This window comes from Frankia sp. CeD (assembly GCF_000732115.1).
GTDB lineage: Bacteria > Actinomycetota > Actinomycetes > Frankiales > Frankiaceae > Frankia > Frankia casuarinae.
This window is the reverse complement of record NZ_JPGU01000026.1, coordinates 1-57,671: the sequence shown is the minus strand read 5'-3', so window position 1 is coordinate 57,671 and position 57,671 is coordinate 1. Positions and strand designations below refer to the sequence as shown.

The window sequence follows — 57,671 nt, the reverse complement described above, 5'->3', positions numbered from 1 at the left end:
GGTCTGACCCGCTACCGCGTCTCATTCGCCTGCGGTGGTGGCGATCGACCAACGGTGACATTGTGTGAGGATGACGGTGGTTCCCCGAGTCGGGTCGGGGACCACCGCTCCCGAATGTCAGGCCTGGTTCCGGTGGTCGGACCCGTGCACCGGATCGGGCGCGCAGCCAGGGCCGCTCGGGCGGGCGCTCCCGCGGCGCCCGGCGGGCACCGCGGGACCGGGGCCGATAGAACTACGACAGCATCCAGACCCACACCGACGAGAAGAGCACCATGGCAGAGATTTCAGTCGCTGACATCCGGAAGCTCCGGGAGCTCACCGGCGCTGGGATGAGCGACGTCAAGAAGGCGTTGGTCGACAACGCCGGGGACTTCGAGAAGGCGAAGTCCTGGCTGCGGGAGAAGGGCAAGGCGCAGGTCGCCAAGCGTGCGGCACGCAGCGCCGCCAACGGCCTGGTCGAGTCCTATCTGCACCGGACCGACCCGCAGCTCCCGCCCACCCTCGGCGTGCTCGTCGAGCTTCGCTGCGAGACGGACTTCGTGGCCAAGACCGAGGACTTCAAGCAACTCGCCCGCGATCTCGCGCAGCACATCGCCGCGGCGGACCCGCTGTACGTCACCGCCGAGCAGATCCCGAACGAGGTCCTCGAGGCGGAGCGAAAGATCTACGAGGCCGCGGCCCGCGAGGAGGGCAAGCCCGAGCAGGCGATCGCGAAGATCGTTGAAGGGCGCGTCAACGGGTATGTGAAGAGCAGCGTGCTGCTTGACCAGCCATGGGTGAAGGACGGCAAGGTGACCATCCGAGCTCTGCTCGACCAGGCCGGCGCGTCACTGGGTGAGAAGATCGAGGTCGGTCGGTTCTCCCGGTTCAACATCCGCCAGGCCTGAGCGTCGTCGGACCGCCGGCTCCCTGTCGGGTGGCCGGCGGCCGTCGGCTCCGAGGCTTCTCGGTGGGTGCGGTGTCGGCCCAGGTCGGCGGGGACGTCGTGGTAGGGCACACTGCAGGCGGCGGCTGTGCGATCATCGGTCAGGCGAATCCGGGACCGGGCGGGACGGCTTCGCCCCTGGGACGACGAACTCGGCTGCGCTCGGCCGAACCGCGGTGATGACAGGACCGGCGCCCGGTGGACGCCGGCGGACCAGGAACAGACGGAAGGAAATGCGGTGATCGACGACACGCTTCTCGAGGCCGAGGAGAAGATGGAGAAGGCGGTCTCGGTCGCCAGGGAGGACTTCGCGAACATCCGCACGGGGCGTATCACTCCCGCGGTCTTCTCCAAGATCCTGGTGGACTACTACGGCGCTCCGACACCGGTGCAGCAGCTCGCGTCGTTCCACATCCCGGAGCCACGTATGGTGATCATCACGCCTTACGACAAGTCGTCCCTGGGGGCGATCGAGAAGGCCGTGCGTGATTCCGATCTCGGGGTCAACCCGAGCAATGACGGCACCATCATCCGGTGTGTTTTTCCGGAGCTGTCCGAGCAACGGCGTCGCGATCTTGTCAAGGTGGCTCGGACCAAGGCCGAGGAAGCCCGGGTGAGTATCCGCAACGTCCGACGTCACGCCAAGGACACGATCGATCGGATCGTGCGGGACGGCGATGCCGGCGAGGACGAGGGCCGGCGGGGTGAGAAGGATCTCGACGAGGCAACCCACCGATACGTCGGACAGGNGGATGAACTTCTTCGGCTCAAGGAATCGGATCTTCTCTCGGTTTGATCACTCCCGCGTCCGTTCTCGATACCGGCCGCTCGCTCCGATGTTCGGTNCCCATGGTCTCGGAATCGCCTGGACGGTCCCCGGATCCGCGCATGACGCATACGCGATGCGGCGGTCGCTGCCCACGGCCGGGCAGCCATGACGACTGTCGACGGCCGCGCGGTGGCTGAGTCCGGGCCGTCCGGGTCATCCGCGCCGCCGGGATCCTCGCCGCCGGGATCCTCGCCTGGGTCCGGTAATCACGGCCGGCCCGCCGGGACGGCGTCCCGGCCCTCACGTGCCGGCCGCAATCTGCCGGCCGCCATCGGTGTCGGCATCCTTCTCGGTGCCGTCATCCTCGTTCCGCTGTTCACCCTGCGGGTGATCTTTGTCGGGGTGATCAGTGCCGCGATGGCCCTGGGCACCCACGAGGTGGTCCGCGCGATCCGACTGACGCAGGTACGGGTTCCCCTGCTTCCCCTGGTTGCCGGGGCGGCGGCCATGCCGGTCGTCGCGTACGCCGACGGGACCACCGGCCTGCTGCTGACTCTCGCCGGCACCATCGGCGTGGCGGCGCTGGTCCGTGCTTTCGGGCCGTCCACGGGTCTGCTCCGCGACGTCGCCGGCGCCGCGTTCGTGGCCGGCTACATCGGCTTTCCGGCCGGCTTCGCCGCGCTGCTCACCGAACCCTCCGATGGTCGCTGGCGAGTCGTCGCCTTTCTGGGAACGGTGGTGGCCAGCGACGTCGGTGGTTACACGGCCGGTGTCCTCTCCGGCGGTCGGCACAAGATGGCCCCCACCGTCTCCCCGGGGAAGTCGTGGGAGGGATTCGCCGGTTCGGCGGTGACCTGTGTGATCGTCGCCGGGATCGTGCTGGCCTGGCCGCTGGAGGCCGAGGCCTGGCAGGGCGTTCTGCTGGGGCTGGCGGTCGCGTGTACCGCGACGATCGGCGACCTGGGTGAGTCTCTGCTCAAGCGCGACATCGGCATCAAGGATATGAGCAGCCTGCTGCCCGGCCATGGTGGCCTGATGGACCGTCTGGACTCGTTGTTGTGCACCGCCCCGGTCGCCTGGCTTCTGATCACTTCCTTCCTGAACTGATCGAAACCGGGTCCAGTCGACCGGTCTCGCCTCTCGTAGGCCCCTTCGGACAGATCCGTGCATTCGTCTCGGTCGCGGTCACCTGGCAGACTGGATCCGCGATGACTGCCACGACCGCCGAATCCGGACGTCCGGACCAGCCCCCGACCGCCGAGGCGGGCCGGCCCGTACGGCTGACGCTCACCCGGCGAGCGGGCCGAGCGCCGCGTCACCTCGCCGACCTGACCCGGCAGGAACGGCGTGACGTCGCGGTGTCGCTGGGGCAGCCGGCCTTCCGCGCCGATCAGGTGGCCCGGCACTACTATGCGCGGTTGATCGCCGCCGATGAGCCCGAGGCGATGACCGACCTGCCGGAGCGGGACCGCCAGCCGCTCCTCGACGCCCTGCTGCCGAGGCTGCTCGTCCCGGTGCGGACGCTGAGCTGCGACGACGGTCTGACCCGCAAGACGGCATGGCGGACCGTGGACGGCGCTTCTCTCGAGTCTGTGATCATGAGATATCCGGATCGCGCGACGGTCTGTGTGTCGAGCCAGGCGGGCTGCGGCATGGGCTGCCCGTTCTGTGCCACCGGTCAGGGGGGGCTGACCCGAAACCTGTCGACCGCGGAGATCGTCGAACAGGTCGTGCACGCCGCCCGGGTTCTCCGGCGCCGTGAGCTCGCGGGCGGCGAGACCAGGTTGTCGAACGTGGTCTTCATGGGGATGGGCGAGCCGCTGGCGAACTATGCCGCGGTGATCGCCGCGCTACGCCGCCTCACCGCTCACCCCCCCGAGGGCCTGGGCCTGTCGGCTCGCGGCCTGACGGTCAGCACCGTCGGCCTTGTTCCGGCGATTCGTCGTCTCGCCGGAGAGGGCCTGCCGGTGACTCTGGCGGTGTCCCTGCACGCCCCGGACGACGTTCTGCGGAACGAACTCGTCCCCATCAACACCCGTTGGCCGGTGGTCGAGGTGCTCGCGGCCGCCTGGGAGTACGCCGAGGTGACCGGCAGACGGGTAAGCGTCGAGTACGCGCTGATCGACGGGGTCAACGATGACGTGGGACGCGCCGACGCCCTCGCGGACCTGCTCGTCGGCCGGCTCGCGCATGTGAACCTCATTCCGTTGAATCCGACCGGTGGATCCTCGTGGCGCGCCAGCGCCCCGGCCGGCCAGCGCGCGTTCGTCCGCAGGCTCCGGGACCGCGGCATCGTGACGACGGTGCGCGACACCCGGGGCCGGGAGATCGCGGCAGCCTGCGGACAGCTCGCGGCCGAGCCGGCCGGGAAGCCGGAGCGGACGGACCGGCCGGAGCAGCTCGGATCCGACCGTCTCGTCGAGTTCGGTGCCGTGGGGAGCACGACGCCTGACGGTGACCGTGTCCTTCGGTAGTCCGACGAGTCGACGCCGGGGGGCCTCCCGGCCGGGTATCCGGGCGACGAACACCGTATGGCTGCCGATCACGGCCGCCGCCGGAGTGTTGCTGCTGCTCCTGTGGTACGCGATGTCCCAGGAGCCGGGGCCGGCGAAGACCTCGGCGACCCAGGCCGCTCTCGGAGCATCCGGCGGTCGTGCCGCCGGTGCCGCCGTGGCGTCGGCCATACCGTTGCCCACGGTCCCACCGCCCCCCGAGAGCGGCTGCGTCACCGGGAAGACCCTGCCGTCCGGGATCGGTACCCGCGCGCTGCGGGTGGGAGGAACCGAGCGCGGCTACGTCCTCGCCGTACCGACCGCGGGTCCACGGGCCAGGCCACTACCACTGATCTTCAATTTCCATGATCTGAATCAGACGCCGGAAGATCTGGAAGCGTACACGCGGCTCGCCGATCAGGGGACGAAGGCGGGCTTCGTGGTCGCCGCCCCGATCGGGACGCAGATGCGGTGGAACTTCACCAGATCGAAGGCGGTGGGACCCGACGACGTACTCTTCGTCGGCGCGCTGCTCAACGACCTCGTTGGTCAGATGTGCCTGGACGCGGGACGCGTCTTCGCCGTGGGCTACGGGGACGGCGCGAACATGGTGCTCACGCTGGCCTGCGCGCTGCCGGGCCGTCTTGCGGCGGCGGTGACCGTCGGGTCGAGCGTGCTGCCCGGCTCCTGCGCCAAGCCCGCCACCAACGTCCTGGAGATCCATGGGACCTCGGACCAGATCGCACCGTATGCCGGCGGAGGTGCTCCGCGACCGGTCCCCTTCACCGGGGTCGTCGCGCAGCCCGTGGAAGACCGGCTCGCCCGGTACGCCTCCGCTCTGGGCTGCGGCGGAGCCCGCCAGACCTCCCGGGACACGGCCGCCTGGCAGCGCACCGTGTGGAGCGGCTGCCCAGCCGGCCACGATGTCGGACTGTTAGCCATGCAGGGCGCGGGGCACACCTGGCCGGGGGCGCAGGCACGCCCGGCGCTGGGTCCGACCTCCGTCAGCCTGAGTGCCACCATTGTGGCGTTGACCTATTTCGGTTACACGCCTACGCCCGCGACAAGTGGCCTGCCCGCTCCCGCCGTCTCCGCCGGTCCCGCCGGCCCGGGCGTCGCCACCAGTCCGACTCCCGCGGCACCGTCGGCTGAATCCTCCGGACCCGCCGCATCCTCCGGACCTGCCACCACGCCCGCGTCGCCCGCCGCCCCGGATGCCGCCCCCCGTGCCGAACCGTCCGGGCAGCCGGCAGCCGGCGCCACACCTTCTTCCTCACCCGGCCGGGGATGAGTAGACGTCGGAGCCGTCGTCGACGTGACCGACCGGGCCGACGTGCCACCCCGATCGGGGTGGCCGATCGGGGTGGGCGGCGACCGCAAAGTCCTGCCCACCAGACCTGACGAAACGTAGTTGTCACTGGACCCATTGCGCATCTTCGGGTGGCACCTGTCATGAACCGAACAGGGCGGCGTCGAGCGGTCGGTGGGCCTGAGAGAATAGGTGACGTGGTGGAGGCTTCGATCCTGCGTGAGGTTGTCCTGCTCGGGTCCACCGGTTCGATCGGAACCCAGGCAATAGATGTCGTACGCCGCAACCCGCAGCGGTTCCGGGTGGTGGCGTTGATGGGCGGCGGGTCCCGGGTGGACCTGCTCGCCGCTCAGGCACTGGACCTCGGCGTCCAGGCCGTGGGAGTGGCGGCGGCCTCGGCCGCTCAGGACCTCCAGCTGGCCTTCTTCGCCGAGGCGTCGCGGCGTGGCTACCGTCGGGGNGAGTTCCCCGTGCCAAAGATTCTCGCCGGTCCCGACGCCGCGAGCGAGATCGCGGCGTGGCCATGCGACATCGTCCTCAACGGCATCACCGGCTCGGTCGGGTTGGCCCCGACGCTCGCGGCGCTGGCCGCCGGCCGGACTGTGGCGTTGGCGAACAAGGAATCGTTGGTCGCCGGGGGGCCGTTGGTGCTCGACGCGCTCGGTGGCGACCCCGACCGCCTGGTGCCGGTGGATTCCGAGCACTCCGCACTGGCGCAGTGCCTGCGTGGCGGGCGGCGGGACGAGGTACGCAAACTGGTGTTGACCGCCAGCGGAGGTCCCTTCCGCGGGCGCCGCCGCGACGAGCTTGCCGCCGTTACCCCGGAGCAGGCGTTGGCCCATCCCACCTGGGACATGGGACCCCTGGTGACGATCAACTCGGCGACCCTGATGAACAAGGGGCTTGAGCTGATCGAGGCGCACCTGTTCTTCGGGGTTCCCTACGACGACATCGAGGTCGTCGTGCACCCCCAGTCGTTGGTGCACTCGATGGTCGAGTTCACCGACGGCTCGACGATCGCTCAGGTCTCCCCNCCGGACATGCGACTGCCCATCGCGCTGGCGCTCGGCTGGCCGGACCGGGTGGCGCAGGCACAGCCGCCGATGGACTGGTCGCGGGCGCAGGCGCTTACCTTCGAACCGCTGGACGAGGTGGCGTTCCCGGCGGTGGAGCTCGCGCGCACAGCCGGGCGGCGCGGCGGCACCGCCCCCGCGGTCTTCAACGCCGCGAACGAGGAGGCGGTGGCGGCCTTCCTCGCCGGGCGGCTGCCCTTCATCCGTATCGTCGACCTGGTGGCCGAGGTCATCGCCGAGCACGAAGTGATCGATCATCCCACGGTGGAGGAGGTGTTCGCCACCGAACGAGCCGCGCGGGCGGCGGCAGGGCGGCTGATCCGGCGCGAGACCGAACGGGACACGGTATGAGCCGCCCCCCCGGCGCCGAGGGGGCGGTCTGATGGAGCTTCTCGGCATTGCGGCGTTCGCACTGGCCCTGCTGGTGTCGGTCGTCGCGCACGAGGCCGGGCATTTCGTGACGGCCCGGCACTACGGCATGAAGGCCTCCAAGTTCTTCGTCGGTTTCGGGCCGACCATCTGGTCCCGGCGGCGGGGGGAGACCGAGTACGGTGTCAAGGCCATTCCGGCCGGCGGTTTCGTCAAGATCGAGGGGATGACTCCGCTCGAGGAGATCGATCCGGCCGATGAACCCCGCGCCTTCCACAATGCGCGGGCGCGGGCCCGGCTCGTGGTCATGTCGGCCGGTTCCTTCGTGCATTTCGTCATCGCCATCGTGCTGGTCTACGGAGTGCTCGTTGTCCTGGGCACGACCACGATCAGCGAGTCGAGGGTCGGCGCGACGAGTTGCATCGCCACGACCGCGACTTGTTCCGGACCGGGGCCGGCCGCGGCGGCCGGTCTGCGGCCGGGTGACCGGATCGTCAGCTTCGGCGGAGTTCCGGTCACGACCTGGACGCAGTTCACCCGGCAGGTGCGTGCGCACGGAGCGGGGCCTGCGGTGATGGTCGTCGAACGGGACGGCCGCACCCTCACTCTCACGCCGAACCTGGTGGAGGTCCGGCGCGATCGGGAGACCGGGCAGGCGGGCGACGACCGGGTCGGCGCCTTGGGCGTCAAACCGGGAACCGAGACAGTGCACTACAACCCGATCGAAGCGGTGCCCCGCACCTTCGATGTCATCGGGTCCGGGTTCACCGGCATGTACGAAACGCTGACCCGCCGGATCGGTGATATCGGTAATATCTTCAGCGACAACCGCGACCCCCAGGGTTTCATCAGCGTGGTGGGAGCGGCGCGTATCGGCGGTGACGTGGTCTCGGCCGAGGGCAGTTCGGCCGTGGACCGGGTGCGGAACCTTCTCATTCTGGTCGCCGCGATCAATCTCGCGGTCGGAATTTTTAACCTGTTGCCCCTACTCCCGTTGGACGGCGGTCATATTGCCGTGCTGGGCTTCGAGCAGGCCCGGCACGGTCTACGCAGGCTCCGGGGTTATCGCGGTCCGGTGCAGAAGGTGGATTTCNCCAAACTGTTACCAGCCACGTACGCCACGGTCGTCGTATTGCTCGGGTTCAGTCTGCTTGTCCTGTCCGCCGACATCGTCAATCCCATTCGCCTGAATCAGTAATTTCGTATGAACATGCGCGACGGTGTGCCATTCTGCCCTGCCTCCTGCAGCCGACAGGCCGAGTCAGTCGCACGTCGATCTTCGTCTCCGATTCGCCAGTGAGGACAACGTGACCGTAACTCTGGGCATGCCAACCGCTCCGGCCCGTCCGCTCGGCACGCGGCGGCACAGCCGGCAGATCCACGTGGGCAACGTCCTGGTCGGGGGTGACGCTCCGGTCTCCGTTCAGTCGATGTGCACCACGTTGACGTCGGACGTCAACGCCACGCTGCAGCAGATCGCACAGCTGACAGCGTCGGGATGCCAGATCGTCCGGGTCGCGGTGCCAAGCCAGGACGACGCCGACGCCCTCGCCGCGATCGCCCGCAAGTCCCCGATCCCGGTGATTGCCGATATCCACTTCCAGCCCAAGTACGTCTTCGCCGCGATCGACGCGGGCTGCGCCGCGGTCCGGGTCAACCCCGGCAACATCAAGGCTTTTGACGACAAGGTCGGGGAGATTGCTCGCGCGGCGAAGGCCGCCGGCGTTCCGATCCGGATCGGGGTCAACGCGGGTTCACTCGACAAGCGGCTGTTGGCGAAGTACGGCAAGGCCACGCCGGAGGCGCTGACGGAGTCGGCCTTGTGGGAATGCTCGCTGTTCGAGGAGCACGACTTCCGTGACATCAAGATCTCGGTGAAGCACCACNACCCGGTCGTCATGATCCAGGCGTACCGGCTGCTCGCCCAGGCCTGCGACTACCCGCTGCACCTCGGTGTCACCGAGGCCGGACCGTCCTTCCAGGGCACGGTCAAGTCCGCGGTCGCCTTCGGGGCCCTGCTCGCCGAGGGAATCGGTGACACGATCAGGGTGTCGCTGTCGGCACCGCCGGTCGAGGAGGTGAAGGTCGGCACCGCGATCCTGGAGTCCCTGGGACTTCGGCAGCGTAAGCTCGAAATCGTATCCTGCCCTTCCTGCGGTCGGGCTCAGGTCGATGTCTACACCCTTGCCAATCAGGTCAGCGCCGGTCTCGAGGGCATGGAGGTCCCGTTGCGCGTCGCCGTCATGGGCTGCGTCGTGAACGGGCCGGGCGAGGCCAGGGAGGCCGATCTCGGCGTCGCATCCGGGAACGGCAAGGGTCAGATCTTCGTCCGAGGTGAGGTCGTGAAGACCGTTCCGGAGGCGCAGATCGTGGAAACCCTCATTGAGGAAGCCATGCGGCTGGCCGAGGAGATGGCGGCGGACGGCACCCCGTCCGGCGAACCCTCGGTTTCCGTGGGTTAACCGGTTCGACCGGATGGGCCTACCTCTGCGGTCCGCGCCGACCCGTCTGCTTGACGACAGGGATCTTCCGGCCGTCCGCGAGCTCTTGGCCCGCAACCCGGTCGCCGATGTGTTCGTCGCATCTCGGGTCGAGGCGGCGGGGCTCGACCCGTGGCGTCTCGGCGCCGAGATGTGGGGGCACACCGTGGACGGCCGCCTGGTCGCCCTGTGTTATTCCGGCGCCAACCTCTGGCCCGTGGCGGCGGGCCCCACCTCGGCGAGACTGTTCGCCGAGCGGGCCCGCCGGCAGGGNCGGCGCTGCTCGTCCATCGTCGGCGTCTCCTCCTCGGTGACGGCGATGTGGAAGCATCTGGAGCCGACCTGGGGGCGGGCCCGAGAGGTACGGGCCGACCAGCCCCTGCTGGTGATCGACCGCCCGCCGCGGGTCGCCCCCGATCCGGCGGTGCGTCCGGTGCGCCCGGACGAGCTGGACGTCATCCTGCCGGCCTGCATCGCCATGTTTACCGAGGAGATCGGGGTGTCCCCGGTGCTCGCCGACGGCGGCGCCCTTTACCGCGCCCGCGTCGCCGAGTTTGTCGGTCAGCGGCGTTCCTTCGCCCACATCGCCGACGGCCGGGTGCTGTTCAAGGCCGAGATCGGCGCCGTCGCGGGCGACGTCTGCCAGATCCAGGGCGTCTGGGTCGACCCGGCGCTGCGTGGGCGCGGCCTCGGCGCCGCGGGAACCGCGAGCGTGGTCGCGCTGGCGCGGGCCGCCTTCGCCCCGCGGGTCAGCCTGTACGTCAACGACTTCAACCATGCCGCCCGCCGAGTCTACGACCGGGTGGGCTTTCAGCGGGTCGGGACCTTCGCGTCGATCCTGTTCTGAGGTCGATCCTGTTCTGAGGTCGATCCCGGTCTGAGAGCGTCCCGGACCCGCTCCTATGGTGTCCGGGGCCTCTGCGCTCCAGCGAAAAAAATGTCTGTTTTGTCGGATATGTGCTCCTGTCTGGTCAAAGATATTGCAGATCGATGTCATCGTGATGAAGCCACCTGGCCAGGATGGGCACCATCTGGCATGCTTACCATCCCGATGACTTCGATCGACTTGCATGGCGCGGGTGTCAGCCCGCGTGAGGGGGTATCTATGAGGCCGAGCAGACTGTGGCGTGCAGCGACGCCACTCATCGCCGCGGGGGCGCTTGTACTGGCGGTGGTGGGNTGCTCGAGNGACGACGGGGNCTCCCNGACGGNCGCCTCGAACGGCCAGATCACCGGCACCCTACGGCTCGGGTACTTCCCGAACCTCACCCACGCGCCAGCTCTCTACGGCGCCGAGAAGGGGATCTTCGCCAAGGACCTCGGCTCTGGAGTCACGCTCAAGACATCGACCTTCAACTCCGGCGTGCAGGAGGCGGAGGCGATTCTGTCCGGCGCCATCGATGCCGGTTATATCGGTCCCAACCCGGCGGTCAACAGCTTCATCAAGTCGCACGGGGAGGCGGTGCGGATCGTCTCCGGCGCTACCTCGGGTGGTGCGTCGCTGGTGGTCAAGCCTGAGATCACCTCCGTCGCGCAGCTCAAGGGCACCACGCTCGCCACCCCGAGCCTGGGCAACACCCAGGACGTGGCGCTGCGGTACTTCCTCAAGAAGAACGGGCTGAAGACCGACACCCAGGGTGGGGGTGATGTCTCCATCAAGCCCCAGGACAACACCGTGACGGTGGACGCCTTCGCCAACAGGGCCATCGACGGGGCCTGGGTGCCCGAGCCGACGGCCTCCCGGCTCGTCGCAGCGGGGGGCAAGGTGCTCGTCGACGAGGCCGACGAGTGGCCGGAGACCAAGGGCCAGTTCGTCACGACGGTGCTTCTGGTGAGCACGGACTATCTGAAGAAGAACCCGGAGATCGTCCGCCGGCTCATCACGGCGAATGTGGAATCGATCAACGCGCTCAACGCCGACCGTGACGCCGGCGCGAAGGTCACCAACACGGCGCTGGGCAAGCTGAGCGGCAAGCCGCTGTCCGACAAGATCCTCACCTTGGCCTGGAAGGGGCTGACCTTCACTCCGGACCCGATCGCGGCGTCCCTGTTCACCTCGGCAAAGCACCAGGAGGAGCTCGGCCTCATCAAGAACCCGAAGCTCGACGGTCTGTTCGATCTGACGGTCCTCAACGAGATCCTCGCCAAGCAGGGCAAACCGACGGTCGCCGACTCCTGACCCGCGGCACCCGGCGGTAGCCGGGCCGGNTGAACCTCGGTCCGAGACCACAGGGCGACGACCAGGCCGGGGTGTCGATCATCGATGCCCCGGCCTGGTCCGTCCGTCCATCCGTCCATGCACACCGGCCGCATACACCGCGACGGGGGAATGAACCATGACCGCTGTACTCGCCGACACCGCTGTACTCGCCGACACCGCTGTACCCGCCGACACCGCGCTGCGCATCCACCGCGTCAGTCGGGTCTTCGGATCCGGGCCCGCCAGCGTCAAGGCGCTCGACGACGTCTCCCTGGACGTCCGGGCGGGCGAGTTCGTCTGTCTCCTCGGCGCGTCCGGCTGTGGGAAATCGACCCTGCTCGGCTTGGTCGCCGGTCTCGACCAGCCGTCTGTGGGCGTCGTCGACACCACCGGCCGGCGGGTTGGGATGATGTTCCAGGACTCGGCGTTGCTGCCCTGGCTGACCGCGGGCGGCAACGTCGAGGTGCCGCTGCGGCTGCGGGGGATCGGCAAGGCCGAGCGGCGGGACCGGGTCGAGAGTCTGCTCGCGATGGTCCGGCTCGCCGGTATGTCCGCGAAGCGCCCCCATGAGCTGTCCGGCGGCATGCGCCAGCGGGTGAGCCTGGCCCGGGCCTTCGCGCAGGAGGCCGACATCCTGTGCATGGATGAGCCGTTCGGTGCGCTCGACGCGATGACCCGCGATCTGCTCCACGACGAACTTGAACGGATCTGGCGGGAGACGGGGGTCACCGTCATCTTCGTCACCCACGATGTGCGTGAGGCGGTCCGGCTCGGTGACCGCATCGTGCTGCTGTCCTCCCGGCCTGGCCGGGTCGCGGAGATCTTCGACGTCGACCTCGACCGCCCCCGCCGGATCGACTCCACCCACGTCTCGGAGCTCGCCACCAAGGTGACCGCGCGGCTACGCGAGGAGGTCGGCCGCCATGGCCACTGACGTCAGCGTCTCCAGCGATAAGAGTGTCCTGCTCGGCGAGGCGGGTAAGTCCTTCGACGTCGACACGGCCCTCGCCGGCCTCGACGCGCTGGACATCCCGACCGCGCAACGGCGGCCGTTCGCGGTCCGCGTCTGGGCGGCCAGCTGGCCGAAGCTCGGCGCTCTGCTCCTGTTCCTGCTGCTCTGGCAGATCGTCGTCTGGAGTGGCTGGAAGCCCAGCTATGTGTTGCCCGGCCCGGGCGAGGCACTGGGCGAGTTCGTCGACCAGCTGGGCAGCGGACACTTCTGGGACGCCCTCGCCCGCACCCTGGTCCGGGCCCTGGAGGGATACGCTCTCGCCGTGCTCATCGGCACCGTGGTCGGGATCGCGGTGTCCCGCTTCGGAGTCCTGCGTACCGCGGTGGGATCGTTCATCACCGCGGTGCAGACGATGCCCTCGATCGTCTGGTTCCCGCTCGCCGTCCTGCTGTTCAAGCTCAGCGAGTCCGCAATCNTGTTCGTGGTGGTGCTCGGGGCGGCGCCCTCGGTGGCCAACGGCGTCATCTACGGCGTGGACTACGTGCCGCCTCTGCTGGTCNAGGTCGGCCGCAGCATGGGCGCGCGTAGCCTGTCCCTCTACCGGTACGTCGTGGTACCGGCGGCCCTGCCCTCGGTGCTCGCGGGCCTGAAGCAGGGCTGGGCGTTCGCTTGGCGCAGCCTGATGGCCGGCGAATTGCTGGTCATCGTTCCGGGGCATCCGTCCGTCGGAGCTGACCTGCAGAATGCCCGCGAACTACTCGACACGGTCGGGGTACTGGCCTCGATGATCACGATTTTCGTGATCGGGGTGCTCATCGACGCCGGGTTCAACGCGGCGGACCAGCGGATGCGGCAGCGCCGTGGGCTGGTTGCGGAGGGTACGACGGCGGTCCGGGCAGCTCGGCGTCGCCGGAGCGGCAGCGCCGACGGGTCCGCCGCGGCCGCCACCACGGCCACCTCCTCCGCCGGAGGCGGCACGGACGCCCCCCGTCCCGAGAGGGCTGGCTGAGGAAGTCCCGATTCCCCGGCCGGCAGGTTCGTTGGCCGGCAGGTTCGTTGGCCGAGCCGGCGGCGGGAACAGCGCCCGTCGGCGCGGGGCCGTGCCTCGCCCGGTGCCGACCCGGCCCACCCATTCGGCGAGGACCGGCGGCAAAATGGATGCATGCAGATCTCCGCTCGCGCCGACTACGCATTGCGCGCACTCCTGACGTTGGCCGCGAGCAACGGTCGGCTCGTCAAGGGCGAGGCGCTTGCCGCGGCGCAGGATCTGCCGCTGCGCTTCCTCGAGAACATCCTCACCGATCTACGCCGGGCGGGGCTGGTCCAGAGCCGCCGGGGCGCGGACGGGGGATACCAGCTGAGCCTTCCCCCCGAGCGGATCACCATCGCCACGGTGATCCGGGCGACCGACGGTCCGCTCGCCAGCGTGCGGGGCCGGCGTCCTGAGGACACGAATTACGACGGCGCGGCCAAGCACCTGCAGGATGTGTGGATCGCGGTTCGAGTGAACCTGCGGCGGGNGCTGGAGGCCGTGACCCTCGCCGACGTGGCGAGTGGTCAGCTTCCGGACATCGTGACCACCCTCGGCTGCGATCCCGACGCGTGGGTCACCCGCTGACGGGAGCGGCCCGGCCTCCCTGGACGCCAGGTCATGTCCCCGGTAGCGCGCGGCTCGCGGCTGCCAGCGGCATGCCGGCCGCGATGCGGGCCCGCTGCGCGCGTACGGCGGTGCCGGTCAGCGCGTCCAGAGCCAGCGCACGGACGTCCCCGACGAGCACAGCGACAGCGTCGTGGGCCGCCATGGCGCAGGCGTCCTCGATCCTGGCCAGGAGGGCCAGTGCCGCCCCGATGCCCTCCGGCGCGACGGGGAGCCGATAGGCGGGCAGTGCCGGTGGCGCATCCCCGCCGCGGGCCCGGATCGCGGTGATGAGGTCGTCGCGCAGCGCCTGGTGCGCCAGACAGCTCAGTCGCGCGAGCTCGCGCGCCTGAGCCGCGGCCGGGCCGAGCGGCGCGACGGCACCTCCCGCCGCCGCGGTGGCGTAGACCGCGGCATGCGTGGCCGTGAGCATCGTGACCAGTGCCGCGACGCCCGCGGGATCCGGGTGCTCGGTTGCGGCGGTCGATTCCGTGGGGGNCGCCGACGCCGGATCGCCCGATGGTGTGTCGGCGGTCATCCGGACACCCGGCTCGCAGCGAGGGCCAGCAGCTCCGCATGCGCGGTCCCGGCGGCGCACATGCTCGCCAGCAGGGACGCGAGCGGACCGCCCGCGCGCAGGCAGTCGGTGCGGGCGGCGTTCGTCGCCGCACCCTCCATCCCGGTCAGGGAGGCGAGGGTGGCGGCGCGGGCCGTGGGTGACTCGTTGACGAGCTGCGCCGTTCCCGCCGTCCCGGCGCCGTCACGCCCGATCGCCTGGGTCGGGGTGGCTGCCTGGGTCGGGGTGGCTGCCTGGGTCGGGGTGGTCGCCTGGGTCGGGGTGGCTGCCTGGGTCGGGGTGGTCGCCTGGGTCGGGGTGGCCGGTGCGGAGCCCGGGAACTGTTCGGCCAAGGTCCGGAGCTGGACCTCGTGATGGGCCCGCAGCGTGTCGAACAGGGGACGCAGGGACGGGTGGCGCTCGGCCGCCGTCCGGTACGCCGCGGCCANCGCGGCCGCCCGGACGGCGGCGGCCCTCGCCGCCCGGCGGTCGTCGCCGTCCGGACCCACCGCGGGACCGGTCCGATTCGTCGTGACCGTGGTGCTGCAGCCGGCGGCCTCGAATCCGGCAAATCCGGCGAATCCGGTAAGGGCAAGGCTGGTCAGCCCGGTGAGGAGCCGTCGTCGGGAGGCGTGGGTGAGGTTCGCCGGATCCACCGTCGCAGCTTTGCACATCCCCTGCTGTCGTCCGGAGCGCCGTGTGGTCCGCGCGGCCTGATCCGGTTACCCCCGGGTCGCGACGGACCCCGGTCGGGGCGGACGTAGGCTATGGATCTCACCCGGGATGCCGTCGCCCCGGGGCGGCCCAGCCCGGCGGGACCGTCGGCGGTCGGTCCTCGCTGTTCGACGGTGCCGCGGGTCGGGTCGACGAGGGTCGCACGGCTTGATGGCGCCGGCCGAACCTGGGTATCGCCCCCGGGGGATGACAACGTAGCGGCCGGCCTACGGCGTGGGGAGCGACGTCGTGGGTTCGGCGGATGATCAGGCATCGCGGATGCGGGAAGGGACGGTCGAAGTGGTAGGGGCGGGGGNGGCCGGCCGCGCGCGNGACCGGAGCCCATCCGGATCGGCCCGCGGGCGCGGCGGCGTTCGGACGGCGCTGCGGGCTCGGCTGGCGGCTGGCCTCGCCGACGCGGGCTTCGATCTCGAGGATGTGACGGTCACACGGGCCGGATCGCGCAGCGTGGTGCGGGTGGTGGTGGACCGCGACGGAGGAGTCGACCTGGACGCGGTCGCGGACGCCAGCCGGCTCGCCTCCGAGCTGCTTGACGCCGCCGAGACCGACGGCCAGGGCCTGGTCGCCGGGCCTTATGTTCTCGAGGTCACCTCACCGGGCGTCGAACGGCCGCTGACCGAGCCTCGGCACTGGCGCCGCGCGATCGGCAGGCTTGTCACGGTACGTGATCGAGACGGCATCGTCCTCGCCGGGCGTGTCCTGTCCGCCGACGAATCGGGGGCGGATCTGGCGGTGGCGACGGATCCCGCGCGGCCCGGACGCCCCCCGCGTCGGCGGCTCGCGCGGGTGACCTTCGCACAGGTGGCCCGGGCTACCGTCGAGGTCGAGTTCTCGGCCGAGGCGTATGATGATCTTTCTATCGAGTCGGTGGAGACGCCGTCTTTGTCCGCCGTGTTGGTGGAACCCGGCGAGACAGCCGATCTCGGGTACGGAGAGCCGGACGACGATCTTCCGGCGGCGCCGGGGAGGGAATCCAATGACGACGGCCGGGAGGCCGGCCCCCGGGGCGCGGCCGGTAAGGAGATGACCCGGTGAAGCTCGACGTGGCCGCGCTGCGCGGAATCGAGCGGGAGAAGGACATTGCCTTTGACACCTTGGTGCAGGCGATGGAGACGGCCCTGCTGACGGCTTATCACCACACGGCCGGGTCCGCGCAGGACGCCCGGGTGGTGATCGACCGGACGACCGGAGATGTCTCCGTCCTTGCCCGGGAACAGGGCCCGGACGGCACCAGCCGGGAGTACGACGACACCCCGGCGGACTTCGGGCGGATCGCGACCATGACCGCCAAACAGGTGATCATGCAGCGGCTGCGCGAGGCCCAGCAGGAGGTCACCTACGGCCAGTACGCCGACCGGGAGCACGAGATCGTTTCCGGTGTGGTGCAACATCACGAACAGCGGGCCGGCTCCAGGGTCGTGCTCGTCAATCTCGGCACCGTCGAGGGTGTCCTGCCGCCGGCCGAGCAGGTCCCCGGCGAGCGGCTTGAGCACGGCGACCGAATCAAGTGTTATGTGGTGCACGTCGCGCGGGGGCCGCACGGACCCACGGTGACGTTGTCCCGCACCCATCCCGAGCTGGTGAAGGGGCTGTTCCGGCTGGAGGTGCCCGAGGTCGCCGACGGCACCGTGGAACTCGCCGCGATCGCCCGCGAGGCCGGGCATCGCAGCAAGATAGCGGTGCGGTCCCGGGTGGCCGGGGTCAACCCCAAGGGCGCGTGCATCGGGCCGATGGGCAGCCGGGTGCGTGCCGTCATGGCCGAACTGCGGGGCGAGAAGATCGATATCGTTGACTGGTCGGCCGACCCGGCAACCTTCGTCGGGAGCGCGCTGTCTCCGGCCCGGGTGGCCCGGGTCGAGGTGACGGATCCGGCGAGCCGCTCGGCGCGGGTGGTGGTGCCCGATTACCAGCTGTCGTTGGCCATCGGGCGTGAGGGGCAGAACGCCCGCCTCGCCGCCCGGCTGACGGGGTGGCGCATCGACATCCACTCTGACACCGAGGACTCCGGCGAGGGCGGTGGGAGCGGATCCGAACGGGACTCCGCTGGAGCGCCCCGACGATCGGGACCAGCTACGGTGCCGCGGCGATCACCTGCCGCGGGTGGCCNTTCTCGGGGCCAGGCGGGATAGACTTACGATGGCGCGTCGTGCGGAGCCCGTCCGTACCTGTGTCGGATGCCGAAGCCGTGCGTCGAGTTCTGACCTACTGCGTATCGTCGTAGAAGGCGGCGAGCTTCTGCCGGATGCTCGTCGTCGGATGCGTGGTCGGGGTGCGCACGTGCATCCTGATCTTGCGTGCCTCGATCTCGCGGAGCGTCGCAAGGCGTTCTCACGAGCACTGCGGGTGTCAGGCCCGCTCGGGTCGAAGCAGGTCAGGCTGTATCTGGAGCGGTTTCGCCCGCGGTAGCCGGTCCCTCCGGGAGCGGTCCGCCGTAGTCGTGCCAGGCACAGGGAGATACCAGGTAAAGATGGATGGATGGAACGGGCGGACCGCGGCAGCGGGCCGGCCGGGTCAGACGGAGTGGGTACCCGCGCCAGCGGCATCCGCTCCCACAGGCGGCGCCAACAGACGTCGACAGGGAAGCAGGTCGAGACAGCGATGACCGCTCAATGAGCACCCAGCCATGATCACGACCGGCAGGTAACGAGGTCACGCGGGCACGGACCGCGGGNCGAACGAAGGAGCACCGTGGCAGGAAAGGCCCGCGTACACGAGCTCGCCAAGGAGCTTGGNGTCGACAGTAAGACCGTGCTCGCCAAGCTCAAGGATCTCGGCGAGTTCGTGAAGTCCGCTTCGTCCACTGTCGAGGCACCCGTCGTCCGCAAATTGAAGGAAGCGTTCCCCGCCGACGGCGCACCCACTTCCCCGGGCCGGGCCACCAGCCGTCCGGGACCGCCGGGTGGCGGCGCTCGTCCGACCCCGCCGTCCCGTCCTGGTCTGGCGCCTCGGCCCGGTCCGCGCCCGGTTCCCGGGCGGCCTGGTCCCCTCGGCCGGCCCGGTCCGGCGACCCCGGCGCCGTCCCCCTCGCCCGCGTCCCCGCCGCTACCGGCCTCCCCGGTGCAGGCTTCGCCGGTGCAGGCCTCCCCGGTGCAGGCTTCGCCGACGTCTGCACCCGCCGCTCCCCGTCCGGCCGCGGCCTCCGCCGTGCCCGCGCCGCCGATGCCGTCCGTGCCGTCCGCTCCCTCCGGGCCGCGACCCGGGCCGAACGCTCCGCGTCCCGGTGCCCCGCAGGGCGGTGGCCGTCCGCGTCCCGGCACCCCGGTTCCTCCCTCGGGTCCCACCGCTGGCGGTCCGACCGCTGGCGGTCCGACCGCAGGCGGCCCCCGGCCCGGGCCGCGTCCCGGACCCCGGTCGGCTGCGCCCGGTAACAACCCCTACACGACGCCGTCCGCTGGGCCGCGTCCGTCCGCTGGGCCGCGTCCGTCGGCCGGGCAGTCGGGTCCGCCATCGACGCCCACTCCCCGGCCCAGCGCCCCGCGGTCGGGTACCCCCCGGCCAGGTACCCCCCGGCCGGGTGGACCGCGCCCCGGTGGCACCGGTGCCGGTGGTCCACGGCCCACTCCCGGCGGGATGCCACCACGTCCCGGCGGTCCACGGTCAGGAGCGGGGGGCGGCATGCCGCCCCGCCCAGGTGGCACCGGGGGGCCGCGCCCCAACGCGAACATGTTCCAGCCTCGGCCCGCCGGTGGCCCTCCCGGACGCCCGGGCGGTGGTGGCGCGCCCGGTCGTCCCGGCGGTGGTGGCGCGCCCGGTCGTCCCGGCGGTGGTGGCGCGCCCGGTCGTCCCGGCGGTGGCGGCGGTCCGCGTCCCGGCGGATTCGCCGGGCGGGGGGGTGCGCCCGGTCGTCCCGGTGGTGGTGGCGGCGGTGGTGGTGCGCCCGGTCGTCCCGGTGGTGGTGGCGGCGGTGGCGGTGCGCCCGGTCGTCCCGCGGCCGGCGGCCGTGGCCGCGGTGGGACCACGGCGGGCGCCTTCGGCCCCGGTGGCCGTGGTCGCCCCGGTCGCCAGCGCAAGTCCAAGCGCGCGAAGCGGCAGGAATGGGAGAGCGGGCTCGAAGCGCCGCGCATGGGCGCGATGGTGCCCCGCGGCAACGGGCAGGCCATCCGGCTTCCCCGTGGCGCCTCGCTGGCCGATTTCGCCGACAAGATCGACGCGAACCCGGGCGCTCTGGTCCAGGTCGTGTTCACCCAGCTCGGCGAGATGGTGACCGCGACCCAGTCCTGCACCGACGAGACGCTGCAGCTGTTGGGTGTCACGCTCGGCTACGAGGTCCAGATCGTCAGCCCGGAGGACGAGGACAAGGAGCTTCTCGAGAGCTTCGACCTCTCCTTCGGCGGGGAGTACGGCGACGACGTCGAGCTCAGCTCCCGGCCGCCGGTCGTGACCGTCATGGGTCACGTCGATCATGGTAAGACGAAACTGCTGGACGCCATCCGCTCCACCGACGTGGTCGGGGGCGAGGCCGGTGGTATCACCCAGCACATCGGTGCCTACCAGGTGCGGGCCAAGGTCGACGGCGACGAGCGTCCGATCACCTTCATCGACACTCCGGGCCACGAGACCTTCACGGCCATGCGGGCCCGCGGTGCGCAGGTGACGGACATCGTGGTCCTGGTCGTGGCCGCCGACGACGGGGTGAAGCCGCAGACCATCGAGGCGCTGAACCACGCCCAGGCGGCCGGCGTCCCGGTCGTGGTGGCGGTCAACAAGGTCGACAAGGAGGGCGCCGACCCGGCCAAGGTGCGGGGTCAGCTCACCGAGTACGGCCTGGTGGCGGAGGAGTACGGCGGCGACACGATGTTCGTTGACGTCTCCGCCCGCAACCGGACGAACATCGACGGCCTGCTCGAGGCGATCGTCCTGACCGCCGACGCATCCCTGGNCCTGCGGGCTCCGACCGAGGTCGAGGCGCAGGGTGTCGCCATCGAAGGTCGGCTCGACCGGGGCCGGGGTCCGGTGGCGACCGTGCTGGTCCAGCGCGGCACGCTGAGGGTCGGTGACTCGGTCGTCGCCGGCGAGGCGTTCGGTCGGGTTCGGGCGATGCTCGACGAACACGGTGGTCAGGTGGTCGAGGCGGGCCCGGCCCGACCCGTCCAGGTCCTGGGGTTCACCAGCGTTCCCGACGCGGGNGACAACTTCCTGGTGGTGCCCGAGGACCGGGTGGCCCGTCAGATCGCCGAACGGCGTCAGGCCCGCGAGCGTAACGCGGAGCTGGCGCTGAGCCGGGGCCGTCCGACGCTGGAGACGATCCTCGAGCGGATGAAGGAGGGCGAGANGACCCAGCTCAACCTCATCCTCAAGGGCGATGTGTCCGGTTCGGTCGAGGCGCTCGAGGACGCCTTGCTCAAGATCGATGTCGGTGACGAGGTCGGTCTGCGGATCATCGACCGTGGGGTCGGCGCGATCACTGAGACCAACGTGATGCTGGCGTCGGCGTCCGACGCGATCATCATCGGCTTCAACGTCCGGCCGCAGGGCAAGGCGACGGAGCTGGCCGACCGTGAGGGCGTCGAGGTCCGGTACTACTCGGTGATCTACCAGGCTATCGAGGACATCGAGAACGCCCTGAAGGGCATGCTCAAGCCCGTCTACGAGGAAGCGCAGCTCGGTACCGCCGAGGTCCGCGAGGTCTTCCGCGTGCCGCGGATCGGCAACGTGGCCGGCTCTCTGGTCCGTTCCGGCGTCATCCGGCGGAACACCAAGGCCAGGCTCATCCGCGACGGCGTCGTCGTGGCCGACAACCTCACGGTCGAGTCGCTCAAGCGTTTCAAGGACGACGCGACGGAGGTCCGCGAGGGCTACGAGTGCGGTATCGGTCTCGGGTCGTTCAACGACATCAAGATCGATGACGTGATCGAGACGTTCGAGCAACGGGAGGTTCCCCGCGCCTGAGCACGTCCGCGGCCGGTGACGATCGAGCTGTCTGCCCGATCGTCACCGGCGGTGTGTGCCCGGCGGCGGGAGACGACCATGTGGATCGGAACCCTCAGCCTTGATCTGCTGCTCGGTGACGTGCACTCGTTGAAGGAGAAACGGTCGGTGGTGCGGCCGATCGTGGCGGAGCTGCGTCGCCGTTTCGCCCTCAGCGTGGCCGAGACCGGCCATCATGATCTGCACCGGCGAGCCGAGATCGGGATGGCGGTCGTCGCCGCGGACCGGGCGCACTGCGTCGAGGTCCTCTGTTCCTGCGAGCATCTGGTGGCCCAGCGACCGGACGTCGAGGTCCTCGCCGCGCGGGCGCGCTACTTTTCGGCGGACGACGCGGACGACGAACCGCATGCACCCGGTGAACCGCACGCACCCGGTGCATCTGCCGCGGTGAGCGTGCCGCCGGCGGGACCGGCGAACGAGGAGGTGGACGGTGGCTGATCCGGCCCGGGCACGGCGGCTGGCCGTGCGTATCCGCGAGGTTGTGGCGTCCACGCTGGAGCGTGGCGTCAAGGATCCTCGACTCGGCATGGTGACCGTCACGGATGTGCGGCTGACGCCGGATCTGGTCGACGCGACGGTCTTCTACACCGTCTACGGCGATGAGACGGCGCGGCAGGCGTCGGCCCAGGCGCTCGAATCCGCCCGGGGGCTGCTGCGCAGCCAGGTCGGCCGGGCCACGGGGGTGAAGGTGACCCCGACGCTCACCTTCGTTCATGACCGACTTCCCGACGACGCCCAGCATCTGGAGAAGTTGATCAGCGTTGCCCGGGAACGCGACGCGTATCTGGCCGAGGTCCGTCGGGATGCTCGCCCGGCGGGCGACGACGATCCCTACCGCCGGCCGCGCCCCGCCGCCGGCGAGGTGGATGAGCTGAGCGAGGTGGATGAGCTGAGCGAGGTGGACGAGTACGGCGGGACGGCCCGGCAGGAGGGATGACGGGGTACGGGCCCGGGACACCGCGGTGACAGGCACGAGACAGCTGCGATGGGAACTGACGATGAGCGATGCGACCGATCTCGCGGGCCCGCCGGCGGCGTCGGTCAACCGCTCCCGCCCGGACGGTGCCGGTCCGACCGGTGATTTCCAGGCCGCGGTGACCGCACTGACCGGCGCGATCGACGCCGGTGACGACATCCTGCTGATCGCCCACGTGAACCCCGACGGGGACAGTCTCGGATCGGCGTTGGCGCTGGGGCTCGCGCTGCGGTCGCTGGGCGGAAGGCCGCGGGTGTCCTTCGACGCGGATCCCTTCGTCGTTCCCCGGGTGCTTCGTTTCCTCGCCGGTCAGGATCTGTTGGTGGCCCCCGAGGCCGTCACCGGCCGGCCGGGTCTCGTGGTGACCCTGGACGCCGGCAGCCGGTCCCGGCTGGGCAGGCTCGCCAGCACCACGGCCGGTTGCCGGGTCCTGGTCGTCGACCACCATGCCTCCAACACCCGGTTCGGCGATCTCAATCTGGTCGACCCCGAGGCGGCCTCGACCAGCGCCATGGTCATCGACCTCGTCGATGCCCTGGGCGTGCGGCTCGACCGGGACATCGCGACAGCGATCTACACCGGTCTGGTAACCGACACGGGATCGTTCCGTTTCGCCGCGACGACACCGGCGGTGCACCAGCTGGCCGCCCGGCTGGTGGCCACGGGCATCCGTCCCGACCTGATCAGCCGTGCCCTGTGGGACACCCACCGCTTCGGCTATCTCAAGCTACTCGGGGAGGTTCTCGGCCGCGTCCGGCTGGAGCCCGAGTACGACCTCGTCTGGTCCTGGTGCAGCCAGGCCGATCTGCGCGCCGCGGGACTGGAGTACGACGAGATCGAGGGGCTCATCGACACGGTGCGCACCGTGTCGGAGGCAGAGGTCGCCCTTGTCTGCAAGCAGGATGGTGACGTCTGGAAGGTCTCGGTCCGTTCCAAGGGGGACGTTGACGTCGGCGCGGTCTGTACGGCTCTCGGTGGTGGCGGCCATCGCTTCGCCGCCGGATTCTCCTGCGGGACGACGCTCGACGAGTTGATGGACGTGCTTCGGGACGCGCTGGCGCGGGCTCCGCGCCTGGGGGGCCCGGGGACTCCGGAGAATCCGCGCGGCCCGGGTGGCCCGAGGAACGCGGTCCGGAGCCCGCGGTGAGCACCCGGGGGGGATCCACCCGGGGATCCGCGCGGCCGGGGGGAGCCGCATCCCGCCGGGGATCCGGTCCCGGTCCCAGTCCCGGGCCACAGGTCGACGGGCTCGTCGTCGTGGACAAGCCGGCCGGCTGGACGTCGCACGATGTCGTCGCCAGGGCGCGGCGCATTCTCGGGCAGCGTCGGATCGGCCACGCGGGCACCCTCGATCCGATGGCGACGGGCGTGCTGGTGCTGGGAGCCGGCCGGGGAACCCGCCTGCTCGGACATCTCGCCCTCACCGACAAGGTGTACGACGCCACGATCCGGCTCGGCCGGACTACCACGACCGACGACGCCGAGGGCGCGCCGGTCGAGGACCGTCCGGTGGACGTCGACGCCGACCGGCTCACGCGGGCCATGGCCGCCCTTACCGGGGTGCTCGACCAGGTTCCTGCCAGCGTGAGCGCGGTCAAGGTGGGCGGGGTACGCGCGTACGCCAGGGTCCGGGCCGGCGAGGTGGTCGATCTCGCCCCACGCCGGGTGACGGTCCACCGCTTCGACCTGCTGGCGCGGCGGGCCGCGGGCGACGGGGCGGTGGACCCGGCCGGAACCGATTTGGAGGTCACGGTCGGTTGCTCCAGTGGAACATACGTGCGGGCGCTCGCCCGTGATCTCGGGGCGGCGTTGGACTGCGGGGCGCATCTGACCGCCCTGCGGCGCACCGCCGTTGGTCCCTTCGACCTGGCGGGCGCAGTGACTCTCGACACGTTCGCCGAGCTGGGGCCGCGGGCGGTCACATCGCTGACCGACGCGGTCGCGGCCGGCTTCCTGCGCCGCGACGTGACGGCGGAGGCGGCAGCGGACGTGTCCCATGGCCGACGGTTGCCCCCGGTGGGACGGCCGGGTACGTACGGCGTCTTCGGTCCCGACGGGACCGTGCTGGCCCTGGTCGAGGAGACCGAGCATGCGGTCCGGTCGCTCGTCGTCTTCGCCCCGGTCTAGTCCGGCGGCCCCGGCCGGGGTTCGGTGGCCCGACAGCGCCCCACGAGAATGTCCTAGGCTTCGCACGTGCAAACGTGGCGAGGGGCGGAGAACACGCCTGTCCAGTGGCGGGGCGGGGTCGTCACGATTGGCTTCTTCGACGGGGTGCACCTCGGGCACCGGCAGATCATCGGCCGGGCGGTCCGGCTGGCGCGGGAACGCGGTGAGCGTTCGCTGGTGTTGACCTTCGACCCGCATCCCGGTGAGGTGCTGCGACCCGGCAGCCATCCCGCCCTGCTCACGACGCTGCGTTTCAAGGCCGAGCTGTTGGCCGGGACCGGGGTGGACGCGCTCTGCGTCGAGCCGTTCACGCTGGAGTTCAGTCGGGTCTCCCCGGCTGACTTCGTGCACGGGATACTGGTCGAGCGGCTGCGGGCGAGCGTGGTCGTGGTGGGGGAGAACTTCACCTACGGTCACCGGGCCGCCGGGACGCTCGCGACGCTGTCGGAGGCGGGCGCCCGGGAGGGATTCGAGGTTGACGGGGTCCGTCTCGTCCGCTCCGGCGAGCAGGTGCTCTCCTCGACGGCGATCCGTGCCCGGGTGGCCGAGGGCGACGTGGCGGCTGCGGCGGCCGCGCTGGACCGGCCGCATCGGGTCGAGGGTGTCGTCGTGCACGGCGACGCGCGTGGCCGCACCATCGGCTATCCTACGGCGAACATCCAGGTGACGCCGTGGGCCGCCGTTCCGGCGGACGGCGTGTACGCGGGCTTCGCCTGCTGGTCCGGCCGCCGCCAGCCCGCCGCCATCTCGATCGGTACGAATCCGACGTTCGNGGGACGCGACCGGCGCGTCGAAGCGTTTCTCCTGGACTTCGACGAGGATCTCTACGGCGAGTACATGGCCTACGAGTTCACCCATCGGCTGCGTCCGACCCTGCGCTTCGACTCGGTGGCCGAGCTCGTCACCCAGATGGCCGCGGATGTGGAGGCCACCCGCGCGGCAACCCTGCTCGTCTGAACTCGGCTGAACTCGGCTGAACTCCGCCGGTGGCCGAGCGGCTCTCCTCGGGTTGATAGGCTTCCCGGTCAGGCGGGTGCGGTGTGTCCGGACCGGACGGCGATGATGCCGAGGTCCGGTGATCGATCCGGGTGGGGAAGACCCCGGACGCGCGCCGTCCCGAAACAGAAGGAGAAGGTGGAGCGTGCCGCTCGCGAGCGACGTCAAGCAGAAGATCATGTCCGATTACGCCACCGTCGAGCGGGACACGGGCTCGCCCGAGGTGCAGGTCGCGATGCTGACCCGTCGGATCAGTGACCTGACCGAGCATCTCAAGGTGCATAAGCACGATCACCACAGCCGCCGCGGTCTGCTGCTGCTCGTCGGCCGTCGCCGACGGCTGCTGAACTACCTGGCGAAGACGGATATCAACCGATACCGCGCTCTGATCGAGCGACTCGGGCTACGGCGGTAGCGCGAAGAGGGGGAGCGGCCCGGGTGGGACGCTCCCTCTGACGCATCGGGGGTAGGTACCGAATGCGTCGAGCCGTCGGCGGAGTCGTCCGCTCGGCGGTGTGGAGGACCTGGCCGGGTCCGTGGTGGTGCGAGCCGCCGGTCCTCGGTCGTGGTCGCCGGGATGGGTACGGGCACCGGACCCGGGGACTTCGACTGAGCACCGGCATCCTCGTTGGCGTGGACCCGGCCGTAGAAGAGGCTCGGCCGCGTGGATCCGGCCGAGGAAGAGGATGGAGTGGTTCGAGTGGACGACTCGACACATGCGGCCGAAGCGGTCATCGCGACCCCGGCCGGAGACCGGACGGTTCGGTTCGAGACCGGACGTCTCGCCAAGCAGGCCGCCGGCTCCGCCGTCGCCTACCTGGGCGACACGATGGTGCTCTCGGCGACGACGGTCAGCAAGCAGCCCAAGGAACAGCTCGACTTCTTCCCGCTGACGGTGGATGTCGAGGAGCGGATGTACGCGGCCGGGCGCATCCCCGGTTCGTTCTTCCGGCGGGAGGGCCGCCCCAGCGAGGACGCGATCCTCACCTGCCGGCTCATCGACCGGCCGCTGCGGCCGTCGTTCGCCAAGGGGCTGCGCAACGAGATCCAGGTCGTGGCCACCGTGCTNGCCCTGGATCCCGACACCCTTTACGACGTGGTCGCCATCAACGCGGCCAGCGCGTCGACGACGCTGTCCGGCCTGCCCTTCACCGGGCCGATCGGTGCGACCCGGGTCGGGTTCGTCGACGGCGAGTGGATCGCCTTCCCGACCCATGCGGAGCTCGCTCGGGCGACCTTCGACATGGTCGTGGCCGGTCGGGTGATCGAGGACGGCTCGGACGTCGCGATCATGATGGTGGAGGCCGAGGCGACCCCGGGCACGGTCGAGCTGCTCGCGCACGGCGCGCCGGCTCCCACCGAGGAGGTCGTGGCCGCGGGCCTCGAGGCGGCGAAGCCCGCCATCCGTGAGCTCTGCCGGGCCCAGAGCGAGCTGGCCGCGCTCGCCGCGAAGCCTGCCCGGGAGTTCCCCGTCTTCATCGACTATCACGACGACGTGCTGGACGCGCTGTCCGCGGCAATCGGCGACGAGCTGTCCGCCGCGCTGCGCATCCCCGGCAAGGCTGAGCGCGAGAACGAGCTCGACCGGGTCCGCCAGCTCGCGGCCGAGAAGGTGGCCTCCCAGTTCGAGGGGCGAGAGAAAGAGATCGGCGCCGCCTACCGGGCGCTGACCAAGAAGCTCGTCCGCTCCCGCATCGTGACCGAGAGCGTGCGCATCGACGGTCGCTCGACAACCGAGATCCGCGCGCTGTCGGCCGAGGTCGACTACATCCCGCGGGTACACGGCTCGGCGCTGTTCGAGCGGGGCGAGACGCAGATCCTCGGCGTCACGACCTTGGCCATGCTGCGCATGGAGCAGACGGTCGACACGCTCAACCCCGACCGCACCAAGCGGTACATGCACAACTACAACTTCCCGCCGTACTCCACCGGCGAGACCGGCCGCGTCGGTTCGCCGAAGCGCCGAGAGATCGGCCACGGGGCACTCGCCGAGCGGGCCCTGCTCCCGGTGCTGCCCAGCCGCGAGGAGTTCCCCTACGCGATCCGGCAGGTATCCGAGGCGCTGGGTTCGAACGGGTCAACGAGCATGGGCTCGGTGTGCGCGAGCACCCTGTCGCTGCTCAACGCCGGGGTACCGCTCAAGGCGCCGGTCGCCGGGATCGCGATGGGCCTCATCCACGCCGACGACTCCTACGTCACCCTGACCGACATCCTCGGGGCCGAGGACGCCTACGGGGACATGGACTTCAAGGTCGCCGGCACCCGGGACTTCGTCACCGCGCTCCAGCTCGACACCAAGCTCGACGGCATCCCGGCCTCGGTCCTCGCCGCGGCGCTCCAGCAGGCGCGCGGGGCGCGGCTCGCGATCCTCGACGTGATGGCCGAGGCCATCGGCAGCCCGGACGAGATGNCCGCTCACGCCCCGCGGGTCATCTCCGTCAAGATCCCGGTGGACAAGATCGGGGAGGTCATCGGACCCAAGGGTAAGATGATCAACCAGATCCAGGCGGACAGCGGTGCCGAGATCACCGTCGAGGACGACGGGACGATCTACATCGGCGCGGTGGACGGTCCGTCGGCGGAGTCCGCCCGGTCGGCGATCAACGCGATCGCCAACCCGCAGATGCCCGAGGTCGGCGAGCGTTATCTGGGGACGATTGTGAAGATCACCAATTTTGGGGCCTTCGTCTCGCTCACCCCGGGCCGGGACGGCCTGCTCCACGTCAGCAAGCTCAAGACACTCTCCGGCGGTAAGCGGGTAGAGAAGGTGGAGGACGTCCTGACGGTGGGCCAGAAGCTCCAGGTCGAGATCACCGAGATCGACAGCCGCGGGAAGATCAGCCTGTCCCCGAGCGCCGAAGCCGCCGACGCGGCGGCCGCCGCCTCCTGACGGCCCGTCGTGTCCGACACTCCCACGCCCGACCTGACCTGCTCAGCGGGGACCGCCGGCGCGCCGCGGAACAAGCCGGTTCCCGGCGCCCGGGCCGCGCACCTGCTCGCTGCTGGCGGAGTCAGTGGCGAATCGTTGCTGGACGGCACGGCGCGCCGCACCGTGCTCCCCGGCGGTCTGCGGGTCATCACCGAGCGGGTCCCCGGGGTGCGCTCGGTCGCGATCGGCGTCTGGGTCGCGGTGGGCTCGCGCGACGAGACGCCGGTGACCGCCGGATGCTCCCACTACCTGGAGCACCTGCTGTTCAAGGGCACGCCCAGCCGGGACGCGTTGACTATCAGCGCGTCGGTCGAGGCGGTCGGCGGGGNCATCAACGCCTTCACCGGCAAGGAGTACACCTGCTACTACGTGCGGGTGCTCGACTCCGATCTCGCGATGGCCGTCAACGTCATCGCCGACATGGTCACCAACTCGCTGGTGACAGCCGACGACGTCGAGGCCGAGCGTGGCGTGATCCTGGAGGAGATCGCCATGTACGAGGACGACCCGGGTGACCTCGTCCATGACGTATTCGCGGCGGCGATGCTCGGGTCGTCGGTACTCGGCCGCCCGGTGCTCGGGACGACCGAGTCGATCGAGGGGCTGGGCCGGGAGACCATCGCGGACTACTACCGCTCCCGGTACGTCCCGCCGGCGATGGTGGTCTCCATCGCCGGCAACCTGGCGCACNACCGGGCGCTGGCGCTGGTCGCCGAGGCGTTNGCCGACCGTCTGACGGTGAGCGCCGAGCCGTTCGAGGTGCGTGGCGGATCGTACGACTACCCGCCGCCGCCCGGCATCGTCGTGACCGACCGGCCGACCGAGCAGGCGCATCTCGTGCTCGGCACCAGGGGACTGTCCCGGCACGATCCGCGCCGTTACACGCTCGGCGTGCTGTCGACGGCGCTGGGCGGTGGGATGAGCTCGCGGCTGTTCCAGGAGATCCGGGAGAAGCGGGGGCTGGCGTACTCGGTGGGCTCGTTCGCCTCCCACTTCGCCGACGCGGGCCTGTTCGGCGTCTATGCCGGATGCGCCCCCAAGCGTGCCGACGTGGTCCTCGAGCTCGCCCGTGAGCAGGTACGCCAGATCGCCGAGCACGGGATCAGTGCCGAGGAACTCGACCGGGCCCGTGGGCAGAACCGCGGCTCGATGATCCTCGGCTTGGAGGACACCGGATCCCGGATGAGCCGCCTCGGCAAGAGCGAGCTCGTCCACGGTGAGGTCCTGTCGGTCGACGAGATCATCGCCCGGGTGGACGCGGTCACCCTCGACGATGTCACCGCGATCGCGCGGGAGCTGCTGGACCAGTCCTGGGCCCTGGGCGTCATCGGACCCTTCGACGACCACGACTTCAGCGCCGCCGTCGCCCGTTAGCGACTCTCGTCCCGAGAGGTTCACCGATGTCCGACTCCGAGTCCCGCCCGGTAACCGGCGCTGTCCCGGTAACCGGCGCTGTCCCGGTAACCGGGACAGCGGTGGGGGTGCTCGGTGCACGGGGACGGATGGGGTCGACGGTGTGTGCCGCCGTCGAGGCCGCCGCCGACCTGGCGCTGGTCGCGGCCCTCGGCACCGGCGATGACCGTGGTGCGCTCGCCGCGGCCGACGTCGTCGTCGACTTCACCACCCCCGACGCGGTGATGGACAACCTCCGCTGGTGCGTCCAGGCCGGCAAGCACGTCGTCGTCGGCACCACCGGCTTCGACGAGCCGCGGCTCGCGACCCTGCGTGGCTGGCTGGCCGCGGCACCGGGGGTCGGGGTGCTCGTCGCGCCGAACTTCGGGGTAGCCGCCGTGCTGATGATGACGTTCGCCGCCCGGGCCGCCCGGTTCTTCGACTCGGTGGAGATCATCGAGTTGCACCATCCCGGCAAGGCCGACGCGCCGAGCGGCACCGCCCGGCGTACCGCGCAGCTGGTCGGCGCGGCGCGTACCACCGCCGGGTTGCCGGTGGCCGGCCCGGACGCGACAACCGCCGCCCTCGACGGTGCCCGCGGCGCCCGGGTCGATGGCGTGCCGGTGCATGCCGTCCGCCTCGCCGGGCTCGTCGCGCATCAGGAGGTCCTGCTCGGGGGCGCCGGGGAGACCCTCACCCTGCGACACGATTCCTACGACCGCACCTCGTTCATGCCGGGGGTGCTGCTAAGCGTGCGGAAGGTCGGCGAGCGACCGGGACTCACGGTCGGTCTGGAGTCGCTGCTCGACCTGGACTAGCGCCGCGGGCATCTTGGGGCAGGTGTCTGCTGCCACCACGGGCCGCGAAAGATAGGTTTCCGGATGTGGTCGGACACGTTGACCGTCGTTTCCCGGCGGGTACCCGTAGCGTCTTTGGTATCGATCTTGGTACGACGTTCAGCTGCCTGGCCCGGGCGCGCCCCGACGACGTGTGCTCCCTGGTCAAGCGGCGGATGCCGGTCGTGGCGACCTTGGCGGCACCCGGGGCGCGGATCCGGCTGGATCCGGACGGCCCGGTGGCGTCGGCATCCGGTGGGGCGTCCAGGTGAGGGCCCGGTGGCTGGTGGCCGTGCTCGTCGCGGCGTGTGGCTTCTACCTCGGGCTGATCGGGTGGCGGGGAATCCAGTTGCTCGGCGACGATCGCTGGGCGGCCCGTGGACTCGGTCTCGGTGTCGTGCTGCTTCCGATGATCGGCGCCGTCGTCATCCTGCGTGAGCTGCGTTTCGGCCGCGACACCGAGCGGCTTGCCCGGATGTTCGACGTAGCCGCGGATGCGACGGCTGACGTCGAGTCCGGCACCGCCCGCGGCTTCGACCCCGGCGCCCGTGCCGACGAGCCGGTTCTCGTGCGCCGGCCGTCGGGCCGGATCGACCGCGCCTCGGCCGACGCCGCGTTCGCCCAGCGTCGGGCGGAGGTCGAGGCGGCGCCGGGTGAATGGCGTCGCTGGTACCGGCTCGCGGTCTCCTATGGAGATGCCGGGGACACCCGCCGGGGACGCGCCGCGATGCGTCACGCGATCGTCCTTGAGCGGCACTCCCGCGGGTGACCGTGCTCCGTCCCCTGGCGGTGAATTGCTCATCCAATGCAGGCGGCTCCGGGACGGCCATTGACATCTCCCGTAGGGAGTCGGGCGCCATCGGTGACGGGTGGTTATATCGTATCGACGTGGCTAGGAGGGAGACTGGGCCGGGCCGCGTACTTAACGCGTCGATGACCNGTGTACGATGCCGCAGAGGGTCGGCGTTGTCGGCCATCAGACTACTGGGGGGTAGTGCGGTGTTCGTGTCCTGCGGCCATTCGAGATCGGTCCGGCAGTGTCCATGCTGAGTGCTCCGGCGGGTGAGCAGCTACTGATCCTCTGATCTCCGATCATTTGATGTCCGTTTCCCCCGATCCTCCAACCTGGCCTCGCGGCGCGATCTGATCGGATGCGCCGCCTCCTTCGCATGGCTCAAGGGAGGACGCCCGTCGTCGCCGGACTCCGGACAGCGATCGACGGGCACTCTCCGGGGTCCTCTGTATTCCAGATCCGGGAGCACACGACGTGCGTGCGATAGTGACCGGCGGCGCCGGTTTTCTGGGCAGTCATCTCTGTGAACGCCTACTGGGCGGCGGCTACGAGGTCATCTGTTTCGACAACTTCATCACCGGCCGGCCGGAGNATGTGGAGCATCTGCTCGCCGACCCACGTTTCCGCCTGGTCAACCGGGATGTGAATGATTTCATTTATGTTTCTGGTCCGGTCGACGCCGTGTTGCACTTTGCGTCCCCGGCATCTCCGGTGGATTACTACGAGCTGCCGATCGAAACGCTCAAGGTCGGCTCGCTCGGTACCTTCCACGCCCTTGGCCTGGCGCGGCAGAAGAATGCTCGGTTCCTGCTCGCCTCGACCTCGGAGTCCTACGGCGATCCACAGGTCAATCCCCAGCCGGAAGGCTACTGGGGCAACGTGAACCCGGTCGGCCCGCGCAGTGTGTACGACGAGGCCAAGCGCTTCTCCGAGGCGGTGACCATGGCCTATCGGCGCAAGCACGGTGTCGACACCGGTATTGTCNGCATCTTCAACACCTACGGCCCGCGGATGCGGGTCGATGACGGTCGCGCCATTCCCGCCTTCATCTCCCAGGCGCTGCGGGGCGAGCCCATCACGGTCGCCGGTGACGGAACCCAGACCCGGTCCATCTGTTACGTCGACGACCTGATCGACGGCATCGTCCGACTTCTGCACTCGGACCTGCCCGGGCCCGTGAACATTGGGAACCCGCACGAGATGTCGATCCTCGACACCGCGGTGCTCGTCCGTGACCTGTGCGGATCGACGGCGCCGATCACCTTCGTCCCGCGGCCCCAGGACGACCCCTCGGTGCGTCAACCCGACATCACCCTCGCCCGGACCCTCCTGGGCTGGGAACCGAAGACGAGCCTGCACGACGGGCTCACCCGGACGATCTCCTGGTTCGCCGGCCAGCTCGCGGAGAGCCGTCAGGTCGCTTGACCGGCGTCACAGGTGTCCCGCCCCGCCACCGAGCTTTCCGGGGACGTGGCTTTCCAGGAACGTGGCCGCGCGGGGAACGTGACTTTCTGTTTGCGGGGGGAGGGTTCGTGATGGCCGGCGCCACGCCGTGTGCACCGCCGCGTTACGTGAGATCGGTGGCATTGGTCCGCAACCCGCCGAGGATGTCAGCGCCACCTACCTGCCGTGCGCGCTCAGGCCGAGGCGGGGCCCTCGCCGCCGATGCGTGGGCGAACGGCGACGGGCCCGGGACGTCCGCNGCAATGGTGACCCGAGAGTTCCCGTGGCCACGCCACCTCCCGGACATCTTCTTCCGGGACGTGGGCCGCCGGTCCCGGGTGCCGTGCGCGCGGTTCTTGCCACCGGCCGTGCACTACCCGACGCTGGCGCTGTGACCGGACCGGGGCTCCTGCTCGCGCCGATCGTCTGGTTCACCGGGATCGCCGCGGCCGCTACCAGGTCGGCGATGCACCGACCTGGGGGTTATGTTCTGCTGTGCCCGATGTCCGTCGCCCCGGGTGTGCCCGTGCCCATCGCGGTGTTCGCTGCCCGAACGGTCGGGACCGCGCGGTCCAGCCGAAGGGCGGTGGCCGTGGCCGTGGCCGTGGCCGTGGCCGTGGCCGTGGCCGTGGCCGTGGCCGTGGTACGGATCCTAGCCGCCGTCGGGTTGATCCTGCTGCCGGGATCGGTTGTTCCGGGCCGGTGTGGAGCACCGGTGACGAGTTGTTTCAGTTGATCACCGAAGAAGTGGATAACCGAGCTATGACGTCGACGAGTCGAGCCGAGACGGTCCTGGTGACCGGGGCGACGGGGTTCATCGGCTCTCATACCTGGGTGGACCTGCTCGCCGCGGGTCATCGGGTAGTGGGAGTGGACAACTTCGTCAACAGCTCACCGCGGGTGCTGGACAGGCTGCGTAAGGTGGTGGACGGCGACATCGACTTCGTGCGGCTCGATGTCCGTGACCGGGCGGCGCTCGGTGACGTGTTCCGCCGATGGAAGATCGATTCCGTTATTCACTTCGCCGCTCTCAAAGCCGTCGGCGAGTCGGTCGACATCCCGCTGGAGTACTACGACACGAACGTCAACGCGACGTTGGGTCTGGTCCGCGTGATGGCGGAGCACGGCGTGCGCCGGCTGGTCTTCTCGTCCTCGTGCGCAATCTACGGAGCGGCGGACAAGGTACCGANCGCCGAGGACACGCCGGCCCGCCCGACCAATCCCTACGCGCGCACCAAATGGATGTGCGAGCAGATCCTCGCCGACCTCTGCGCCCGGGATCCGTCCTGGCACGTGACGTCCCTGCGATACTTCAACCCCGCCGGGGCGCACGAGTCGGGCCTGCTCGGCGAGGATCCCCGTGGGGTGCCGAACAACGTCATGCCCTACCTGGCCCAGGTGGCGGTCGCCCGGCGCCCGGAGCTGTCCATCTTCGGCGACGACTACCCCACGCCCGACGGCACGGGCGTACGCGACTACATCCACGTGGTCGACCTGGCGGAGGGCCATCGACTCGCTCTCGATCATCTCGATGACCAGGCGGGACATCGGGTCATCAACCTCGGGACCGGCGCTGGCACCTCCGTGCGGGAACTGCTCGCGGCCTTCTCCGCGGCCTGCGCTCGTGATCTCCCCAGTCGCGTCGTGGCGAGGCGGCCGGGGGACGTCGCCGCCCTGGTCGCCGACGCGGCGCTCGCCCGTACGGCACTCGGCTGGTCAGCCCGCCGGGATGTCGCGGACATGTGCCGGGACGCCTGGGAGTTTCAGCGTCTCAATCCAGNGGGGTACGACGATGAGGAGGAGCCTGATGAGCTCGTCGGACAGCCTTGATGATGCGGCGGCGCCCGGAACCGGGCCTCGTCCACGCCTGACCGTCATCGGCACCGGGTACCTGGGGGCCACCCACGCGGTGTGCATGGCGGAGCTTGGCTTCGAGGTGCTCGCCGTGGACGTCGACCATTCGAAGATCGAGCGGTTGTCCGCGGGGGAGATCCCGTTCTTCGAGCCCGACCTCGCCGACCTCCTGCGCGCGAACCTCCGGACCGGACGGCTGCGTTTCACCACCTCCTTCGAGGAGATTGCCGAGTTCGGCGACGTGCACTTCGTCTGTGTGGGCACCCCCCAGCGTGCCGACGGTTACGGGGCGGACCTGAGCCACCTGCACGCCGCCATCGAGCGCCTCGCGCCGCTGCTGACCCGGCCGTGCCTCGTGGTCGGCAAGTCGACGGTGCCGGCCGGCACGGCTGCGGGGCTCGCCCGGACGATCGCGCAGCTCGCCCCGGCGAACCGCCCGGTCGCGGGCGAGACGGCGCCCGGCGCGGCGGGGGCCGACGGGTTGGGCCGCGTCGAGGNGGGNCATGACGGGTTGGGCCATGACGAGGTGGACGAGCCCGCCGCCGACATCTCCAGCGATCTCGCCGGCGTCCAGCTGGCCTGGAACCCGGAGTTCCTCCGGGAGGGCTTCGCGGTGGCCGACACCCTGCGACCGGACCGGCTCGTCTTCGGTGTCGCCTCCCCGGCTGCGGAGGGAGCGCTGCGGGCCGCTTTCGCGCCGGTGATCGCCCAGGGGGTGCCGGTCATCGTGACCGACTACGCGACGGCCGAGCTGGTGAAGACGGCGGCCAACTCCTTTCTCGCGACGAAGATCTCCTTCATCAACGCGATGGCGGAGGTGTGCGAGGCGGTCGATGCCGATGTCCTGACGCTGGCCGAGGCGCTGTCCCACGACGTGCGCATCGGCGGGAACTTCCTGCGTCCGGGGGNGGGGNTCGGGGGNGGCTGCCTACCCAAGGACATCCGGGCCTTCCAGGCCCGCGCAGACGAGCTCGGGGNCGGTGCGGCGCTGCGTTTCCTGCGTGAGATCGACGAGATCAACAATCGTCGCCGGGACCGTGTGGTGGACCTGGTCACCGCGGCCCTCGACGGCACGCTGGTCGGCCGGCGCCTCGTCGTGCTGGGCGCCGCGTTCAAGCCCAACTCCGACGACGTGCGGGACTCCCCGGCGCTCGCGGTCGCGGGGCTANTGGCCGAGACCGGCGCCGGGGTGACGGTCGTGGATCCGGTCGCGACGCACAACGCCCGGCAGGCCCTGCCCGGCCTCGCCTACAGCGACTCCGTCGAGGCCGTGGTCGAGGGGGCCGACGCGCTGGTCCTGCTCACCGAGTGGCGCCAGTTCGCCGACCTGGACCCGGCCCGGCTCGGGGCCGTGGTCCGGCGCAAGGTCGTGGTGGACGCCCGGCACGCGCTCGACGCCGACCAGTGGCGCCAGGCCGGATGGGTCTACCTGGCCCCCGGCCGGCCGACCGGCGTCATCCCGAGCTCGTTGCCGGAGCAGCGGCACCGGGGGGACGGAGCGCCGCCGGCGCCGGTCGAGCAGTGCGGCGAGACGGGTGCGCGGCTCGCGGAGGTCGAGGCGCGCGCGGGGCACCCGGTGTGATCGACGGGATGGGGCCCGGTGGAACGGGCCCCATCCCCGCCGTGGAATCGCTCTCCGGCTGTGAGGTCAACGAGCCCCACGCGATAGGCTGCTGCTTATGCGTCTCCTCGCTCGACATCGGTGACTGCCACCCGGCTTCGCGGTTGACCGTGCCCGGGGCGGCAGGTGCCCGTCCGTTCGAGATGATGAGGAGATTCCGCGGCGATGAGTGACGCGCCGATCGTCCGTCCCCTGCCCGTGAGCGGATTTCCCGAGTGGCTGCCCGAGGTCCGTCTCGTCGAGCAGCGCTGGCTCGACACCATCCGAGCGACGTTCGAGCGGTACGGCTTCTGCTCGGTGGAGACCCCCTCGGTCGAGGCGCTCGAGGTGCTGACCGCGAAGGGGGAGACCTCCCAGGAGGTCTACATGCTACGCCGCCTGCAGGCCGACGCCGACGACGACAGCGCCCGCCTCGGCCTGCACTTCGACCTCACAGTGCCTTTCGCGCGGTACGTGGCCGCCCACTTCAACGACCTCGTGTTCCCGTTCAAGCGCTACCAGATCCAGCGGGTGTGGCGGGGGGNGNGNCCTCNGGAGGGNCGCTTCCNCGNGNTCACCCNGTGCGACATCGACGTGATCAACGTTGATCAGGTGCCCCTGCACTTCGACGCGGAACTTCCCCGCATCGTGCACGAGGTCCTGGGCACCCTCGGCGTTCCGCCCTGGACCCTCAACATCAACAATCGCAAGGTGCTCCAGGGCTTCTACGAGGGTCTGGGCATCGGCGATCCGCTGGCCGTCATCCGGGTCGCCGACAAGCTCGACAAGATCGGCCTCGCGGGGGTGGAGGGGCTGCTGACCACCGCGGTCGGGCTCGACCCGGACCAGGTGCGCGCCTGCCTGGAGCTCACGGGCATTCGGGGCTGCGATCCCGGCGTCGTCGAGGAGGTACGCCGGCTCGGGGTGAAATCGGACCTGCTCTCCGAGGGGCTCGACGAGCTCGCCGCGGTTCTCGGCGATCTCGCCGACCTGCCCGCCGGCGACGTGGTCGCGGACCTCTCGATCGCCCGCGGTCTCGACTACTACACCGGGACCGTCTACGAGGCGAAGTTCGTCGACTGGCCGGACTTCGGCAGCATCTGCTCGGGGGGGCGGTACGACAACCTTGCCGGCTCCTTCATCCGCCGCAACCTCCCCGGCGTCGGGATCTCGATCGGCCTCACCCGCATCTTCGCCAAGCTCCTGGCCGAGGGCCTGCTCNCCNCCGGGCCGTCCAGCCCCGCCGACGTGCTGGTCGTGATCCCCGCCGCGCCGCGCCGCGCCGCCGCCCTCGCGACGGCCGCCGAGCTGCGCACCCGGGGGCTGCGGGTGGAGACCTACCACCAGCCGGACAAGGTGGCCAGGCAGGTCCGCTACGCCTCCCGCAAGGGCATCGGATTCGTCTGGTTCCCGCCCTTCGACGATGGCCGGGCGCACGAGGTGAAGAACATGGCCACCGGGGACCAGTCCGCGGCGGACCCGGCGACCTGGACCCCGTCCGCGGGCTGACCGGCGGGCCCGGGGGNCGTGCGCAGCCCGCGGTCCGATGCGCGCGGCGGGCGTGCCGCCGCGCCATCGCCGGGAGGCTGTCCGTCGTGACGTGGCCGGGCGGCCGGGGATTGACGGGGGCGGAGATCCCCGGCCGCGCCATGCCACGCCGTGAGGGCGGGCACTGCGACTCCTCGTCGCTGGGGACTGACGAGGCGTCCACCTCCGGTGTACCACGCGGGTCGTGACTGCCAATCCCCGCGCGTCGATCGGGTGACCGGACGGGTAAGTGGATGCCGACACGATCCCGGTTGGGCGATTGCTGGCCCGGTCGGGTGATTGCAGGCCTGGCGTCCGGGTGCATGCCGCCGCCGGGTGAGGTCCCCGCGCCCCGGCGGATGGGCGCCGTCTATCGTGGGCGGAGTCCGCCAGCGACCGGGCAACGGGTCCCGCGTCCAGATGATGGATGATGGAGGTGGCAGTGTCGCAGCCGACGTCCGAACCGACGTCCGAACCGACGTCCGTGCGGCTTCGGGTCCAGGTGATCGCCAAGACCGAGTTCATCCCCCCGGACGACGTGGCCTGGAGCACCGACGCCGACGGCGGTCAGGCCCTCGCCGAGTTCGCCGGGCGGGCCTGCTACCAGAGCTGGAACAAGCCGAATCCGGCGACCGCGACCAACGCCGGCTACCTACGGCACATTCTCGACGTCGGGCATCTGTCCGTGCTCGAGCACGGGACCGTATCGCTCTATCTCACCGGGGTGTCGCGCAGCCTCACCCATGAGCTGGTCCGGCACCGGCACTTCTCCTACAGCCAGCTCTCCCAGCGCTACGTCCCCGAGCGGGACGCCGCCGTGGTGGAACCGGAGGTCATCGCGGCCGATCCGGAGCTGCACGCCCTGTTCCAACAGGCCGCGGCGGCCTCGCTGGAGGCCTACGGGCGCCTGTTGGAAGGTCTGGAGAAGCGGTTCGCCGACGTTTCCGCGCCCATCTCACGGCGCAAGCAGGCGCGCCAGGCGGCCCGGTCGGTGCTGATGAACGCGACCGAGACCCGGATCGTGGTCACCGGGAACTACCGGGCGTGGCGGCACTTCATCGGGATGCGGGCGAGTGAGCATGCCGACGTGGAGATCCGCGGGCTTGCCGTCGCCGTCCTGCGGGAACTGCTCCGGGTGGCGCCCAACGTGTTCGCCGACTTCCGGATCTCGACGCTGGATGACGGCACCGAGGTCGCCTCCAGCCCGCTGGTGGGGGAGGGCTGAGCGCCGGACCTTCCCGCCGCCGGCCGTCTATTGATTTACTGGGAGAAAGAGAAAGAGTACAGCCGATGACGAGCGTCGTCGACGCCGAGCGGAGCGGGGCGGATCCGGCCGCGGGGCCGTTGTCCCCGGCGGAGCTTGACCTCATCCACGCCTACTGGCGAGCGGCGAACTATCTGTCCGTCGGACAGATCTACCTGCTCGACAATCCCCTGCTCACCGAGCCGCTGCGTCCGGAGCACGTCAAACCGCGCCTGCTCGGGCACTGGGGCACGACTCCCGGCCTGAACCTCATCTACGCCCATCTGAACCGCGTGATCCGGGCAAAGGACCTGAACGCCATCTACATCATCGGTCCGGGTCACGGCGGTCCCGGCATCGTGGCGAACGCCTACCTGGAAGGCACCTACAGCGAGGTCTACCCCTCGATCGGCCGGGATGTGGCGGGGATGCGGCGGCTGTTCCGGCAGTTTTCCTTCCCCGGCGGAATTCCCAGCCACGTCGCGCCGGAGACTCCCGGGTCCATTCATGAGGGCGGCGAGCTCGGTTACGCGCTGACCCACGCCTACGGCGCGGCCTTCGACAATCCCGACCTGGTGGTCTGCGCCGTCGTGGGGGACGGGGAGGCCGAGACGGGCCCGCTCGCGGCGAGCTGGCACTCCAACAAGTTCCTCGACCCGGGTCGCGACGGCGCGGTGCTGCCGGTCCTGCACCTCAACGGCTACAAGATCGCCAATCCGACGATCCTGGCCCGCATCCCCGAGCAGGAGCTGACCGCGCTCCTGCGTGGCTACGGGTACCATCCGTACTTCGTGGTCGGGGACGACCCGGCCGCGGTGCACCAGCGGATGGCGGGCGTCCTGGACGCCGCCGTCGGCGAGATCCACGAGATCCAGGACCGGGCCCGCCGCCACGGCCGCACCGAGCGCCCCACCTGGCCGATGATCGTGCTGCGGACCCCCAAGGGGTGGACCGGGCCGGCCACTGTTGACGGCCTGCCGGTCGAGGGCACGTGGCGGTCCCACCAGGTGCCCGTCGCGCAGTTGCACGACAACCCCGGGCACTTGGCCCAGCTGGAGGCGTGGCTGCGCTCCTACCGGCCGGAGGAGCTCTTCGATGCCGGCGGCGCCCCGCGGGCCGAACTCGCCGCGCTCGCCCCCCGCGGTCCCCGGCGGATGAGTGCGAACCCGCATGCCAACGGGGGCGAGCTGCTGCGTGATCTGACTCTTCCCGACTTCCGTGACTACGCGGTCGACGTCACCGCCCCCGGGACCACCCTCGCCGAGCCGACCCGGATCCTGGGCGCGTTCCTACGGGACGTGGTGGCCGCCAATCCGAGCACCTTCCGGGTGATGGGCCCGGATGAGACCGCCTCCAATCGGCTGGGTGCGCTCTTCGAGGTGACCGACCGCGTCTGGAACGCCGGGACGGAACCGACGGACGAGCACCTGGCCGTGGACGGTCGGGTCATGGAGGTGCTTTCCGAGCATCTGTGCCAGGGCTGGCTGGAGGGCTATCTGCTCACCGGCCGGCACGGGTTCTTCTCCTGCTACGAGGCGTTCATCCACATCGTCGACTCGATGGTCAATCAGCACGCGAAATGGCTGAAGACCACCCGGCACATCCCGTGGCGGCGCCCGATCGCATCGTTGAACTACCTGTTGACCAGCCACGTGTGGCGGCAGGACCACAACGGCTTCTCCCATCAGGACCCCGGATTCATCGACCACGTCGTGAACAAGAAGGCCGAGGTCGTCCGGGTGTACCTGCCCCCGGACGCGAACACCCTGCTCTCCGTCGGCAACCACTGCCTGCGCAGCCGGCACTACATCAACGTGATCGTGGCCGGCAAGCAGCCGGCGTTGAACTACCTGTCGATGCCGGCGGCGATCGCCCACTGCACCCGTGGCCTGGGCATCTGGGACTGGGCCAGCAACGACCACGACGCGCCCGGCGACGGGCTGCCGGATGTGGTGATGGCCTGTGCCGGGGACATCCCGACCCTGGAGACCCTCGCCGCGGTGGACCTCCTGCGCCAGCACTTCCCCGATCTGAAGGTGCGCGTCGTCAACGTCGTCGACCTGATGTCCCTGCAGGACGAGGCGGAACATCCGCACGGCATCTCGCACGCCCGCTTCGACGCGCTGTTCACCACCGACCGGCCGATCATCTTCGCCTACCACGGCTATCCCTGGCTGATCCACCGGCTGACCTACCGGCGGCACAACCATCACAACCTGCATGTCCGTGGCTACATCGAGGAGGGGACGACCACCACCCCGTTCGACATGGTCATGCTGAACAACCTCGACCGGTTCCACCTGGTGGCGGACGTCATCGACCGGGTACCGAGCCTGGGCGCCCGCGCCGCGCACGTCCGGCAGCAGATGATCGACGCGCGGCTCGCGGCCCGGACCTACACCCGGGACCACGGCGAGGACGCCCCGGAGATCCGGAACTGGACTTGGCCCTACTGAGCCTCGCCCCTACCGAGCCCCGCCCCGTCGCGATGAACGTCCTGGTGGTCAACGCCGGATCGGCCAGCCTCAAGCTGCGGCTGATCGGCCCGGACGACGTCCTGCTCGCCGCGCGCGATCTCACCGCGCCAGCCGGTCGGGTGGACCCGGCCGGGGTCATCGCCGCGTTGCGCGAGCTCACCCACGAGGGTGGCCAGCCGGGCGCGGTCGGGCACCGCATCGTGCACGGCGGGACGGATTTCACCGCACCCGTGGTCGTCGACCGGGCCGTGGCCGAGCGGCTGCGGAGGCTGACCGCCCTCGCCCCCCTGCACCAGCCTGCGGCACTTGCCGCCCTCGACGAGGTCGGGGCGGCCGTGCCCGAGGTGGCGCAGGTCGCTTGCTTCGACACGGCGTTCCACAGCCGGATGCCGGCGGAGGCCATCACCTACGCCATCCCGGCCGAGTGGCGGGAGCGGTATGGCATCCGCCGGTACGGCTTCCACGGCCTGTCCCACGCCCACGTCTCCCGGCGGGCGGCCGCGCTCACCGGGGCGCGGCGCATCGTGACCTGTCATCTCGGCTCGGGCGCGTCGCTCGCCGCCGTTCTCGACGGGGNGGGGGNGGACACCACGATGGGCTTCACCCCGCTGGAGGGCCTGGTGATGGCCACCCGGTCCGGCACCGTGGATCCCGGCGCGCTGCTGTGGCTGCAGACGGAGGCGGGACTGAGCGCGCACGAGCTCACCGATCGCCTGTTCACCTCGGCGGGGCTGCGCGCGCTCGCGGGGACGGCGGACATGCGGGATGTCGAGTCCGGCGTCGCCGCGGGTGAGCCTGCCGCCGCGCTGGCGCTGGCGGTCTACCTGCACCGGCTGCGCGCCGGGATCGCCGCGATGACCGCCGCGCTGGGCGGGCTGGACGCCCTGGTGTTCACCGGCGGCGTCGGGGAGAACTCCGCCTCCGTGCGGGCCGGGGCCGCGGCCGGACTCGGCTACCTGGGCGTGGCGGTGGATCCCGAGCGTAACGATCCGGCCCGGGCCGGTGGTACGGGTCTGCCGGGCGGCACGGGCCCATCTGGTGGTACGGGCCCATCTGGTGGTACGGGCCCATCTGGTGGCACGGAGCGCGAGATCGGCGTGCCGGGGGCTGCCGTGCGCACGCTCGTGATCGAGGCACGCGAGGACCTGGAGATCGCCCGCGGGACCCGGGCGGCCCTCGCTGGTGGCAATGGGTGATGGTAGTCCGGCATTACGGTAATGTCCCGGGTGGCGGGTGCGATCCTGGCGGACCCGCGCGCCGCCGGATGGCACCGCCCGGACGATCCGGTGGCGGTACTCTGGAGGCTCTGTCGCGGCGAGTGGGACGGTGCTGCGCGGTCCGGTCCGGTGCGGTGCGGTGTTGTCTTCGCCGGTCGTCCCGTCGTCCCCGAGCGGGGCCCGGCCGGTCGCGATCCGTCTCCATCCGGTGACGGCAGGGTCCGATCGGCGTCCGACCCGGTCGCGGTGCCCGACACCGCGCGGTGCGCCGTCCCCGGGCTGGGCCGGATGGTATCCGCGTGTGGTGGCCCGGCGGCCCCCGCGGGTCTCGCGCCGGTCGCCGGTGGTGCTTGTGGGCGGGTCCGGGGAGCAGACCCGGCTCGGGCCGGCGGAGCGGGAAAGGCGGCGTGGGCGGAGGATGGACCGGTGCCGGCCCGGCGGTGTCGGAGGAGTGAACGTGGAGGTTCGGCGGTCCGGCGGGTGACGTCGGTCGCCGAGGNGATGTCGGAGGTGCCGTCTAGCGTGACCGGTATGTCAATGTTGCCGCCGGCGCCGTTCGGGCGCGTGATCACAGCGATGGTCACGCCGTTCCGGGCGGACGGCGGTCTCGATGAGGCGGGTGCCGCGCAGCTCGCGAGCCGTCTGGTGGACGCCGGCAACGACGGGCTCGTGGTCAACGGCACCACCGGGGAGTCTCCGACGACCACCGACGAGGAGAAGGACCGCCTGGTGCGGGTCGTCGTCGAGGCCGTGGGAAGCCGTGCCCGCGTGATCTCCGGTGTCGGGACGAGTGACACCGCGCACAGCGTGGAACTGGCGCGGGCCGCCGAAGCCGCGGGCGCGCACGGCCTGCTCGTCGTGACGCCCTACTACAACAAGCCACCGCAGGCCGGGTTGCTGCGGCATTTCGTCACCGTCGCCGAGGCGACCGGGCTACCGGTCGTCGTCTACGACATCCCCGGCCGGACCGGGGTTCCGGTGGCGTCGGAGACTTTGGTGCGGTTGGCCGAACACCCGCGTATCGTCGCGGTCAAGGACGCTAAGGACGATCTGCCCGCATCCTCCTGGGTGCTGGCGCGGACCGGTCTGGCGTATTACTCCGGCACCGACGCGCTCAATCTGCCGTTGCTGTCCATCGGGGCATGCGGAGTCATCAGTGTTGTCGGGCACGTGGCCGCACCCGCGATCCGTGCCATGATCGAGGCCTTCGGGGCCGGTGAGGTGGGTCGGGCGATCGCGCTGCATCAGGGCTTGCTGCCCGCGTACGAAGGAATGTTCCGCACCCAGGGCGTGATCCTGGCCAAGGCCGCGCTGCGGCTGGCCGGGCTGCCCGCGGGGCCGGTCCGGCCACCGTTGGTGGACGCCACTCCCGCCGAGGTCGCGCGGCTGCGGGCGGACCTCGCCGAGGCGCTCCTCGACGCCGCCGGGCCGCCGGGCGCGCCTGGCGGCGTCGAGGCCGGGGGGCGGGGCGCGCCGGCCGGCGCCTCGTCCGGGTCCGGGTCGTCCGGGTCCGGGTCGTCCGTCGGGCTGGCCGTCGCCGCGGCGGGNGANNNCTCATGAGCCATCCGCATCCCGACCTCGGCCCGCCGCCGCCGCTGCGCGCGGACGGCCTTCGGATCATCCCGCTCGGTGGGGTTGGGGAGATCGGTCGCAACATGACCGTCTTCGAACACGCCGGCCGGCTGCTGATCGTGGACTGCGGGGTGTTGTTCCCGGAGGACGTCCAGCCGGGGATCGACCTGATCCTGCCCGACTTCACCGCCATCCGGGATCGCCTCGACGACATCGAGGCGGTGATCCTCACCCACGCACACGAGGATCACATCGGGGCGGTGCCCTACCTGCTGCGGGAACGGCGTGACATCCCGCTGATCGGCACCCGGCTCACCCTGGCGCTGATGAACGCGAAGCTCGCCGAGCACCGCGTCAAGGCGGTCACTCAGGAGATCCGGGAGGAGGAGCGGCACGCCTTCGGGCCGTTCGAGTGCGAGTTCTTCGCGGTCAACCACTCCATCCCGGACGCCGTGGCCGTGGCCATCCGCACCGAGGCCGGGCTCGTCCTGCACACCGGCGACTTCAAGATGGACCAGCTGCCGCTCGACGGCCGGCTGACCGACCTGGGGGGCTTCGCGCGGCTCGGCCGCGAGGGTGTGGACCTGCTGCTGTCCGACTCGACCAACGCCGAGGTGCCCGGGTTCGTCACCTCCGAGCGGGAGATCGCCCCGGTGCTCGACGGAGTCTTCCGCGAGGCGACCCGCCGGATCATCATCGCCTGCTTCGCCAGCCATGTGCACCGGGTGCAGCAGGTGCTCGACGCGGCCGAGGAGCACGGCCGGTCGGTCTGCTTCGTGGGCAGGTCGATGGTCCGCAACATGGGAGTGGCCCGCGACCTCGGGTTGCTGCGGGTGCCACCGGGTCTGATCGTCGACGCCCNGGACGTGGACGCGCTGCCGGACCGCAACATCTGCCTGATCTCCACGGGCTCCCAGGGGGAGCCGCTCTCGGCCCTGTCCCGGATGGCCAACCGGGATCACCAGATCCGCATCCAGGCCGGCGACACGGTCGTGCTCGCTTCCAGCCTCATCCCCGGCAACGAGAACGCGGTGTTCCGGGTGATCAACGGGCTGACCCGCTACGGCGCCAAGGTCGTTCACAAGGGCGTGGCGAAGGTGCACACCTCGGGTCACGCCCCGGCGGGCGAGTTGCTCTACGTTCTGAACGCCACCAGGCCGTCCAACGTCATGCCGGTCCACGGCGAATGGCGGCACCTGCGGGCCCATGCCAAGCTCGCCGAGGCGACCGGGGTGCCCCCGGACCACGTAGTGCTCGCCGAGGACGGCATGGTCATCGACCTGCTTGACGGCCGGGCGCGGATCACCGGCGTTGTTCCCTGCGGCTATGTCTACGTTGACGGCGCCGCGGTCGGGGACGTCGGTGAGCCGAGCCTGAAGGACCGCCGGATCCTCGGCGAGGAGGGTTTCATCACGATCACCGTCGTGGTGGACGCCGCGGCGGGCAAGGTCGTCGTCGGCCCGGATCTCTCCGCCCGCGGCTTCTCCGATGCGCCGGGCGCCTTCGACTCCGTCTCCAAACTGGTCAGCGACGGGCTGGTGGACGCGATGCGCACCGGGATGAACGATCTGACGGCCCTGCAGCAGCTCGTGCGGCGTACGGTCGGTCGCTGGGTCAACGAGAACTACCGGCGCCGTCCGATGATCGTTCCGGTGGTTCTCGAGGTCTGAGGCGNTGCGGCGCGCCCGGTTCGTCGGGGTTGCCAGTACTCGGGCACGCTCGTGTGTACCGTTTCGACGGTGGCCACACGGACCAGTGGCGCGCGGACGCGTGCGCAGACGGAGACGGCCACGTCCCGGCCGAGGGGCGGTGGTGGGCGTCAAGGCACCTCGCGGGGTGAAGGTACCTCGCGAGGCGGCGGTCAGGGCGGCAAGGCACGCGCATCGACGGCGGCTGGCCGGTCGGGCGGCTCTGGCCGGTCGGGCAGCTCCCGCGCGGCCGGCCGCGGTAGGACACCGGCCCGTCCACCGGCGCGGGCGAGTCGCCCCCCGCTGTCGCTGCTGATCGGCCAGACAGTCGTCAAGAGCGTCTACCGGCTGTGGATGGGCGCGGCGACGGCGCTGGGCACCGTGCTGCGCCGGGCCGGTCGGGGCGCCCGTGAGCTGCACATCGATCCAGGGCACCGGCGTGACGGGCTCGGCCTGACCGCGTTCGGCGGGGCGATCCTGGCCGGCGCCTCGGTGTGGTTCTCCGCCGCCGGGCCGCTGGGGAGGTATGTGGCCGCGATCCTGGAGCTGCTGGTCGGCGCCGGCGCCTGGGTACTGCCGCTGTTCGGCCTGGGCGCCGCGTGGCGGCTGGTCCGGTCCCCGACCGATCCGGATAGCCGGGGCCGGGTGGTGATCGGGTGGACGGCGGTCGCCGTCGGTCTGCTCGGCATGGTGCACATCGCCCGTGGCCTGCCCGACTTCTCGGACGGCGTCGCCCGGATGCGGGCGGCCGGTGGCGTCGTCGGGCTGCTCGGTGGCCTCCCGCTGGCGAGCGCGGTGACGCCGTACGTCGCCGTTCCGCTGTTGCTGCTGCTGACGTTCTTCGGCGTTCTCGTCATCACGGCGACCCCTGTCCGCCAGGTGCCCGAGCGGCTCGGTGAACTCGTTGATCGGCTCACCATCGGGGTGCGCGGTCCCGCCCGGGATGCCGGCGAGTACGACGCGGACGCGGACTTCCGCGACGACCCCGAGGACGATTCGGAGCTGTCCGACGGCCTGCTCGCAGCCGGGGCGGCCGGGGCGGGTAGGGGTCGGCGTCGGCGTGGTGGTCGGGCGACCCCGCCTGGGGGAACGTCCCCGGGTGATGGCGATGCCGCCGATGCCGCCGATGCCGCCGATGCCGCCGGGCCGCCCGCCGGGCCGCCCGCCGGGGATCTCGCCCTCGACCTGTTCGGCGAGCTCGCCGGCCCGGAGGCGGACACCGGCTACGTGACCACGGCCCCCGACCCGGGCGGTGCGGCCGCCGGTGGCGGGGAACCGGTAGCGGGGGCCGCACCGCCCGGGTCGCAGCGCAGGGCCCGGGCCCGGACAGCCCGGGTGACCGCGGGTGCGGCGGACACCGCGACCGGCGTCCCCGGTCCGGGTTCCGCGGACTTCGGCGGCGAGATCGAGCATCTGGTCCCCCCGACCGACGGTGACTACCGGCTGCCGTCGCCGACCCTGCTGCGTTCCGGTACGCCGCCCAAGGTCCGCTCGGCCGCGACCGACGGGGTGATTGCCTCGCTGACCGACGTGTTCGCCCAGTTCAAAGTGGACGCCCAGGTCACCGGCTTCACCCGGGGACCGACGGTGACCCGCTACGAGGTCGAGCTCGGTGCCGCGGTCAAGGTCGAGCGGATCATCCAGCTCACGAAGAACATCGCGTACGCGGTGAAGAGCCCGGACGTGCGGATCATCAGTCCGATCCCGGGCAAGAGCGCGGTCGGTATCGAGATTCCCAACACCGACCGGGAGTTGGTGTCGCTCGGCGACGTCCTGCGCAGCGGGGAGGCGATCGGTAACCCGCATCCGCTGGTTGTCGGTCTCGGCAAGGACATCGAGGGCGGCTACGTGCTCGCCAACCTGGCCAAGATGCCGCACATCCTCATCGCCGGGGCGACCGGAGCCGGCAAGTCGACGTGTATCAACACCCTCATCACCTCGGTGCTGGCCCGGGCCACCCCTGACCAGGTGCGCATGGTGCTGGTGGACCCCAAGCGGGTCGAGCTGACGAACTATCAGGGNATTCCCCATCTGATCACGCCGATCATCACGAATCCCAAAAAGGCGGCCGATGCGTTGCAATGGGTCGTGAAGGAGATGGAGAACCGGTACGAGGACCTGGCCGCGTGCGGGGTGCGTCACGTCGACGACTTCAACCGCAAAGTGCGTAACGGCGAGATCGCCGCCCCGCCGGGATCCGAACGTGTCTACGTGCCCTACCCCTACATCCTGGCCATCGTCGACGAGCTCGCCGACCTGATGATGGTGGCGCCGCGCGACGTCGAGGACGCCATCTGCCGGATCACCGCCATGGCCCGGGCGGTGGGCATCCACCTGGTGCTCGCCACCCAGCGGCCCTCCGTCGACGTGGTGACCGGCCTGATCAAGGCGAACGTGCCGTCCCGGCTCGCCTTCGCGACAGCGTCGTTGGCGGACAGCCGGACGATCCTCGACCAGGCCGGCGCGGAGAAGCTCGTCGGCCTGGGGGACGCGCTCTTCCTGCCGATGGGAGCGGGTAAACCCGCCCGTATCCAGGGTGCCTTCGTTTCCGAGGACGAGATCGCGGCCATCGTCGACCACACGAAGGAACAGGCGCCGGCGGCGTTCCGGGAGGACGTGTTCGACGCCGGCGGCGAGGCCAGGAAGGAGATCGACGAGGAGATCGGAGACGATCTGCAGCTCTTCCTGCAGGCCGTCGAGCTCGTGGTGAGCACGCAGTTCGGCTCCACCTCGATGTTGCAGCGCAAGCTGCGGGTCGGGTTCGCGAAGGCCGGGCGGCTGATGGACCTGATGGAGAGCCGGGGCATCGTCGGCGCAAGTGAGGGATCGAAGGCGCGTGACGTGCTGGTCATGCCGGACGAGTTGGAGGGTTTGCTCACAACCCTGCGTAACGGATGAGGAAGCCTCCGGTGGAATGTCCCCGCTTTCAGCGCCGGGGGACGCACCGTAAACTGAAAGCCTCGCGCCCACGGTAGGCGGAAAAGACGGTTGCGGAGGTTCGCTCATGCAGTCCGCGGACGATCCGCAGCCGCGGGACAGCGTCGGGTCCATCCTGGCCGCGGCGCGGCGTGACCGCGGTCTCACGGTCTCCCAGGTCAGCGAGCGCACCCGGGTCAGGGCGGGTCTGATCGATCAGATCGAGCGGGACGACTTCTCGCAGTGCGGCGGCACGGTGTATGCCCGCGGGCATCTGCGCAGCATCGCCACCACCCTCGGGCTCGATCCCGGGCGGGTGCTGGCGGCTTACGACGCCTCGCACGAGCACCACACCGGCCCATTGATGATTATCCCCTCGGCCGAGTTCGATCCGCTGCGCGGGGGGTCCCGCCGGCGGCGCGGCGGGTTCCGGTGGGGTCCGGCAATGATCGTTTCGCTGGTCGTGGTGTGCGTCATCGCGGCTCTCGCGTTGCTGCTGCCAGGTTCCTCCGGTTCCTCGGACGACAGGGCCGCGCCGGGGCCGGGCGGGGCCGTGGGGCTCACTCCGACCGTGAGCGTCCCGCCGGTCTCGACGAGCCCGGCCGCTCCCAGCGTGACCACGCCCGCGCCGACAGGGGTGAACGTCGTCCTGACGGTACGCGACGCGCAGAGCTGGCTGGAGGTGCGCGACGACGCCGAGCATGTCCTGCTCTCCCAGCTCCTGCAGTCCGGCGACAGCCGGACGGTGACGGCGTCGGGGGCCCTGCACATCAGGGTGGGCAATGCCGGTGCGGTCGATGTGTCGTGCAACGGCAGGAGCCTCGGGGCGCCGGGCGGGCTCGGGCAGGTCGTGACGATCCGGGTGAGCGCCGCAGCCTCCGGCGCCTGCGAGGTCGGCGACGAACAGCGTAGCGGTCTCGTGGCCGCGCCACCGCCCGCGCCGGTCCCGGTAGCCTGACCTGGTGTCCACACGCCTCCATCGCCGGGTAGCTCTGATCACGCTCGGTTGTTCCCGGAACGAGGTGGATTCGGAGGAGCTGGCCGCCCGGCTCGGCGCGGACGGGTGGGAGCTCGTCTCCGACGCCGCCGACGCCGACGCCGTGCTCGTCAACACCTGCGGATTCGTCGACGCGGCGAAGAAGGACTCCATCGACGCTCTGCTTGCGGCGGACGGCCTGCGGGCCGGTGGCGGTCCGTCCGGTCCCGCGGACGGCGCCGGCCCGGGTCCGCGCGCGGTGGTGGCCGTGGGCTGCCTGGCCGAGCGTTACGGAACCGAGCTCGCCGAGAGCCTGCCCGAGGCGGACGCGGTCCTCGGATTCGATGCCTATCCGAACATCGCCACGCACCTCGCGGCCGTGCTGGCCGGTACCCCGGTGCCCGCGCACTCCCCGCGTGACCGGCGGACGATGCTGCCGATCACCCCGGTGGACCGGGCCGCCCCCGCTCTCCCGCCGGCCGCGGTGTCCACCGGAGCCGTTCCGCTGCGCCGGCGGTTGACGGCCGGGCCGGTCGCCGTCCTGAAGATCTCCAGCGGGNGTGACCGGCGCTGCGCCTTCTGCGCGATCCCGTCGTTCCGCGGCNCCCACGTCTCGCGGTCACCCGACGACGTGCTCGCCGAGGCCGAATGGCTGGCCGGTCAGGGTGCCCGCGAGCTGGTCCTGGTCAGCGAGAACTCCACCTCCTACGGCAAGGACCTCGGGGATCTGCGCGCGCTGGAGAAGCTGCTGCCGCAACTCGCGGCGGTGTCGGGCATCGTCCGGGTGCGCACGGTCTACCTGCAGCCCGCCGAGATGCGTCCGTCGCTGCTCGAGGTGCTGCTGACCACTCCGGGCCTCGCGCCCTATCTCGATCTGTCCTTCCAGCACGCGAGCCCGCCGGTGCTGCGCCGGATGCGCCGCTTCGGTGGCAGTGGGCACTTCCTCGACCTGCTCGCCCGCGCCCGCGCGCTGGCGCCCGAGCTGGGGGCGCGATCCAACGTCATCGTCGGGTTCCCGGGGGAGACCCCCGAGGATGTCGACATCCTCGCGGAGTTCCTCGAGGCCGCCGAGCTCGACGCCGTCGGCGTGTTCGGCTACTCCGACGAGGAGGGTACCGAGGCCGCCGGGCTGACAGACAAGATCCCCGATGAGCTGATCGAGCGCCGCCGGGTACGCGTCACCGACCTCGTCGAGCAGCTGACCGCCGCCCGGGCGGACGCGCGGATCGGCTCCCGGGTACAGGTCCTGGTGGAGGAGGTCGCCGGTGGTCTGGCCACCGGCTGCGCCGCCCACCAGCAGGCGGAGGTCGACGGCGGGTGCGTCGTGCGACTGTCCCCGGGCGGCGCGGCGGATGACGGGCCGGAGCGCCTCGGGGTGGGGGATCTCGTCGGGGTGGGGGATCTCGTCGAGGCCCGGGTGGTCGCCACCGAGGGTGTCGATCTGATCGCGGAGTTCATCGCGGTGCTCGATCGGGCCCGTCCCACGGCTGCGGTCGCGCGGCCGACGCCGGACCGGGCGGCGGCCCTCGTGGGCCGGGGCGTCGCGGATGGGACGTGACGGCGTCGGGCGCCGACGCCAGGGGGAGCGCGGCGAAGGGCCGTCGCCGCTCCCCGCGGAGCCCGTTTCTGCCCCGGTGGTCCCCGCGGCCCCGGTGGTCAACGTCGCCAACCTGCTGACGATCACGCGGCTGGTGTTGGTGCCGGTCTTCGTGGTCTTCCTGTTCGCCGGGCCCGACGGTCACACCTGGCGGTACGCCGCCTTCGGCGCCTATGCGGTGGCCGCGATGACCGACCAGATCGACGGCTCCATCGCCCGCCGCTGGCACCTCGTCACCGACTTCGGCATCCTGGTCGATCCGATCGCCGACAAGGCGCTGACCGGTGCCGCGTTGATCTCGCTGTCCGTGCTCGGCGAGCTGCCCTGGCCGGTCACCGCACTGATCCTCCTGCGGGAGGTCGGTGTCACCCTCCTGCGCTTGTGGGTGATCCGCTTCGGGGTGATCGCGGCGAGCCGTGGGGGCAAGGCCAAGACCCTGCTGCTGAACGTCGCGATCGGTCTCTACGTGCTTCCGCTGGCGGGCGTTGCCGCCACGAGCCGGGCCGTGATTCTCGCGGCCGGCGTGGTGGTCGCCATGGTCACCGGGATCGATTACGTCTGTCGAGCTCTCACGCTGCGGCGGCGGGCCTCGCGGGATTCCGGCGGTGTCACCCCGCCGAGGGGCGCACCATCCACCGGCCTCTCGCCCGGCACCGGCCCCTCGGTGCGCCACCGGATGGCGGGGCCGGCCGGGTCCGACCCGTCGACGGCGGCCGGACCGACCATCAGGAAGACGGAGGGGCGGACCGATGCGCGCTGAGCTGCTGGCGGTGGGGGACGAACTTCTCTACGGCGACATCGTCAACGGCAACGCGGCCTGGTTGGGTCGGCAGCTGGCCGACGTCGGAGTGACCGTCACGACGTCAACGGTCGTCGGTGACGACATCGACATGATCGCCACGGCGATCCGGGTGGCACTGGACCGGGCTGACGTCGTCATCATGACCGGAGGGCTCGGTCCCACCCAGGACGACCTGACCCGCGAGGGCATCGCCGCCGCGGCCGGCGTCGGCCTGCGCCGGGACGACTTCCTGGAGTCGATGCTGCGGCGACGGTTCCGGGACATGGGCCGCGGTGACGGTGGCCGGCGCGTGCCCCAGATGAACTACCGGCAGGCGGACCTGCCCGAGGGGGCACAACCGCTGCCGAACGGCACCGGAACAGCCCCGGGGATACGGATGGAGATCGGGACTGGCGTCGTCTACGCGATGCCCGGTGTGCCGTTCGAGATGAACGGCATGTTCACCGCCAGCGTGCTGCCCGACATCCTGCGCCGGGCCGGGCAGCCCGCGGTGGTCGTCCACCGGGTGCTGCGCACGGCGGGCATGTGGGAGTCGGCCGTCGCCGAGGCCCTCGCGGACGAGGTCGACCGGCTTGCCCGGATCGGCAATCCGCGCATCGCGTTCCTGGCCAGCGGTGGCCAGACCCGGGTGCGTATCACGGCCCGGGCCCGGGATCGGGCCGAGGCCGAGATGCTGATCGCACCGGTGGAGACCGCGGCCCGGACCGCACTGGGCGCCGGGGTGTACGGCGGTGCGGACGACTCCCTCGAAGGCGTGGTCCTGGGGCTGCTCGTCCAGCGGTCGGCGACGCTGGCCGTCGCGGAGTCCATCACCGGGGGGCTGCTCGCCGGGCGGCTGACCGACGTCCCCGGTGCGAGCGCCGCGTTCCGTGGCGGCATCGTCTCCTACGCCACGGAGGTCAAGGCGTCGGCGCTCGGTGTCGACGAGGGGCTGTTGGCCGCCGAGGGCGCGGTGTCGTCGAGGACGGCCGCCGCGATGGCGGCGGGGGTCCGGTCCCGGCTGGGCGCCACCTACGGGTTGGCCACCACGGGAGTCGCGGGCCCGCAGCCGCAGGAGGACAAACCGGTCGGAACGCTGCATATCGGCCTGGCCGGACCGGACGGCACCGTCACCCGGTCGGTACGGCTGCCCGGGGACCGGCCGCGCATCCGCACGTACGCGGTGGTGTCCGCGCTGGACCTGGTGCGTCGGATGCTCGCCGGGCTGCCGAACAGCGAGATGACCACAACCGGAGACGGCGCACCCTGATGCGCGAGACCAATCACCGGATCTGAGGTGCTTACACAGTTACAGTCCCGTCAACGAGGGCCCGATGGTCGCGGCGGTGGGTATACGGTGAACGCATCCCGCGGACGAAGGAGGAGGCTCGATGGTCCTGCTCCGACGCATGCTCGGCGAGGCGTTGCGCCGCCGCCGTCAGGATCAGCACCGCACGCTTCGGGAGGTGTCGTCGGCGGCACGGGTGTCGCTCGGCTACCTCTCGGAAGTCGAGCGTGGGCAGAAGGAGGCCAGCTCCGAGTTGCTCGCCGCCATCTGTGACGCACTGGGAGTACGGCTCGCGGACCTGCTGCGCGAGGTGAGTGAGGATCTCGAACTCGCCGAACTGGCGGTCGCCGCGCGGGTCGGCGCGCCCACCGTGGTGGTTCCCGCCCGCGCCGCGGTCGTCGACCGGGCGGCCTGAGTTGCGCGTCCGGCGTCTTCCGGTGTCCTGCCACGTCGGCTGTCCCGTTCACGTTCGGGGTCTGCTCCGTTCATGACGTGCGCTCCGTTCGTGATGTAGGTCCCGATGAGGTAGGTCTCGATGTGTGTCTCGTTCGCGATGTCGGGCTGTGCTGGACGTCGGGCTGTGCTGGACGTCGGGGCGTTCTGGACGTCGGGTGTTCTGGTCGCATACGGNTCTCTTCACGGGGCACGCCGCAGGGAGCAGATGTCTCCGGCGTGAGAGAGGTCGAGTATGAGTGCCATCCGCAGCCCGCTGTCCGACGGGGCACGAAGTGTCACCGGTGAGGCCCTCCAGGGCACGTTGATCGACCTGATCGACCTGTCCCTGTCCGCCAAGCAGCTGCACTGGAACGTCACCGGGCGCACCTTCCGTAGTGTGCATCGCCAACTCGACGAGGTTGTCGATCTGGCGCGTCGTTACGCGGACGCCACCGCCGAACGTGCCGTCGCGATCGGGGTCAACCCGGACGGTCAGTCCTCGACGGTCGCCCGAAGCACCCACCTGCCGGGAGTGGAGGTGGGGTACATCCCGGATGAGAAGGTGATCCGGCAGACAACCGAGGTCCTCGCCGGGGTGGTCACGAGGATGCGTACCCGCATGGACGCGACCGAGAAGGCCGACCCGGTCACCCAGAACCTGATCATCGAGATCGTCCACGACCTGGAGGAGCAGCACTGGATGTTCCAGGCGATGGTGTGAGTCCCGCGCCGGTGGCGGTTTGCCCTCCCCGAAAGGGCCCTCCCCCGAAAAGGGTTGTCTGGTGGCGGCTGGCGGACCCCTCCGCGACTATCCCGAGATAGTTCTCGTGGCGCAGGTTGGTGTCGATCGTCGTTCCCGGGCGGACTCCCGGGCATGGCCCGCAGGGAAAGAAGATCACGTGAATACCCCCGCGTGGCCGGAGGACGACGACGGCTGGTCGGAGTGCCGGCTGGTCCAGGTGTGCAAGAGCTGCAACGGATTGGGCGAGCTGCTGGTGGTCTTCGCCACCATGCGCGGCGGCTTTGTGCCGGCCTGCCGGACGTGTCTGGTCTGCGCGGGACGCGGCCGCACGGCGCTGCAGCCGCCCGTCTGAGTCCGCCGCGGGGTAACCGCCGCGGCTCCGGCGTGCGACGATCGATGTATGGCGAATGTCGTCCGCAAGATCTACCGCTATCTGTCGGCCTCGGCGAACCGGAAGTTCGACGAGAAGGCCGACCCGCGGGTGCAGATCGACCAGGCCATCATGGAGGCCCGGCAGCAGCACGAGGCGCTGGTCCAGCAGGCGGCGCTCGTCGTGGGTAACCAGCGTCAGCTGGAGATGCGCATGGCACGCCAGGTGGACGAGGTCGCGAACCTCACCGAGTCCGCCCGGTCCTCGTTGCTGCTGGCTGACAACGCGCGAGCGGCCGGTGACCTGGTCACCGCGGCCGGGTACGAGGAGACGGCCCAGGCATTCGCCAGCCAGCTGGTCTCGGCGGAAGCATCGCTGGAGGACCTGAAGAACCTGCACCGCCAGGCCGCCGCGTCCGCCCAGCAGGCCCGAACCGCGGTCGAGGACAACACCGTGCGGATGCAACGCCATCTCGCCGAGCGTGCCCGCCTGCTGACACAGATCGAGCACGCCGCCATGCAGGAGCAGATGACCAAGGCGATGGAGGGGATGTCCTCGCTCGCCCCGGCGGGGGACACGCCCACCCTCGGGGAGATCCGCGACAAGGTCGAGCAGCGCTACGCGGTCGCTCTTGGGCGTCACGAGCTCGCCTCCCAGGGGATGGAGGCGCGGATGATCGAGGTGCGGCGCGCGACCATGGACGCCCGGGCCTCCTCCCGCCTCGCCGAGTTGCGCGGTGACATGGCGGCCGGGGGCCAGCTTCCCGCTGGCGCGGGCGGTTCCGCCGCATCGCCCGATTCCGCGGCGTCGCCTGGTTCCGCGGCGTCGCCTGGTTCCGCGGCCAAGCCCACCGGCGGTGGGACGCCGTGAGTCGGATGGCGGACCGGCCGTGACCGGCTGGCCGGGNTGGGACGGGGCGCCGGGCGGGGCACTGCGGCCGGCGTTGCCGGACTGGGTGCGTGCCGATGTCGAACGCCGGTCGTTGCTGCGGACCGAACGGCGCGCCGGGCGTGGCGTCCGGTGGGCGCGTCGTCGGGCGGCGGTGACCGCCTTCGGATGGATCGCCGTGGCCTCGGTGACGCCGGTCGCCGCCGTCGTGGACGGTTGGGGTTGGCTGGTCGTGGGCGCTGCGGCGATCATCAGGGCGGGTCTCGCGGGCTGGGAGACGGCCGTGATCCGGCGGGAGGACCGCGGGTTCGCCCTGCCGAGCGCTCCCGCTCCGCCTCCCTGGGCGTTGCGGCACTCGGCGGCCGCCGAGCCGTTGCGCCGTGGCGAGGCGGGTCTGGCGGCGCTCGTCGCGATGGCCCGGACGCTTGCTCCCGGCGCCGCCCGCGGCCCGGTGCGGGCGGCCGTGGCCGGCGCCGCCGATCTGGTGGACGGGCTGCGGGTCACCGCCATGCGGGTCGTCGCGTGTGAAAGGGCGGCCCGAGCGGTGACGTATCCCGCTCGACGAGCCGAGATCCTGGCGACGAGGAAGGACCTGGTGGCCGAAATGTCGGCGTCGGTGGCCACTCTGGACGACCTGCTGGCNGCGGCCAGCGAGGTCGTGGGCACGGTGGTCGCGTCTTCGCCGGACCTGGCCCGACTGACCCAGCAGATCGAGGCTCTGCGTGGCTACGCTGCCGCACTGCGTGAACTTTCCGGTTGATCGCGGATGTCGACGGTGATCCCGGGTGTCGGTTGCCAGCGAAGATTTCAGTTGCGATGCGGCAGGTGCCGGGTGAGGTGGCGGTCAGCCACAGCCAGATGTGGTCAAACGGCTCGTTGGCGACGACGGAGGCGCCGGACCACGCGGTGGTCTCGGTCCAGTGAACATCTCGTGCAGGGCGGCCGGGGCGATGTTCTGGTCGGCATCCCAGCACAGGTCCACGTTGTCAGTGATCGTGCCGGTCTGCTCGCCGGTCGACACGATACCGATCATGGAAATGAACCCGCAGAGCTGGCTGCTTTCCGCCCGGAGATGGGTGTCCTGACGGGCGAAGGCGACACTGCGGGCCTGGCCCCGCCAGTGCAGCGGGACCACGAGCGTACCGCCGGGGGCGAGTTGGTCGAACCAGGCCGGGGGCAGGTCCCACGGCCCGACTTATCCGGATTTTGATCTTGCTGCCACGGCTGGGCGCCGTGGCTGACTGGAACGCGAGGAGGTCGCCTGTGGTCACCTCGTTCAGGCTGCCACCGGTATGGATCACGATCGCGGTCAGGACGTTCAGCGCCTTCCTGAGCACGTTCTCGGAATGGCCGCCACACGCCCGCGCGGCGTCGGCCGCGCAGGCGAACAACTCCGGGCTCACCAGGTCGCGGACGACCGCGAACGTCGTCGTCGGCCCGTAGGTGGTCAGGAACGGGTAGCTCGGCCGGACGAGCCTCATCCGCAGCAGACAGGCCAGCCCTCGGGTCAGCACCACGCGATGGCGTTCGCCGCAGGGCCTGTCG

General features: G+C 70.8%; 53 protein-coding genes (1 of these 53 running past the window's edge). 50 read left to right on the top strand and 3 right to left on the bottom strand.

Annotated features, from left to right (window positions below; translation table 11 throughout):
- The 14 genes from rpsB to CED_RS14340 form a co-directional block, all read left to right on the top strand.
- A protein-coding gene (gene rpsB / locus CED_RS14405) for a 30S ribosomal protein S2 (protein ID WP_011437957.1) crosses the window boundary here: on the top strand, window positions 1-7 show its end. Its footprint begins 863 nt before the window's first position; the window shows 7 of its 870 coding nt (coding positions 864-870); its start codon lies beyond the left edge, outside the window; it ends in the stop codon at window positions 5-7.
- Window positions 8-272: 265 nt separating this feature from the next.
- Window positions 273-887, top strand: coding sequence for a translation elongation factor Ts (gene tsf, locus CED_RS14400; RefSeq protein WP_011437956.1), 615 nt, complete (start codon window positions 273-275; stop codon window positions 885-887).
- A 276-nt stretch (window positions 888-1,163) separates the two neighbouring features.
- Window positions 1,164-1,721 carry a ribosome recycling factor gene (frr, locus tag CED_RS14395; protein WP_035911422.1) on the top strand — a complete coding sequence of 186 codons (558 nt, stop codon included), beginning with the start codon at window positions 1,164-1,166 and terminating at the stop codon, window positions 1,719-1,721.
- Between the two features lie 138 nt (window positions 1,722-1,859).
- A complete protein-coding gene (locus CED_RS14390; protein ID WP_011437954.1) occupies window positions 1,860-2,801 on the top strand; it encodes a phosphatidate cytidylyltransferase in 942 nt (313 codons plus the stop codon).
- Between the two features lie 101 nt (window positions 2,802-2,902).
- On the top strand, window positions 2,903-4,168 hold the full coding sequence (gene rlmN / locus CED_RS14385; RefSeq protein WP_051868832.1) for a 23S rRNA (adenine(2503)-C(2))-methyltransferase RlmN: 1,266 nt from the start codon (window positions 2,903-2,905) through the stop codon (window positions 4,166-4,168).
- Window positions 4,155-5,477, top strand: a complete 1,323-nt coding sequence (locus tag CED_RS14380) for a PHB depolymerase family esterase (RefSeq protein WP_108913368.1) — start codon at window positions 4,155-4,157, stop codon at window positions 5,475-5,477. Before rlmN ends, CED_RS14380 begins: the two co-directional genes overlap by 14 nt.
- 161 nt (window positions 5,478-5,638) lie before the next feature.
- Window positions 5,639-6,919 (top strand): 1-deoxy-D-xylulose-5-phosphate reductoisomerase, encoded by a 1,281-nt coding sequence (gene dxr / locus CED_RS14375; protein ID WP_011437951.1) that lies wholly within the window; start codon window positions 5,639-5,641, stop codon window positions 6,917-6,919.
- 31 nt (window positions 6,920-6,950) lie between these two features.
- Window positions 6,951-8,135, top strand: coding sequence for an RIP metalloprotease (locus CED_RS14370; protein ID WP_035911418.1), 1,185 nt, complete (start codon window positions 6,951-6,953; stop codon window positions 8,133-8,135).
- Between the two features lie 109 nt (window positions 8,136-8,244).
- Window positions 8,245-9,399, top strand: a complete 1,155-nt coding sequence (ispG, locus tag CED_RS14365) for a flavodoxin-dependent (E)-4-hydroxy-3-methylbut-2-enyl-diphosphate synthase (protein ID WP_035911415.1) — start codon at window positions 8,245-8,247, stop codon at window positions 9,397-9,399.
- Window positions 9,400-9,412: 13 nt separating this feature from the next.
- Window positions 9,413-10,264 carry a GNAT family N-acetyltransferase gene (locus CED_RS14360; protein WP_011437948.1) on the top strand — a complete coding sequence of 284 codons (852 nt, stop codon included), beginning with the start codon at window positions 9,413-9,415 and terminating at the stop codon, window positions 10,262-10,264.
- Between the two features lie 258 nt (window positions 10,265-10,522).
- Complete coding sequence (locus tag CED_RS14355; protein WP_035911412.1) at window positions 10,523-11,596, top strand: ABC transporter substrate-binding protein; 1,074 nt, start codon at window positions 10,523-10,525, stop codon at window positions 11,594-11,596.
- 157 nt (window positions 11,597-11,753) lie between these two features.
- Window positions 11,754-12,551: an ABC transporter ATP-binding protein gene (locus CED_RS14350; RefSeq protein ID WP_011437946.1), complete on the top strand. Its 798-nt coding sequence runs from the start codon at window positions 11,754-11,756 to the stop codon at window positions 12,549-12,551.
- Complete coding sequence (locus CED_RS14345) at window positions 12,541-13,578, top strand: ABC transporter permease (RefSeq protein ID WP_035911410.1); 1,038 nt, start codon at window positions 12,541-12,543, stop codon at window positions 13,576-13,578. Before CED_RS14350 ends, CED_RS14345 begins: the two co-directional genes overlap by 11 nt.
- Before the next feature lie 153 nt (window positions 13,579-13,731).
- A complete protein-coding gene (locus CED_RS14340; protein ID WP_035911408.1) occupies window positions 13,732-14,187 on the top strand; it encodes an Rrf2 family transcriptional regulator in 456 nt (151 codons plus the stop codon).
- 31 nt (window positions 14,188-14,218) lie between these two features.
- On the opposite strand, the gene CED_RS14335 is transcribed toward CED_RS14340, so the two are convergent.
- Window positions 14,219-14,743: a DUF4439 domain-containing protein gene (locus tag CED_RS14335; protein WP_200875412.1), complete on the bottom strand. Its 525-nt coding sequence runs from the start codon at window positions 14,741-14,743 to the stop codon at window positions 14,219-14,221.
- Window positions 14,740-15,417, bottom strand: a complete 678-nt coding sequence (locus CED_RS24360) for a hypothetical protein (RefSeq protein ID WP_035911405.1) — start codon at window positions 15,415-15,417, stop codon at window positions 14,740-14,742. The genes CED_RS14335 and CED_RS24360 overlap by 4 nt, the downstream gene beginning before the upstream one ends.
- Window positions 15,418-15,913: 496 nt before the next feature.
- Between CED_RS24360 and rimP the strand changes: the two genes are divergently transcribed.
- From rimP to CED_RS14160, 35 genes are all read left to right on the top strand, one after another.
- Window positions 15,914-16,531 carry a ribosome maturation factor RimP gene (gene rimP / locus CED_RS14325; protein WP_369807838.1) on the top strand — a complete coding sequence of 206 codons (618 nt, stop codon included), beginning with the start codon at window positions 15,914-15,916 and terminating at the stop codon, window positions 16,529-16,531.
- Window positions 16,528-17,625 carry a transcription termination factor NusA gene (nusA, locus tag CED_RS14320; protein ID WP_035911401.1) on the top strand — a complete coding sequence of 366 codons (1,098 nt, stop codon included), beginning with the start codon at window positions 16,528-16,530 and terminating at the stop codon, window positions 17,623-17,625. The genes rimP and nusA overlap by 4 nt, the downstream gene beginning before the upstream one ends.
- 7 nt (window positions 17,626-17,632) lie before the next feature.
- Window positions 17,633-17,902 (top strand): YlxR family protein, encoded by a 270-nt coding sequence (locus CED_RS22740; protein ID WP_011437939.1) that lies wholly within the window; start codon window positions 17,633-17,635, stop codon window positions 17,900-17,902.
- A 282-nt stretch (window positions 17,903-18,184) separates the two neighbouring features.
- Window positions 18,185-21,385: a translation initiation factor IF-2 gene (gene infB / locus CED_RS14315; RefSeq protein ID WP_035911399.1), complete on the top strand. Its 3,201-nt coding sequence runs from the start codon at window positions 18,185-18,187 to the stop codon at window positions 21,383-21,385.
- Between the two features lie 78 nt (window positions 21,386-21,463).
- Window positions 21,464-21,862, top strand: a complete 399-nt coding sequence (locus CED_RS14310) for a DUF503 domain-containing protein (protein ID WP_011437937.1) — start codon at window positions 21,464-21,466, stop codon at window positions 21,860-21,862.
- Window positions 21,855-22,361 carry a 30S ribosome-binding factor RbfA gene (gene rbfA / locus CED_RS14305; RefSeq protein WP_011437936.1) on the top strand — a complete coding sequence of 169 codons (507 nt, stop codon included), beginning with the start codon at window positions 21,855-21,857 and terminating at the stop codon, window positions 22,359-22,361. Before CED_RS14310 ends, rbfA begins: the two co-directional genes overlap by 8 nt.
- Before the next feature lie 61 nt (window positions 22,362-22,422).
- Window positions 22,423-23,547 (top strand): bifunctional oligoribonuclease/PAP phosphatase NrnA, encoded by a 1,125-nt coding sequence (locus tag CED_RS14300; RefSeq protein ID WP_049760984.1) that lies wholly within the window; start codon window positions 22,423-22,425, stop codon window positions 23,545-23,547.
- Window positions 23,544-24,527 carry a tRNA pseudouridine(55) synthase TruB gene (truB, locus tag CED_RS14295; RefSeq protein ID WP_011437934.1) on the top strand — a complete coding sequence of 328 codons (984 nt, stop codon included), beginning with the start codon at window positions 23,544-23,546 and terminating at the stop codon, window positions 24,525-24,527. Before CED_RS14300 ends, truB begins: the two co-directional genes overlap by 4 nt.
- Window positions 24,528-24,593: 66 nt before the next feature.
- Window positions 24,594-25,523 (top strand): bifunctional riboflavin kinase/FAD synthetase, encoded by a 930-nt coding sequence (locus CED_RS14290; protein ID WP_035911396.1) that lies wholly within the window; start codon window positions 24,594-24,596, stop codon window positions 25,521-25,523.
- A gap of 184 nt (window positions 25,524-25,707) precedes the next feature.
- Window positions 25,708-25,977, top strand: a complete 270-nt coding sequence (rpsO, locus tag CED_RS14285) for a 30S ribosomal protein S15 (RefSeq protein WP_011437932.1) — start codon at window positions 25,708-25,710, stop codon at window positions 25,975-25,977.
- A gap of 285 nt (window positions 25,978-26,262) precedes the next feature.
- Window positions 26,263-28,452, top strand: a complete 2,190-nt coding sequence (locus CED_RS14280; RefSeq protein WP_035911395.1) for a polyribonucleotide nucleotidyltransferase — start codon at window positions 26,263-26,265, stop codon at window positions 28,450-28,452.
- Window positions 28,453-28,461: 9 nt separating this feature from the next.
- Window positions 28,462-29,865 (top strand): pitrilysin family protein, encoded by a 1,404-nt coding sequence (locus CED_RS14275; protein WP_035911392.1) that lies wholly within the window; start codon window positions 28,462-28,464, stop codon window positions 29,863-29,865.
- A 101-nt stretch (window positions 29,866-29,966) separates the two neighbouring features.
- Window positions 29,967-30,701, top strand: a complete 735-nt coding sequence (gene dapB / locus CED_RS14270) for a 4-hydroxy-tetrahydrodipicolinate reductase (RefSeq protein ID WP_035911389.1) — start codon at window positions 29,967-29,969, stop codon at window positions 30,699-30,701.
- Between the two features lie 65 nt (window positions 30,702-30,766).
- Window positions 30,767-30,991: a hypothetical protein gene (locus CED_RS14265; protein ID WP_023840213.1), complete on the top strand. Its 225-nt coding sequence runs from the start codon at window positions 30,767-30,769 to the stop codon at window positions 30,989-30,991.
- The gene (locus tag CED_RS14260) at window positions 30,988-31,488 is read left to right on the top strand and encodes a hypothetical protein (RefSeq protein ID WP_011437928.1); all 501 of its coding nucleotides are present in this window, start codon (window positions 30,988-30,990) and stop codon (window positions 31,486-31,488) included. The genes CED_RS14265 and CED_RS14260 overlap by 4 nt, the downstream gene beginning before the upstream one ends.
- A 498-nt stretch (window positions 31,489-31,986) precedes the next feature.
- Window positions 31,987-32,937 carry a UDP-glucuronic acid decarboxylase family protein gene (locus CED_RS14255; RefSeq protein WP_035911386.1) on the top strand — a complete coding sequence of 317 codons (951 nt, stop codon included), beginning with the start codon at window positions 31,987-31,989 and terminating at the stop codon, window positions 32,935-32,937.
- A 409-nt stretch (window positions 32,938-33,346) separates the two neighbouring features.
- Window positions 33,347-33,691 (top strand): hypothetical protein, encoded by a 345-nt coding sequence (locus tag CED_RS14250; RefSeq protein ID WP_035911383.1) that lies wholly within the window; start codon window positions 33,347-33,349, stop codon window positions 33,689-33,691.
- 26 nt (window positions 33,692-33,717) lie between these two features.
- Window positions 33,718-34,785 carry a UDP-glucose 4-epimerase GalE gene (gene galE, locus CED_RS14245; RefSeq protein ID WP_035911380.1) on the top strand — a complete coding sequence of 356 codons (1,068 nt, stop codon included), beginning with the start codon at window positions 33,718-33,720 and terminating at the stop codon, window positions 34,783-34,785.
- A complete protein-coding gene (locus CED_RS14240) occupies window positions 34,763-36,391 on the top strand; it encodes a UDP-glucose/GDP-mannose dehydrogenase family protein (protein WP_051868830.1) in 1,629 nt (542 codons plus the stop codon). Before galE ends, CED_RS14240 begins: the two co-directional genes overlap by 23 nt.
- Window positions 36,392-36,595: 204 nt before the next feature.
- On the top strand, window positions 36,596-37,918 hold the full coding sequence (gene hisS / locus CED_RS14235; protein WP_035911377.1) for a histidine--tRNA ligase: 1,323 nt from the start codon (window positions 36,596-36,598) through the stop codon (window positions 37,916-37,918).
- Between the two features lie 445 nt (window positions 37,919-38,363).
- Entirely contained in the window at window positions 38,364-39,161 is a 798-nt protein-coding gene (gene thyX / locus CED_RS14230; RefSeq protein ID WP_011437923.1) for an FAD-dependent thymidylate synthase, read from the top strand.
- A 65-nt stretch (window positions 39,162-39,226) separates the two neighbouring features.
- Window positions 39,227-41,635 (top strand): phosphoketolase, encoded by a 2,409-nt coding sequence (locus CED_RS14225; protein WP_011437922.1) that lies wholly within the window; start codon window positions 39,227-39,229, stop codon window positions 41,633-41,635.
- A 32-nt stretch (window positions 41,636-41,667) separates the two neighbouring features.
- Window positions 41,668-42,852 (top strand): acetate/propionate family kinase, encoded by a 1,185-nt coding sequence (locus tag CED_RS14220; RefSeq protein WP_035911376.1) that lies wholly within the window; start codon window positions 41,668-41,670, stop codon window positions 42,850-42,852.
- 522 nt (window positions 42,853-43,374) lie between these two features.
- Window positions 43,375-44,433: a 4-hydroxy-tetrahydrodipicolinate synthase gene (gene dapA, locus CED_RS14215; protein WP_035911429.1), complete on the top strand. Its 1,059-nt coding sequence runs from the start codon at window positions 43,375-43,377 to the stop codon at window positions 44,431-44,433.
- Window positions 44,430-46,115 carry a ribonuclease J gene (locus CED_RS14210; RefSeq protein ID WP_035911373.1) on the top strand — a complete coding sequence of 562 codons (1,686 nt, stop codon included), beginning with the start codon at window positions 44,430-44,432 and terminating at the stop codon, window positions 46,113-46,115. Before dapA ends, CED_RS14210 begins: the two co-directional genes overlap by 4 nt.
- A 372-nt stretch (window positions 46,116-46,487) precedes the next feature.
- Complete coding sequence (locus CED_RS14205) at window positions 46,488-49,031, top strand: DNA translocase FtsK (protein WP_023840203.1); 2,544 nt, start codon at window positions 46,488-46,490, stop codon at window positions 49,029-49,031.
- 106 nt (window positions 49,032-49,137) lie between these two features.
- Window positions 49,138-50,007 (top strand): helix-turn-helix domain-containing protein, encoded by an 870-nt coding sequence (locus CED_RS14200; protein WP_023840202.1) that lies wholly within the window; start codon window positions 49,138-49,140, stop codon window positions 50,005-50,007.
- A gap of 4 nt (window positions 50,008-50,011) precedes the next feature.
- Window positions 50,012-51,583: a MiaB/RimO family radical SAM methylthiotransferase gene (locus CED_RS14195; protein WP_035911370.1), complete on the top strand. Its 1,572-nt coding sequence runs from the start codon at window positions 50,012-50,014 to the stop codon at window positions 51,581-51,583.
- A complete protein-coding gene (locus tag CED_RS14190) occupies window positions 51,573-52,382 on the top strand; it encodes a CDP-alcohol phosphatidyltransferase family protein (protein ID WP_011437915.1) in 810 nt (269 codons plus the stop codon). Before CED_RS14195 ends, CED_RS14190 begins: the two co-directional genes overlap by 11 nt.
- On the top strand, window positions 52,372-53,673 hold the full coding sequence (locus tag CED_RS14185; protein ID WP_011437914.1) for a competence/damage-inducible protein A: 1,302 nt from the start codon (window positions 52,372-52,374) through the stop codon (window positions 53,671-53,673). Before CED_RS14190 ends, CED_RS14185 begins: the two co-directional genes overlap by 11 nt.
- 121 nt (window positions 53,674-53,794) lie before the next feature.
- Window positions 53,795-54,106 carry a helix-turn-helix domain-containing protein gene (locus CED_RS14180; protein ID WP_011437913.1) on the top strand — a complete coding sequence of 104 codons (312 nt, stop codon included), beginning with the start codon at window positions 53,795-53,797 and terminating at the stop codon, window positions 54,104-54,106.
- A gap of 273 nt (window positions 54,107-54,379) precedes the next feature.
- Window positions 54,380-54,847, top strand: a complete 468-nt coding sequence (locus tag CED_RS14175) for a Dps family protein (protein WP_011437912.1) — start codon at window positions 54,380-54,382, stop codon at window positions 54,845-54,847.
- Between the two features lie 178 nt (window positions 54,848-55,025).
- Window positions 55,026-55,220, top strand: a complete 195-nt coding sequence (locus CED_RS14170) for a hypothetical protein (protein ID WP_023840200.1) — start codon at window positions 55,026-55,028, stop codon at window positions 55,218-55,220.
- A gap of 48 nt (window positions 55,221-55,268) precedes the next feature.
- Entirely contained in the window at window positions 55,269-56,108 is an 840-nt protein-coding gene (locus tag CED_RS14165) for a PspA/IM30 family protein (protein WP_011437911.1), read from the top strand.
- A gap of 19 nt (window positions 56,109-56,127) precedes the next feature.
- Window positions 56,128-56,886 carry a hypothetical protein gene (locus CED_RS14160; RefSeq protein ID WP_011437910.1) on the top strand — a complete coding sequence of 253 codons (759 nt, stop codon included), beginning with the start codon at window positions 56,128-56,130 and terminating at the stop codon, window positions 56,884-56,886.
- 84 nt (window positions 56,887-56,970) lie between these two features.
- Here CED_RS14160 and CED_RS26245 read toward each other — a convergent pair whose 3' ends face one another.
- Entirely contained in the window at window positions 56,971-57,306 is a 336-nt protein-coding gene (locus tag CED_RS26245; protein WP_369807841.1) for a hypothetical protein, read from the bottom strand.
- An 83-nt stretch (window positions 57,307-57,389) separates the two neighbouring features.
- Here CED_RS26245 and CED_RS14150 point away from each other — a divergent pair, with 83 nt between their 5' ends.
- Window positions 57,390-57,569, top strand: a complete 180-nt coding sequence (locus CED_RS14150) for a hypothetical protein (RefSeq protein ID WP_035731370.1) — start codon at window positions 57,390-57,392, stop codon at window positions 57,567-57,569.
- Window positions 57,570-57,671: the final 102 nt, after the last annotated feature.

Coding starts and splice junctions, on each gene's coding strand:
- CED_RS14225 (WP_011437922.1), top strand. CDS start 39,227: ATGACGAGCGTCGTCGACGCCGAGCGGAGCGGGGCGGATCCGGCCGCG.
- CED_RS14200 (WP_023840202.1), top strand. CDS start 49,138: ATGCAGTCCGCGGACGATCCGCAGCCGCGGGACAGCGTCGGGTCCATC.
- CED_RS14175 (WP_011437912.1), top strand. CDS start 54,380: ATGAGTGCCATCCGCAGCCCGCTGTCCGACGGGGCACGAAGTGTCACC.
- CED_RS14185 (WP_011437914.1), top strand. CDS start 52,372: ATGCGCGCTGAGCTGCTGGCGGTGGGGGACGAACTTCTCTACGGCGAC.
- CED_RS14180 (WP_011437913.1), top strand. CDS start 53,795: ATGGTCCTGCTCCGACGCATGCTCGGCGAGGCGTTGCGCCGCCGCCGT.
- CED_RS14350 (WP_011437946.1), top strand. CDS start 11,754: ATGACCGCTGTACTCGCCGACACCGCTGTACTCGCCGACACCGCTGTA.
- CED_RS14390 (WP_011437954.1), top strand. CDS start 1,860: ATGACGACTGTCGACGGCCGCGCGGTGGCTGAGTCCGGGCCGTCCGGG.
- thyX (WP_011437923.1), top strand. CDS start 38,364: ATGATGGAGGTGGCAGTGTCGCAGCCGACGTCCGAACCGACGTCCGAA.
- rlmN (WP_051868832.1), top strand. CDS start 2,903: ATGACTGCCACGACCGCCGAATCCGGACGTCCGGACCAGCCCCCGACC.
- CED_RS22740 (WP_011437939.1), top strand. CDS start 17,633: ATGGCGCGTCGTGCGGAGCCCGTCCGTACCTGTGTCGGATGCCGAAGC.
- CED_RS14190 (WP_011437915.1), top strand. CDS start 51,573: ATGGGACGTGACGGCGTCGGGCGCCGACGCCAGGGGGAGCGCGGCGAA.
- CED_RS14300 (WP_049760984.1), top strand. CDS start 22,423: ATGAGCGATGCGACCGATCTCGCGGGCCCGCCGGCGGCGTCGGTCAAC.
- tsf (WP_011437956.1), top strand. CDS start 273: ATGGCAGAGATTTCAGTCGCTGACATCCGGAAGCTCCGGGAGCTCACC.
- CED_RS14165 (WP_011437911.1), top strand. CDS start 55,269: ATGGCGAATGTCGTCCGCAAGATCTACCGCTATCTGTCGGCCTCGGCG.
- CED_RS14310 (WP_011437937.1), top strand. CDS start 21,464: ATGTGGATCGGAACCCTCAGCCTTGATCTGCTGCTCGGTGACGTGCAC.